Origin of the sequence: Desulfuromonas soudanensis (assembly GCF_001278055.1) — a bacterium.
Lineage (GTDB): Bacteria > Desulfobacterota > Desulfuromonadia > Desulfuromonadales > WTL > Deferrimonas > Deferrimonas soudanensis.
Genome location: NZ_CP010802.1, coordinates 3090343 through 3145075, shown reverse-complemented (window position 1 = coordinate 3145075; position 54733 = coordinate 3090343). Strand labels below are relative to the sequence as shown.

At 59.1% G+C, this 54733-nt stretch carries 64 protein-coding genes, 6 tRNA genes and 1 pseudogene (1 of these 71 cut by a window edge); 66 read left to right on the top strand and 5 right to left on the bottom strand.

Going from position 1 to position 54733, the window contains the following annotated elements; all coding sequences use genetic code 11:
- The 4 genes and pseudogenes from DSOUD_RS14115 to DSOUD_RS19235 all read left to right on the top strand — a co-directional run.
- A protein-coding gene (locus DSOUD_RS14115) for a protein kinase domain-containing protein (protein ID WP_053551610.1) crosses the window boundary here: on the top strand, positions 1 to 1001 show its 3' portion. It extends 685 nt beyond the left edge of the window; only the last 1001 of its 1686 coding nucleotides appear in the window; its start codon lies beyond the left edge, outside the window; its stop codon occupies positions 999 to 1001.
- Positions 1002 to 1026: 25 nt separating this feature from the next.
- Positions 1027 to 1824 (top strand): cysteine hydrolase family protein, encoded by a 798-nt coding sequence (locus tag DSOUD_RS14110; protein ID WP_053551609.1) that lies wholly within the window; start codon positions 1027 to 1029, stop codon positions 1822 to 1824.
- A 19-nt stretch (positions 1825 to 1843) separates the two neighbouring features.
- A complete protein-coding gene (locus DSOUD_RS14105) occupies positions 1844 to 2584 on the top strand; it encodes a VWA domain-containing protein (RefSeq protein WP_053551608.1) in 741 nt (246 codons plus the stop codon).
- A 224-nt stretch (positions 2585 to 2808) separates the two neighbouring features.
- Positions 2809 to 2886, top strand: a pseudogene (locus DSOUD_RS19235) (transposase); the annotation flags it as partial.
- Positions 2887 to 3013: 127 nt separating this feature from the next.
- On the opposite strand, the gene DSOUD_RS14100 reads toward DSOUD_RS19235, so the two are convergent.
- The 5 genes from DSOUD_RS14100 to rlmD all read right to left on the bottom strand — a co-directional run bounded on the left by DSOUD_RS14100 (position 3014) and on the right by rlmD (position 6941).
- Positions 3014 to 4324 (bottom strand): type II toxin-antitoxin system HipA family toxin, encoded by a 1311-nt coding sequence (locus DSOUD_RS14100; RefSeq protein ID WP_053551607.1) that lies wholly within the window; start codon positions 4322 to 4324, stop codon positions 3014 to 3016.
- Positions 4324 to 4575 carry a helix-turn-helix domain-containing protein gene (locus DSOUD_RS14095; protein ID WP_053551606.1) on the bottom strand — a complete coding sequence of 84 codons (252 nt, stop codon included), beginning with the start codon at positions 4573 to 4575 and terminating at the stop codon, positions 4324 to 4326. Before DSOUD_RS14095 ends, DSOUD_RS14100 begins: the two co-directional genes overlap by 1 nt.
- Before the next feature lie 183 nt (positions 4576 to 4758).
- Positions 4759 to 4854: transfer RNA gene (locus DSOUD_RS14090), tRNA-Sec, on the bottom strand.
- 19 nt (positions 4855 to 4873) lie between these two features.
- A complete protein-coding gene (yedF, locus tag DSOUD_RS14085) occupies positions 4874 to 5455 on the bottom strand; it encodes a sulfurtransferase-like selenium metabolism protein YedF (protein WP_053551605.1) in 582 nt (193 codons plus the stop codon).
- An 82-nt stretch (positions 5456 to 5537) separates the two neighbouring features.
- The gene (rlmD, locus tag DSOUD_RS14080) at positions 5538 to 6941 is read right to left on the bottom strand and encodes a 23S rRNA (uracil(1939)-C(5))-methyltransferase RlmD (protein WP_053552398.1); all 1404 of its coding nucleotides are present in this window, start codon (positions 6939 to 6941) and stop codon (positions 5538 to 5540) included.
- 171 nt (positions 6942 to 7112) lie between these two features.
- Here rlmD and ispG point away from each other — a divergent pair, with 171 nt between their 5' ends.
- The 62 genes from ispG to trpB all read left to right on the top strand — a co-directional run bounded on the left by ispG (position 7113) and on the right by trpB (position 54681).
- Positions 7113 to 8174: a flavodoxin-dependent (E)-4-hydroxy-3-methylbut-2-enyl-diphosphate synthase gene (ispG, locus tag DSOUD_RS14075; RefSeq protein WP_053551604.1), complete on the top strand. Its 1062-nt coding sequence runs from the start codon at positions 7113 to 7115 to the stop codon at positions 8172 to 8174.
- 124 nt (positions 8175 to 8298) lie between these two features.
- The gene (locus DSOUD_RS14070; protein WP_053551603.1) at positions 8299 to 10011 is read left to right on the top strand and encodes a proline--tRNA ligase; all 1713 of its coding nucleotides are present in this window, start codon (positions 8299 to 8301) and stop codon (positions 10009 to 10011) included.
- A 55-nt stretch (positions 10012 to 10066) separates the two neighbouring features.
- Positions 10067 to 11296: a DUF4388 domain-containing protein gene (locus tag DSOUD_RS14065; protein WP_053551602.1), complete on the top strand. Its 1230-nt coding sequence runs from the start codon at positions 10067 to 10069 to the stop codon at positions 11294 to 11296.
- Positions 11293 to 12027 (top strand): orotidine-5'-phosphate decarboxylase, encoded by a 735-nt coding sequence (gene pyrF, locus DSOUD_RS14060; RefSeq protein ID WP_053551601.1) that lies wholly within the window; start codon positions 11293 to 11295, stop codon positions 12025 to 12027. Before DSOUD_RS14065 ends, pyrF begins: the two co-directional genes overlap by 4 nt.
- 3 nt (positions 12028 to 12030) lie before the next feature.
- Positions 12031 to 12792 carry a 23S rRNA (guanosine(2251)-2'-O)-methyltransferase RlmB gene (gene rlmB, locus DSOUD_RS14055; protein WP_053551600.1) on the top strand — a complete coding sequence of 254 codons (762 nt, stop codon included), beginning with the start codon at positions 12031 to 12033 and terminating at the stop codon, positions 12790 to 12792.
- Positions 12793 to 13104: 312 nt separating this feature from the next.
- Positions 13105 to 13824, top strand: coding sequence for a response regulator (locus DSOUD_RS14050; protein ID WP_053551599.1), 720 nt, complete (start codon positions 13105 to 13107; stop codon positions 13822 to 13824).
- A gap of 180 nt (positions 13825 to 14004) precedes the next feature.
- Positions 14005 to 14080 (top strand) — tRNA-Thr (locus tag DSOUD_RS14045).
- A 48-nt stretch (positions 14081 to 14128) separates the two neighbouring features.
- Positions 14129 to 14213, top strand: a tRNA-Tyr gene (locus tag DSOUD_RS14040).
- A 121-nt stretch (positions 14214 to 14334) separates the two neighbouring features.
- Positions 14335 to 14411 (top strand) — tRNA-Gly (locus DSOUD_RS14035).
- 40 nt (positions 14412 to 14451) lie between these two features.
- A tRNA-Thr gene (locus tag DSOUD_RS14030) sits at positions 14452 to 14527 on the top strand.
- 120 nt (positions 14528 to 14647) lie between these two features.
- The gene (gene tuf / locus DSOUD_RS14025; protein ID WP_053551598.1) at positions 14648 to 15847 is read left to right on the top strand and encodes an elongation factor Tu; all 1200 of its coding nucleotides are present in this window, start codon (positions 14648 to 14650) and stop codon (positions 15845 to 15847) included.
- A 58-nt stretch (positions 15848 to 15905) separates the two neighbouring features.
- Positions 15906 to 16055 carry a 50S ribosomal protein L33 gene (gene rpmG, locus DSOUD_RS14020; protein ID WP_053551597.1) on the top strand — a complete coding sequence of 50 codons (150 nt, stop codon included), beginning with the start codon at positions 15906 to 15908 and terminating at the stop codon, positions 16053 to 16055.
- Positions 16056 to 16107: 52 nt separating this feature from the next.
- Positions 16108 to 16184, top strand: a tRNA-Trp gene (locus DSOUD_RS14015).
- A 34-nt stretch (positions 16185 to 16218) separates the two neighbouring features.
- Complete coding sequence (secE, locus tag DSOUD_RS14010) at positions 16219 to 16404, top strand: preprotein translocase subunit SecE (RefSeq protein ID WP_053551596.1); 186 nt, start codon at positions 16219 to 16221, stop codon at positions 16402 to 16404.
- Positions 16405 to 16424: 20 nt separating this feature from the next.
- Positions 16425 to 16958 (top strand): transcription termination/antitermination protein NusG, encoded by a 534-nt coding sequence (nusG, locus tag DSOUD_RS14005; RefSeq protein ID WP_053551595.1) that lies wholly within the window; start codon positions 16425 to 16427, stop codon positions 16956 to 16958.
- A 94-nt stretch (positions 16959 to 17052) separates the two neighbouring features.
- Positions 17053 to 17475 carry a 50S ribosomal protein L11 gene (gene rplK, locus DSOUD_RS14000; RefSeq protein ID WP_053551594.1) on the top strand — a complete coding sequence of 141 codons (423 nt, stop codon included), beginning with the start codon at positions 17053 to 17055 and terminating at the stop codon, positions 17473 to 17475.
- Positions 17476 to 17501: 26 nt separating this feature from the next.
- On the top strand, positions 17502 to 18203 hold the full coding sequence (rplA, locus tag DSOUD_RS13995) for a 50S ribosomal protein L1 (protein WP_053551593.1): 702 nt from the start codon (positions 17502 to 17504) through the stop codon (positions 18201 to 18203).
- Positions 18204 to 18406: 203 nt separating this feature from the next.
- Entirely contained in the window at positions 18407 to 18925 is a 519-nt protein-coding gene (rplJ, locus tag DSOUD_RS13990) for a 50S ribosomal protein L10 (RefSeq protein ID WP_053551592.1), read from the top strand.
- A gap of 54 nt (positions 18926 to 18979) precedes the next feature.
- Positions 18980 to 19357 (top strand): 50S ribosomal protein L7/L12, encoded by a 378-nt coding sequence (gene rplL / locus DSOUD_RS13985; protein ID WP_053551591.1) that lies wholly within the window; start codon positions 18980 to 18982, stop codon positions 19355 to 19357.
- Positions 19358 to 19441: 84 nt separating this feature from the next.
- Entirely contained in the window at positions 19442 to 23548 is a 4107-nt protein-coding gene (gene rpoB / locus DSOUD_RS13980) for a DNA-directed RNA polymerase subunit beta (RefSeq protein WP_053551590.1), read from the top strand.
- A gap of 36 nt (positions 23549 to 23584) precedes the next feature.
- Complete coding sequence (rpoC, locus tag DSOUD_RS13975) at positions 23585 to 27769, top strand: DNA-directed RNA polymerase subunit beta' (protein WP_053551589.1); 4185 nt, start codon at positions 23585 to 23587, stop codon at positions 27767 to 27769.
- Positions 27770 to 27919: 150 nt separating this feature from the next.
- Entirely contained in the window at positions 27920 to 28291 is a 372-nt protein-coding gene (gene rpsL, locus DSOUD_RS13970) for a 30S ribosomal protein S12 (RefSeq protein WP_053551588.1), read from the top strand.
- A gap of 22 nt (positions 28292 to 28313) precedes the next feature.
- Positions 28314 to 28784 (top strand): 30S ribosomal protein S7, encoded by a 471-nt coding sequence (gene rpsG, locus DSOUD_RS13965; RefSeq protein ID WP_053551587.1) that lies wholly within the window; start codon positions 28314 to 28316, stop codon positions 28782 to 28784.
- A 34-nt stretch (positions 28785 to 28818) separates the two neighbouring features.
- A complete protein-coding gene (fusA, locus tag DSOUD_RS13960; RefSeq protein WP_053551586.1) occupies positions 28819 to 30897 on the top strand; it encodes an elongation factor G in 2079 nt (692 codons plus the stop codon).
- A 24-nt stretch (positions 30898 to 30921) separates the two neighbouring features.
- Positions 30922 to 32121: an elongation factor Tu gene (tuf, locus tag DSOUD_RS13955; protein ID WP_053551585.1), complete on the top strand. Its 1200-nt coding sequence runs from the start codon at positions 30922 to 30924 to the stop codon at positions 32119 to 32121.
- 14 nt (positions 32122 to 32135) lie between these two features.
- Positions 32136 to 32444, top strand: coding sequence for a 30S ribosomal protein S10 (gene rpsJ / locus DSOUD_RS13950; protein ID WP_053551584.1), 309 nt, complete (start codon positions 32136 to 32138; stop codon positions 32442 to 32444).
- 32 nt (positions 32445 to 32476) lie between these two features.
- The gene (gene rplC, locus DSOUD_RS13945) at positions 32477 to 33115 is read left to right on the top strand and encodes a 50S ribosomal protein L3 (protein WP_053551583.1); all 639 of its coding nucleotides are present in this window, start codon (positions 32477 to 32479) and stop codon (positions 33113 to 33115) included.
- A gap of 31 nt (positions 33116 to 33146) precedes the next feature.
- Positions 33147 to 33767: a 50S ribosomal protein L4 gene (gene rplD / locus DSOUD_RS13940; protein WP_053551582.1), complete on the top strand. Its 621-nt coding sequence runs from the start codon at positions 33147 to 33149 to the stop codon at positions 33765 to 33767.
- Complete coding sequence (locus DSOUD_RS13935; RefSeq protein WP_053551581.1) at positions 33767 to 34054, top strand: 50S ribosomal protein L23; 288 nt, start codon at positions 33767 to 33769, stop codon at positions 34052 to 34054. The genes rplD and DSOUD_RS13935 overlap by 1 nt, the downstream gene beginning before the upstream one ends.
- Before the next feature lie 32 nt (positions 34055 to 34086).
- Positions 34087 to 34911 carry a 50S ribosomal protein L2 gene (rplB, locus tag DSOUD_RS13930; RefSeq protein ID WP_053551580.1) on the top strand — a complete coding sequence of 275 codons (825 nt, stop codon included), beginning with the start codon at positions 34087 to 34089 and terminating at the stop codon, positions 34909 to 34911.
- A gap of 27 nt (positions 34912 to 34938) precedes the next feature.
- Positions 34939 to 35217 (top strand): 30S ribosomal protein S19, encoded by a 279-nt coding sequence (gene rpsS / locus DSOUD_RS13925; protein WP_053551579.1) that lies wholly within the window; start codon positions 34939 to 34941, stop codon positions 35215 to 35217.
- A 27-nt stretch (positions 35218 to 35244) separates the two neighbouring features.
- Positions 35245 to 35577, top strand: coding sequence for a 50S ribosomal protein L22 (gene rplV / locus DSOUD_RS13920; RefSeq protein ID WP_053551578.1), 333 nt, complete (start codon positions 35245 to 35247; stop codon positions 35575 to 35577).
- A gap of 20 nt (positions 35578 to 35597) precedes the next feature.
- Positions 35598 to 36233, top strand: a complete 636-nt coding sequence (gene rpsC / locus DSOUD_RS13915; protein WP_053551577.1) for a 30S ribosomal protein S3 — start codon at positions 35598 to 35600, stop codon at positions 36231 to 36233.
- Between the two features lie 28 nt (positions 36234 to 36261).
- On the top strand, positions 36262 to 36687 hold the full coding sequence (gene rplP / locus DSOUD_RS13910; RefSeq protein WP_053551576.1) for a 50S ribosomal protein L16: 426 nt from the start codon (positions 36262 to 36264) through the stop codon (positions 36685 to 36687).
- Positions 36677 to 36865 (top strand): 50S ribosomal protein L29, encoded by a 189-nt coding sequence (gene rpmC / locus DSOUD_RS13905; protein WP_053551575.1) that lies wholly within the window; start codon positions 36677 to 36679, stop codon positions 36863 to 36865. Before rplP ends, rpmC begins: the two co-directional genes overlap by 11 nt.
- A 12-nt stretch (positions 36866 to 36877) precedes the next feature.
- On the top strand, positions 36878 to 37153 hold the full coding sequence (gene rpsQ, locus DSOUD_RS13900; protein WP_053551574.1) for a 30S ribosomal protein S17: 276 nt from the start codon (positions 36878 to 36880) through the stop codon (positions 37151 to 37153).
- A gap of 12 nt (positions 37154 to 37165) precedes the next feature.
- Positions 37166 to 37534 carry a 50S ribosomal protein L14 gene (gene rplN / locus DSOUD_RS13895; RefSeq protein WP_053551573.1) on the top strand — a complete coding sequence of 123 codons (369 nt, stop codon included), beginning with the start codon at positions 37166 to 37168 and terminating at the stop codon, positions 37532 to 37534.
- Between the two features lie 25 nt (positions 37535 to 37559).
- Positions 37560 to 37889: a 50S ribosomal protein L24 gene (gene rplX / locus DSOUD_RS13890; protein WP_053551572.1), complete on the top strand. Its 330-nt coding sequence runs from the start codon at positions 37560 to 37562 to the stop codon at positions 37887 to 37889.
- 12 nt (positions 37890 to 37901) lie between these two features.
- Positions 37902 to 38453 (top strand): 50S ribosomal protein L5, encoded by a 552-nt coding sequence (rplE, locus tag DSOUD_RS13885; RefSeq protein WP_053551571.1) that lies wholly within the window; start codon positions 37902 to 37904, stop codon positions 38451 to 38453.
- Between the two features lie 12 nt (positions 38454 to 38465).
- The gene (locus DSOUD_RS18020) at positions 38466 to 38651 is read left to right on the top strand and encodes a type Z 30S ribosomal protein S14 (RefSeq protein ID WP_082351289.1); all 186 of its coding nucleotides are present in this window, start codon (positions 38466 to 38468) and stop codon (positions 38649 to 38651) included.
- A gap of 24 nt (positions 38652 to 38675) precedes the next feature.
- Positions 38676 to 39074 carry a 30S ribosomal protein S8 gene (gene rpsH / locus DSOUD_RS13880; protein ID WP_053551570.1) on the top strand — a complete coding sequence of 133 codons (399 nt, stop codon included), beginning with the start codon at positions 38676 to 38678 and terminating at the stop codon, positions 39072 to 39074.
- Positions 39075 to 39102: 28 nt separating this feature from the next.
- Positions 39103 to 39639, top strand: coding sequence for a 50S ribosomal protein L6 (gene rplF, locus DSOUD_RS13875; RefSeq protein ID WP_053551569.1), 537 nt, complete (start codon positions 39103 to 39105; stop codon positions 39637 to 39639).
- A 23-nt stretch (positions 39640 to 39662) separates the two neighbouring features.
- Entirely contained in the window at positions 39663 to 40034 is a 372-nt protein-coding gene (rplR, locus tag DSOUD_RS13870; RefSeq protein WP_082351420.1) for a 50S ribosomal protein L18, read from the top strand.
- Between the two features lie 16 nt (positions 40035 to 40050).
- Complete coding sequence (gene rpsE, locus DSOUD_RS13865; protein WP_082351288.1) at positions 40051 to 40542, top strand: 30S ribosomal protein S5; 492 nt, start codon at positions 40051 to 40053, stop codon at positions 40540 to 40542.
- Between the two features lie 10 nt (positions 40543 to 40552).
- Positions 40553 to 40732, top strand: a complete 180-nt coding sequence (gene rpmD, locus DSOUD_RS13860) for a 50S ribosomal protein L30 (RefSeq protein WP_053551566.1) — start codon at positions 40553 to 40555, stop codon at positions 40730 to 40732.
- Positions 40733 to 40751: 19 nt separating this feature from the next.
- The gene (rplO, locus tag DSOUD_RS13855; protein WP_053551565.1) at positions 40752 to 41192 is read left to right on the top strand and encodes a 50S ribosomal protein L15; all 441 of its coding nucleotides are present in this window, start codon (positions 40752 to 40754) and stop codon (positions 41190 to 41192) included.
- A 1-nt stretch (position 41193) separates the two neighbouring features.
- Positions 41194 to 42504 carry a preprotein translocase subunit SecY gene (gene secY, locus DSOUD_RS13850; protein WP_053551564.1) on the top strand — a complete coding sequence of 437 codons (1311 nt, stop codon included), beginning with the start codon at positions 41194 to 41196 and terminating at the stop codon, positions 42502 to 42504.
- Between the two features lie 13 nt (positions 42505 to 42517).
- Entirely contained in the window at positions 42518 to 43165 is a 648-nt protein-coding gene (locus tag DSOUD_RS13845; protein ID WP_053551563.1) for an adenylate kinase, read from the top strand.
- Position 43166: 1 nt separating this feature from the next.
- Positions 43167 to 43916, top strand: coding sequence for a type I methionyl aminopeptidase (map, locus tag DSOUD_RS13840; protein WP_053551562.1), 750 nt, complete (start codon positions 43167 to 43169; stop codon positions 43914 to 43916).
- 95 nt (positions 43917 to 44011) lie between these two features.
- A complete protein-coding gene (gene rpmJ, locus DSOUD_RS13835; RefSeq protein WP_053551561.1) occupies positions 44012 to 44125 on the top strand; it encodes a 50S ribosomal protein L36 in 114 nt (37 codons plus the stop codon).
- 21 nt (positions 44126 to 44146) lie between these two features.
- Complete coding sequence (rpsM, locus tag DSOUD_RS13830) at positions 44147 to 44515, top strand: 30S ribosomal protein S13 (protein WP_053551560.1); 369 nt, start codon at positions 44147 to 44149, stop codon at positions 44513 to 44515.
- Positions 44516 to 44526: 11 nt separating this feature from the next.
- On the top strand, positions 44527 to 44922 hold the full coding sequence (rpsK, locus tag DSOUD_RS13825) for a 30S ribosomal protein S11 (RefSeq protein WP_053551559.1): 396 nt from the start codon (positions 44527 to 44529) through the stop codon (positions 44920 to 44922).
- 20 nt (positions 44923 to 44942) lie between these two features.
- Positions 44943 to 45572, top strand: a complete 630-nt coding sequence (rpsD, locus tag DSOUD_RS13820; RefSeq protein ID WP_053551558.1) for a 30S ribosomal protein S4 — start codon at positions 44943 to 44945, stop codon at positions 45570 to 45572.
- A 42-nt stretch (positions 45573 to 45614) separates the two neighbouring features.
- The gene (locus DSOUD_RS13815; protein WP_053551557.1) at positions 45615 to 46631 is read left to right on the top strand and encodes a DNA-directed RNA polymerase subunit alpha; all 1017 of its coding nucleotides are present in this window, start codon (positions 45615 to 45617) and stop codon (positions 46629 to 46631) included.
- Between the two features lie 42 nt (positions 46632 to 46673).
- Positions 46674 to 47183 (top strand): 50S ribosomal protein L17, encoded by a 510-nt coding sequence (rplQ, locus tag DSOUD_RS13810; protein ID WP_053551556.1) that lies wholly within the window; start codon positions 46674 to 46676, stop codon positions 47181 to 47183.
- A 145-nt stretch (positions 47184 to 47328) separates the two neighbouring features.
- Entirely contained in the window at positions 47329 to 48807 is a 1479-nt protein-coding gene (gene trpE, locus DSOUD_RS13805; protein ID WP_053551555.1) for an anthranilate synthase component I, read from the top strand.
- Between the two features lies 1 nt (position 48808).
- Positions 48809 to 49375: an anthranilate synthase component II gene (locus DSOUD_RS13800; RefSeq protein ID WP_053551554.1), complete on the top strand. Its 567-nt coding sequence runs from the start codon at positions 48809 to 48811 to the stop codon at positions 49373 to 49375.
- 68 nt (positions 49376 to 49443) lie between these two features.
- Positions 49444 to 50496 (top strand): anthranilate phosphoribosyltransferase, encoded by a 1053-nt coding sequence (gene trpD / locus DSOUD_RS13795; protein ID WP_053551553.1) that lies wholly within the window; start codon positions 49444 to 49446, stop codon positions 50494 to 50496.
- A gap of 40 nt (positions 50497 to 50536) precedes the next feature.
- Positions 50537 to 51343: an indole-3-glycerol phosphate synthase TrpC gene (gene trpC / locus DSOUD_RS13790; protein ID WP_053551552.1), complete on the top strand. Its 807-nt coding sequence runs from the start codon at positions 50537 to 50539 to the stop codon at positions 51341 to 51343.
- 41 nt (positions 51344 to 51384) lie between these two features.
- Positions 51385 to 52737 carry a TrpB-like pyridoxal phosphate-dependent enzyme gene (locus DSOUD_RS13785; protein ID WP_053551551.1) on the top strand — a complete coding sequence of 451 codons (1353 nt, stop codon included), beginning with the start codon at positions 51385 to 51387 and terminating at the stop codon, positions 52735 to 52737.
- A 48-nt stretch (positions 52738 to 52785) separates the two neighbouring features.
- Positions 52786 to 53424, top strand: a complete 639-nt coding sequence (locus DSOUD_RS13780) for a phosphoribosylanthranilate isomerase (RefSeq protein ID WP_053551550.1) — start codon at positions 52786 to 52788, stop codon at positions 53422 to 53424.
- A gap of 63 nt (positions 53425 to 53487) precedes the next feature.
- Positions 53488 to 54681: a tryptophan synthase subunit beta gene (trpB, locus tag DSOUD_RS13775; protein WP_053551549.1), complete on the top strand. Its 1194-nt coding sequence runs from the start codon at positions 53488 to 53490 to the stop codon at positions 54679 to 54681.
- Positions 54682 to 54733: the final 52 nt, after the last annotated feature.

Sequence of the window (54733 nt, the reverse complement as noted above, 5' to 3'; positions counted from 1 at the left end):
TGACCCTGCCACGTACTGCGCGAGAAATGAGCCTCATCCCTTCAGAGTACAGAAAATGGTTTGAAGCCCTCTACGTGAACGGCCTTCGAATCGAGCCACCGGGTGTTGCTGGTCCTATCAATCTAACCAAACCAGTCGTTTCCATCGCGTCCGGAACCGCCCTGGAACTCATTCTTGAGAGCGAACAGATCATAACGATCATTGGACTGCTAGGTGACAACCTGATAACGACGGCAGGAGTTTTTGACCTGAAGGGAAGGGTAGTGATCGCAGGAGATGTGCAAGACGCCTACATCGTGTCGCCGGTCACGGGAGAAATTGTCAACGTCACGATCAAAAACAGGCTGCTCCAACTTAAAACCAACCACGCTCAGCTACCCATTGTGCTGGCGGCACAGGATGTCCTGGTTGCAGGCAACAACTTGTTCGTTCGTAACCAGGGACAACTGACAGCGGTCTCCCTCAATCACGTCGCCGGAAAGATCCTCCCTGCTGCGGGAAGATCCTGGTCGGTCATGCCGTACGCTACGCGAATTTTCGACCAGGTTGGATTCCAAAACGCGCTCGGTTCGACGTGGATCATTCTTCCGGGAAGTAACCCGACGCCGACCTGTCAGATCCTTCACGTTCCTGAACTTGACGGTATGAGAATTCAGGAAGCCAGACACGACAAGGGGGTTGTGATGGCCTTGACTGGAGACTCAGGTAAATACGACCTGCACATTCTGCGCGTTGACGAGAAAAATGGGACCTATCAGATCGAGACAGAGCAGGACGTCGATTATCACAGCCCCAGTTTCACTGTCCTCGATAACGGTGTTGTCGCCCACCTGAGATACGACGGGAAACTGGGCCTCTTCCATCGGCTAAAAGGAGCTGCCGCTCAACAGGTTTTCGATGATCCAAGATTGACCGGTAACATGCGCATCGCAAACAATGGCAACCGGGCTTTCATTATCGACAACACCAAGCTGTATCGTCTCAAAACAACCGGACACTAGACCACAACTTGAAAGGAGAGACACCATGGAACTGCAATTTCTCATCATTGACCCGCAACGTGATTTTTGTGAACCAAACGGCGCCCTTTATGTCAACGGCGCCAAAGACGACTCCTTGCGCACCGCAGCAATGATTCGTCGGCTTGGCGAAAAGATCGACAACATTCGCATCACCCTGGATTCTCACCACAATGTCGATATTGCCCATCCTCTTTTCTGGCAGGACAGTGCAAACGGCCAGCATCCGGCACCTTTCACCATCATTACCGCCGAAGACGTGGCCAAGGGTCGATACATCACCACCAATCCCGCATTTCTGAAGCGGGCCACGGAGTATGTCAATCGCCTAAAGGATAACAGCCGCTATCCGCTCTGCATCTGGCCGCCTCACTGCCTGATTGGATCGTGGGGGCACGCCATTCAGGAAGACATTTTCAACGCCGTAAGCGCATGGGAACTCAAGTGCTTCGCCATGGCAGAGATGATCACCAAAGGCTCGAATTTCTGGACTGAGCACTATAGTGCAATTCAGGCTGACGTTCCTGACCCTGAGGACCCGGGAACCCTTTTGAATACCGATTTGATCAAAGCAATAGAATCGGCGGACTTAATCGCCGTCATGGGACAAGCCAAATCTCACTGCCTCGCGAACACGGTGCGCGACATCGCTGATAACTTTGGCGAGGGAAGCATCAAAAAGCTCTGGCTCATCGAGGACTGCGCCTCCAATGTTACCGGCTTCGAAAACCTCGGTGAGGCATTTGTCAAAGACCTCAAAGCAAGAGGAATGAACGTCACTACTTCAAAAGAATTTTTGGCTTGAATCAGAAAGGAGAGAAGCCATGGGCAAACTGATGAACAAAATGGATAATATGCCGATACCGGGAAGTTCCTTTCAATACTCGGCGGTGCGCATCGAAGACCTCGGGGCGACTGAGTACACTTTGGTCACTGTGGCCGTAGACCAGTCGAGCAGTGTTTCAAGTTTCAGGTCCGAGTTGATTGCCACCCTCAAGGAAATTGTGCGTGCCTGCCAGCGCAGCCCAAGAAAAGAAAATCTCATGATTCGCGTCATTGGTTTCAACGATAACTGCACGGAGGTCCATGGTTTCAAACTGCTCGGCATGCTCAGCGGTGACGAATACCAAAAGCTTTCTCCGCAAGGCATGACCGCCCTCTTTGACGCGACTTACGACGCTGTTGCTGCTACCGCCGGGTACGCAAAGAGCCTGGTGCAGCAAGATTTCAACACCAACGGGATCGTCTTTGTCATCACTGATGGTTGTGACAACAGATCAAAGGCAACTCCGTACAAAATAGCCGAGGCAAAGAAGAAATCGTTACTCAACGAAGAAATAGAATCGCTTCTGACGATCTTAATCGGTGTTAACATCAAGGATAGGGCTGTCCACGATGAACTTGTGCGATTTGAAGCCGAGGGCGAGTTCGACCAGTTCGTTGAACTCAAAGATGCTACCGCCGATACCCTTGCCAAAGTAGGTGGATTTGTCAGTCGCTCAATATCCAGCCAAAGCCAGGCGCTCGGAACAGGCGGTCCAAGTCAACCCCTCACCCTCCATTGAGTGATAACGCTACAGCAAAGTCTGAAACAAATAATAATTCGGCACAATAAAGAGGTGTCCGCGAGCTTGCGGGCACCTCTTTATTTGCCACGGCCCAGATGCATTACTTTCCCTTGGCAACACTCATCGCAACAACCGGGTCCCACTTGCCAAGGAACAGCCGGGTTGGACATGCCCAAGTTGCTGAGCCGCGCGGATGTCGTTACTTTTAGCCGGGGCACGTCTTGCCTATCACACATCGTTGTCACAAAAAGGAATTTCTACTCAAATTTTCTCGTGATCGCCGGGCGTGGGTGAGTTGGTACATCAACGAGTCGGATTTGCCAAAGGTCCTGATCACTCTGGAGGAGAGATTGCTTTTGGTATATCCTACCTCGGTGCCACAAGCACAGAAGAGGCCGGCTCCTTCGGGAGCCGGCCTCTTCTGTATTATTCCCGGATACGCTCTCTCGCTCGTTTCATCCCTTCAAAAATCGGGGTTGCAACATCGTCCGGGAACTGTTTGGGTAATTCCCCCTCGACTTGGGCGATGACCCGATCCAGGTCTGCCAGGACTCTTTCGATGATCTGAGCCATCTCGTCTTCCGGAAAGTTGCATCGTTTGGCGGTCGATATCCAGTGGCGATGAAACATCTGCTCCCAGAGGTGATGGTGCTGTCTCCCCTTTAAGGACATCGCCATGGACACTTTTCTCTGCTCATATTGCCCTTTGCCGACCAGAGGATAGACGGAGATCACATCATAGGCAGGCGTGAGTTGAAATGCTCCTCCCGGACGCAGGAATATGCTGAAATTCTTGGCATGTCCGTCAATTGCCCCCATGACCCAAAACAGAAAGACCTGGGTCATGAAGGTTTTGCGATCGGCAAGGCCGTTACTTGATCCAAGCAACAACTCCATGATCTGCTCAATGCCGGGGCCGCCGTCGGATTCATATTTCAGCGAGGGAGAAATGCCCAGAGCCTGGCACATATCCTCTTGCGGGAGGCGTATCAGCCAAGTTCCGTCCTCGGACCAGCGGCGATCGAATCGCTCAACGACCAAGGCCTTTACCCCTTCAAACGACATCATCTCCGTGTGTGCAACAGGAAGGCCATAGGCTTTGAGAACGGCATGGCAAAGCCATTCATTCTCGACGCTATCGCTCAGGTCCAGGTTGCTGTGTTCGATTCGTCCAATCGGAAGCTTGAAAATGTGGCTCGTCGGGGTGGTTCCCAAAGGGCGATGCCATTTATCATTGCGCCTCAGGAAAGCCGTTTTCTCCTGTGCCCCGGCCAGCGAAATGCGGAATTCCCTGTCCTCCCGCATGCCAAGGGGCATGGTTCTGTAGCCTTGGAGTGTTTCGGCAATGTCCGCATCACTCAACGGTTCGGATTCGATCTTTTGCACATCGACCAGGATGTCTTCAGGGGAAAGCTGTATTGCCCCGACGCAGTCTCTGCCGATGTGCCACAATAAATCAAATCCTCTGTTGGAGCGGGCGCCAAACCTTTTCTGAATGCGGTTCCTGATCGGCTGGCTGTCAGGAAGAAGATTGTCAAAATAGTTCTCGACGATATCGCCAGAATAGATTTGTTCCGCCATGGGCATCGAAAGTGACAGGGGCCGGCCTGATTTGCTCCTCAGCCAACCGGCTTCATAGCGGAATTCCAGCTTCCCGCTGGATACGCGGGAGAGGAGGCCAATTTTTTCGCCGTTCATGAAGACAAAAAGTTCTGCTCCTTGACGTTTGCGGCCCATTACCAGTTATCTCCTTCATGCTGGTCAGATGCTTTATTGCGGGGCCTCAGGATGATTTCCATGTCCAGAGCTGCGAGAAGGCGAAATAGCGTGTCTATGCGGGCGTTGGATTCCCCACGCTCAATCTTTGACAAGGTCGGTTGGTCAATACCCACCGACTTTCCGGCCGCAGTCTGGCTTAATCCCTTCTTTTTTCGCGCATCCCGAACAATGAGCCCAAGACTTGTCGGTGATGTGGCTTTTGTCCCCATGGCGATCTCCTTACCTATAAGGTCGACTTCTTCAAAGCGTATAGCTATTAAGCTATAAAACTAGGATATAGTCAATAGGGCATAAAATAAAAAAAGTGCTCAATAGCTATAGAAAAAAGGCTCATGTCGGTGCAACAAAGACAGAAGAGGCCGGCTCCTTCGGGAGCCGGCCTCTTCTGTTGTTGGCGGGAGTACATGGGAATCGAACCCACCGGGGACGGGATACGCCCCCCACCGGTTTTGAAGACCGGGAGCGTCACCAGACTACTGCCTACTCCCAAAAAGGGGTTGTGCAATGTTAAAGGCGGATGATCCGCCCGGCGTGCTGCAACGTTTCGGCGATCTCCAGCATGTTGGTGGAGCGGCCGGCTTTGAGATCACCCTTGAGGTGGAAGAATTCGAGGCACAGGCCGCAGGAAGCGATATCGGTCCCCATGCAGGCGATCTTGTCGAGGGCCTCGAGGACTTCGGAGCAGGTGCAGGTCAGCTTGACCCCGGCATTGACGAAAAGGAGGACGTCGGGGACGACCTCGAGTTCGGTGAGGGTGAAGAAGTAGTTCTTCAGCAGGATCCGCCCCAGCTCGTCGCTGCCGCTGCCGAGGGTGTCGGCGGCAATGAGCGCCACGGTCTTCCCCTGGATGGCCGCCGCGCCTTTCTTCTGAACGGTGCTCCCCGGGGTCAGCTCGAGGGAGACGCCCCCTTCGGTGTCGCCGGTTATGATGTTGAAACCGAGGGTCCTGACGAGGCGGCTGACGTTTTCCACCGCAATCGGATCGCCGAGGAGGACCCGCAGGGGGGCGTCGGGAGCGGCAAGGAGGGCCTTGCGGGTTTCCACGACGGGGTGGGGGCATTTGTGGGCGCGGCAGTCCAGGGTCTTCATCGGTTCTCCGGAAGATTATAGTCGATGGTGCGCCTAACTATAGGGGGAAGGGCCATCGGTTGCAAGGGCCATCCGAGCTTTTCTACCCCTGCGCCGGCACCAGCCGGGCCACGGCTTCGATGTGGGGCGTCTGGGGGAACATGTCCACCGGCTGGATCTCCTCGGTGCGGTAGCCGAGGGAGGAAAGGATGTCCAGGTCCCGGGCCAGGGTCAGGGGGTTGCAGGAGACGTAGATCAGGGTGCGCGGCTCGAGTCCGGCCAGGGCCTCGAGGACCTCGCGGTCGCAGCCGCTACGCGGGGGGTTGACCACCGCGACGCCACCGGGGGGGATCTCCAGGGCGAGGTCGTGGACGAGTTCGGCGGCGTCGCCGGCGACAAAGGTGCAGGTACGGATGTTGTTCATCCGGGCGTTCTCCCGGGCGTTGCGCACCGCCTCCTCGACGACCTCGATACCGATGACCCGGGCGCCGTCCCGGGCCAGGTTCATGGCGATGCCGCCGATGCCGCAGTAGAGATCGACGGCGCAGTCGCCGGGGGCAAGGGCGGCCCACTCGCGCACCAGTTGATAGATGCGGGCGGCCTGGTCGTTGTTGACCTGGAAGAAGGAGGACGGGGCGATGCGCAGCTGGATGTCGCCGACCTGGTCGATGAGGTCGGGTGTGCCGAGGATGCGCACCGTCTCCTTGCCGAGGATGACGTTGCCCGAGGAGGGGTTGATGTTCTGCTGCACCGAGACGACTTCGGGGACCTTGCTTTTGAGTCCTTTGGCCATATGGGTCAGTTCGCGGAAGTTGCGCTCGGCGGTAACGAAGGTCACCATCGCCTTGCCCAGTCCCGGACTGACCTTGATGGCCAGGTAACGCAGGAGGCCGCGACGGGTGACGGAGTTGTAGATGTAGATTTCCTGGCGCTCAACCTCGTCCTTGACGACCTTGGCGATGCGGTTGATCAGCGGGTGGTGCAGGGGGCAGTCCTCGATGTCGACGACGTCGTGGGAGCCACGGCGGTAGAGGCCGATCTTGACCTTCCCCCGCTCCTTCCCCATGACCAGCTTGGCGTTGGTGCGATAGCCGAAGGGATGGGCCGCTCCCCAGACCGGGTGGAGCCGGATCCCCTTGAGGGGGTCGTAGGCGTCGAGGGCGTAGCGTATTTTGTCCTGCTTGAAGTAGAGCTGGCTCTGGTAGTTCATGGCGATGAGCGAGCACCCCTGGCAGGCCCCGGCGTGCTTGCAGGGGTTCACGACGGTGCGGCTGGGGCTCTTGCGCAGAACCTTCCCGAGGCGGCCGATGAGCTGGTGCTGCCCCTTATGCTCGATGACGACCGAGACCGCTTCCCCCTTGAGGGCGCCGGGGACCAGGAGGTCCTTCCCTTCGTGGCGGGCGACACCGATCCCTTCGTCGTTGAGGCGTTCGATGACGATATCCAGGGAGCGGGGGGCGGTCCGCCTTTTGCCGGGTTTTCGGGGAGTCTGGGGTTCTTTTGCCATGATCTTGAATGCCTCGTCCTTGCTGGTCCGTTTGAATTCTGGCACATTAACCTCTCACCGGTTTCCTGTCAATCTCTTGTCTGCTTGACGCAGCCGCCGCGCCGCCGGTACACTCGACCCCTTCCGGGGCGTTTTCAGGACCCCGCCATCCCCCCTGTGGAGGTTGCCGCCATGCCCCGCCTCACCCGCCAGATCCACGTCGGCTCCGTCGCCATCGGCGGCGGCGCCCCCGTCTCCGTCCAGTCGATGTGCAGCACCGACACCCGCGACGTTCCCTCGACCCTCGGCCAGATCCGCCGTCTTGCCGAGGCCGGGTGCGAGATCGTGCGCTGCGCCGTTCCCGATGCCGAGGCCGCCTCCGCCCTGGCGTCGATCTGTGCCGGAAGTTCCCTGCCGGTGATCGCCGACATTCATTTCGACTACCAGCTGGCCCTCTCCTCCCTTTCCGCCGGGGTCGCCGGGCTGCGTCTCAACCCCGGGAACATCGGGGCGCGCTGGAAGGTCGAGGAGGTGGTCCGGGCCTGCGCCGAGCGGCGCGTCCCGATCCGCATCGGCGTCAACGGCGGCTCCCTGGAAAAGGAGCTGCTGGAGAAGTACGGCCACCCCACGTCCGAGGCGATGGCCGAGAGCGCCCTCGGTCACATCCGCATCCTCGAGGACCTCGGCTACGCCGAGATCAAGGTGAGCCTCAAGGCCTCGGACATCCGCCGCACCGTCGAGGCCTACCGCCTCCTGGCCGCCGAGGTCGACTACCCGCTGCATATCGGGATCACCGAGGCGGGAACCACCTGGGCCGGCACCGTCAAGAGCGCCGTCGGCATCGGCACCCTCCTCTACGGCGGCCTCGGCGACACGCTGCGGGTCTCTCTCACCGGCGACCCCGTGGAGGAGGTGCGGGTCGGCTGGGAGATCCTCAAGAGCCTCGGCCTGCGGGAACGCGGGCCGGTATTCATCAGCTGCCCGACCTGCGGACGCTGCCAGATCGATCTGATTCCCATCGCCGAGGAGGTGGAAAGACGCCTCCACGACCTGCCGAAGACGATCACCGTGGCGGTCATGGGGTGCGTGGTCAACGGCCCCGGGGAAGCGCGGGAAGCCGATGTCGGCATCGCCGGCGGTCGCGGTCAGGGGCTCCTCTTCCGCCGCGGCGAGGTGGTCCGCAAGGTCCCGCAGCACGAGCTGGCAGACGCCCTGGTGGCCGAGGCCTGGAAAGTGGCCGCCGAGAAGCCCTGAACCGGGGGGAAGAGGGCCGAAGTTTCCTTGCTTTTCCCGATAAAATACGCTAGGTTTCTATCTCTTTTTTCCGCCCCGGCGGCCCCTCCGCCCGCTCCCATCCCATTCAAGAGGTACAGAGTCCATGCGCTACAGCGAATATCTTCTGTCGACTCTCAAGGAAACCCCCGCCGACGCCGAGATTACCAGCCATCAGCTCATGCTGCGGGCCGGCATGATCCGCAAGGTCGCTGCCGGGATCTACAGCTACCTCCCCCTGGGGCTGCGCTCCATCCGCAAGGTGGAGCGGATCATCCGCGAGGAGATGGAGCGCGCCGGAGCCATCGAACTGCTGATGCCGATGGTCATCCCCGCCGAACTCTGGGAGGAGTCGGGGCGCTGGGAGCAGTACGGCAAGGAGCTGATGCGCCTCAAGGACCGCAAGGACACCTCTTTCTGCCTCGGCCCGACCCATGAGGAGGTCATTACCGATATCGTCCGCCGCGAGGTCCGCTCCTACCGGCAGCTCCCCCTCAACCTTTACCAGATTCAGGGGAAGTTCCGCGACGAGATCCGCCCCCGCTTCGGGCTCATGCGCGGCCGCGAATTCATCATGAAGGATGCCTACTCCTTCGACATCGACGAGCAGGGGCTGGACGTCGCCTACGAGAAGATGTATCAGGCCTATCGGCGGATCTTTGAACGCTGCGGCCTGAAATTCCGGGCGGTGGAGGCCGACACCGGCAACATCGGCGGCACCGCCTCCCACGAATTCATGGTTCTGGCCGATTCGGGGGAAGACGCCATCGTCTCCTGCGACAGCTGCCAGTATGCGGCCAACGTCGAGAAGGCCGAGGTCCGGAATTCCGTCGCCTCTCCTCCGGCACCGACTTTGGAGATGTCCCGGGTTTTGACTCCGGCGCGCAAGACCATCGAGGAGGTGGCCCTCTTCCTCGAGACGGCTCCCGAGCGCCTGGTCAAGACGTTGATCCTGCAGACCGACGGCGGCGAACATCTCGCCGTCCTCCTGCGCGGCGACCGCGAACTCAACGAGATCAAGCTCTGCCGGCTTCTCGGGTGCAACGAGGTCGAACTGGCCAGCGAGGAGACGGTGATCCGGGTCACCGGCGCGCCGAGCGGTTTTGCCGGCCCCGTCGGCCTTTCTTTGCGCATCCTCGCCGACCACGAGGTGGCGGGGATGGCCGACTTCATCTGCGGCGCCAACGAGAAGGACCTGCACCTCGCCGGCGTCAATCTCGGTCGGGATTTTTCCGTGGAGGCTCTGGCCGATCTGCGCCAGGCCGTGGCCGGCGACCCGTGCCCGCGCTGCGCCGGCAAACTGGAGAGCTGGCGGGGGATCGAGGTCGGTCACGTCTTCAAGCTCGGCACCAAGTACTCCAAGGCCCTGAACGCCACGGTCCTCGACGACCAGGGGCAGGAGCGGCTGCTGATCATGGGGTGCTACGGGATCGGCGTCGGCCGCACCGTCGCCGCGGCCATCGAGCAGAACCACGACGAGAACGGGATCATCTTTCCCATGCCGATCGCCCCCTTTCAGGTGCTGGTCACCATGGTCAACCCCAACGACGAGGCGGTCAACGCCGCCGCCGTCGACCTCTACCGGGCCCTTCAGGATTCGGGGATCGAGGTCCTTCTCGACGACCGCGACGAGCGCCCCGGCAGCAAGTTCAAGGATGCCGACCTCATCGGCATTCCGCTGCGGGTCACCGTCGGCGCCCGGGGTCTCAAGGAGGGGGCGCTGGAGCTCCAGGAACGCCGGGGCGGGGAGCGCACCATGCTTCCGCTGGCCGAGGCGGCCGGACTTCTGACCGAGCGGGTCCGCAAGGCCCTGCTCTGAGCCGCGCGTCCCCGGATCTCCAGGTTGACAACACAGGGAAGGGTAGGTCGAGGTCATGAGCAAGATCACCATTGACAGCAACGGTCGCATCGCCGTTCCCCAGCAGGCGGCCCGGGAGATCGGGTCCCGCGCCCTCGAACTCTCCTCCTACTCGGGTCAGCACCTGCTGCTGACCTCCCCCGATCCCGGTGAGCCGTTGGTCCTCACCGGGATCCTCGGCGAACTGGGGGTGGCCGATCTCCTCTCCTTTTTCAACATGTTCCGCAAGACCGGAGTGCTGCGCTTTTACCTTGCCGGCGGCACCAAGTCCCTCTACTTCCAGCAGGGAGAAATCGTCTTCGCCACCAGCACCTTCCCCGAGGAGGATCTGGGCGAGGTTCTCAGCTCCCTGGGAAAGGTCGACCAGGAGACGCTGCAGAAGGCCCGGCAGTTTGCCACCGGACGCACCACCATCGGCAAGATTCTCGTCGACAGGAAGGTCGTCACCCCCAAGGATCTGTGGCTGGCCAGCCGCAATCAGGTTGAAGCCATCGTCTACCATCTTTTCGCCTTTCATCAGGGGAGCTACTCCTTCGTCGCCAAGGTCCTCGAGAAGGAGGAAATCGTTCGCCTCTCCATGAGCACCCAGAACCTGATCATGGAGGGACTGCAGCGGGTCGATGAACGGGCCCTCTTTCTGCGCCGCATCCCCTCTTTCGATCTCTTGCCGGTGCCGACCGGCGAAAAGGAGGAGGGGCTCAGCCCCGCCGAGGAGCGCATGGTCCGGTTGCTCCGCCAGGGGCGCTACGACGTGAGGACGACCCTGCGCAAGAGCGCCCTCGGGGAGTTCGAAGCCCTCAAGATCCTCTACCACCTTCTCGAAAAGGGGGCGGTGCGCCTCGAGGAGGCCGCGGAGGTGGCCATCGACGGCGATCTCGGCGAGATCCTCTCGGTCTTCAACGGCGCCCTGGTCTCCCTTTTTCGCCGTGTCAGTGAAAAAAACAGCGGATTCGAGCAGGAATTGCGCACCTTTCTGCGGGATCTCCCCCAGCCCTTCTCCTACGTCTTCCGGGATGTCTCTTTCCAGGGAGACGGCGCCGTCGACGGCACCAGGATCCTGGCCAACCTTGCCGGCCTCGAGGAGGGGGAAAAGAAGCGCCTTCTCGCCGATGCCCTCAGCGAGGTGGTCTACATGGAATGTATCGCCGCGCGGCGGGATCTGGGCGTCAGCGAGTCGGCCGATCTGATCCGGCGGGTTCAGGAGATTTCCCGGCGCGTTAAAACCCTTATCGGGAGGAGTGAATGAACGAAGAAGCCAGAAAACGGCTGATTTTTGCCCTGGATGTCGACTGTTTCGAGGATGCGGAGAAATGGGTCAAGCTCCTGCATCGCCAGGTCGGACTCTTCAAGGTCGGCAAGCAGCTCTTTACCCGCTGCGGCCCGGAGGTGGTGCACATGATCCGCGGCGAGGGGGGGGAGGTCTTCCTCGATCTCAAGTATCACGACATACCCAACACCGTCGCCATGGCCGGCGTCGAGGCCTGTCGTCTCGGAGTCCGGATGTTCAACGTTCATGCCCTCGGCGGCCGGGAGATGATGGAAAAGACCGTGGCCGAAGTCGACGCCCTCTATCCCCGGGGAAACAAGGATCGTCCCCTGCTGCTGGCCGTGACGATCCTGACCTCCTCCACCGAGGAGACCCTGCGCGGCGTCGGCATCGATCGGCCGGTCTCCGAGATGGTGCCCCGTCTGGCGCGTCTCGCCCAGGAGGCGGGGATGGATGGCGTCGTCGCCTCTCCCCGGGAGGTCGGGCTGATCCGTCAGGCCTGCGGCGGGGATTTTGCCGTGGTCACCCCCGGCGTGCGCCCCGGTTTTGCCGCCCTCGACGACCAGAAGCGGGTGACGACTCCCGGCGAGGCGATCGCTGCCGGAGCCGACTATCTGGTCATCGGACGGCCGATCGCGGCGGCGAGCGACCCCGTCGCGGCGGCGGAGGCCATTCTCGCCGAAATGACCCTTGCCCTGGAGCGCGTCTGACCGATGTCGGAATTTGTTTACGGAATCAATCCGGTGCGGGAGGGGTTGCAGGGGGTGCGGCGGCGTCCCCTCGAAATGTTCGTCGCCCGCGATCAGCGTTCGGCGCGGATCGAGGAGTTGATCGCCGAGGCGCAGACGGCGGGGGTCCCGATGCGCATGCGGGACAAGGGGGATCTCGATCGGCTGGCGGGAAATCCCCATCATCAGGGGGCGGTGCTGCGCATCGAACCCTTCGCCTATGTGGCGTTCGAGGACCTGGTCGCACTGTGGCGCAATTCGGGGGAGAAGGCGTTCTTCGTCGTGCTCGACGGCATCACCGATCCCCATAACCTGGGGGCGATCCTGCGCAGCGCCGAGGCCGGCGGCTGCCACGGGGTCATCGTCCCCAAGGACCGGGCCTGCCCGGTGACGGGGGTGGTGGACAAGGCCAGCGCCGGAGCCCTGGAGCATATTCTCCTCTGTCAGGTGACCAACCTCTCCCGGACCCTCGAGGCCCTGAAAGGGGAGGGGGTGTGGATCTACGGTCTGGCCGGAGAGAGCGCCACCACCCTCTACCAGGCCGAACTTTCGGGGGACCTGGCTTTGGTGGTCGGCAGCGAAGGTGCGGGGATGCGCCCCAACGTCAGTCGCCACTGCGACCATCTTCTGTCGATCCCCATGCATGGCAGCGTTTCCTCCCTCAACGCCTCGGTCGCTGCGGGGGTGGCCCTCTTCGAGGTGGTGCGGCAACGGCTGGGAAAAGAGAAGGGTGTTCAGGAGGGATAAATCAGGGGGGGCCGAGGGGGGACCGGTTCGTCCTGACCCGGGGAAACGTGGGACAAAAAAATGGGGCACCCCCAGGAGGGAAGGGATGCCCCTAAATGTTGCGCTTGTCGGTTAGAAACATAACCGATCCGGTCATGAATGTCAAGGGGGAGAGTCGGCCGTCGTTTGGCATTGACAAGACCTCTTCGGAAGGATAATTAGGAATTAATTATTCTCCAGGAGCCTGTCGGGCGATAGGGACCGAAGGGGAGCGGGGATGGCCCTCTCCCCGGAGAGGCGGCGCCAGGGCGTGTCAAGGGTGAGGAGATCGCAGTGAGTCGCAAAAAGATTCTGCTCACCGATGACGTCGAATTGCTGCGCGGGCTGGAAAGGACTTTTTTCCGCCGGCGGAACTTTCACCTGCTGGTGGCGCAGAACGGCCTGCAGGCGCTGGAGATGGCCCGGGCCGACGTTCCCGATCTGGTCTTTGTCGATCTCGCCATGGAGGATCTCCCCGGCGACGCCTGTTGCCGCCTTCTCAAGAGCGACCCCCTTCTGGCTTCCATACCCGTCGTCATCGTCGCTCCGGACGGGAGCGGGGAGACGTACGCCCGCTGTTATCGCGCCGGGTGCGACGAGGTCATCCGGCGCCCCATCGACCGGCAGCATCTGGTGGCCGTGACGCTGCGCATTCTCGACGTGACCTCCCGGGCGACATCCCGCGCCAGGGCCTCCCTCCGGGTCTTCTGCGGCCGCAATCAGGACGAACTCTCGGCCGGCACGACGCTGACCCTGGGGACAGGCGGCGCCCTGATTGTCGCCGTCCCCCTCCTCCCCGTGAACAGCGACGTCTTTCTCCAGTTCGTTCTCCCCGGGACGGGGCGCCTGATTGCCTGTCGCGGCCGCGTCGTCTGGGTGAGTCGGCGGATGCCGGGGATCCAGGCCGTCGTTCCCCAGGACGAGATGGGCGTGGAATTTCTCGGCCTGACGCCGGACGATAAAGAAGAAATCCGCGCCTATCTCGAAAGGGAAGGATTCGATTCCTGCTCCTGAGGCGCCGGGCCGGCCGACGTCCCTGTCTCCTTTGGGGCTGGAGAGAAATTCAAAAAAAATCAAAGGATGTTGACAAGCCCCGGCAAATGAAATATAAGTTCTGCCTCGTCAGGCGATTGTGTGCCGGGGTGAAAAAAACCTTGCAATCGAAATGCTGCTGGTGTATATATCCCCTCCTGCGCTGGCGTAGCTCAATTGGTAGAGCAGCTGACTTGTAATCAGCAGGTTGCGGGTTCAATTCCTGTCGCCAGCTCCAAAGAGCAAAGAGGGCGTCCAGCCCGTTTGAAAATTGAAAGCATCCCCTGGAGGGGTTCCCGAGCGGCCAAAGGGAACAGACTGTAAATCTGTCGTCGTAGACTTCGGAGGTTCGAATCCTCCCCCCTCCACCACTAAGAACTTGCCGGATGAAGTTACGGGTGGCGATTTCCAGGAGGCATCAGCCGTATGAACTGGGACGTTGTCCGAAGCCGATTCCAAAACGCTTCGCATAAATAGGGTTTCCATCTGTTGGCGGGAATAGCTCAGTTGGCTAGAGCGTCAGCCTTCCAAGCTGAGGGTCGCGGGTTCGAGTCCCGTTTCCCGCTCCAGAGGGAACCAAGCATTCTTCGCAGACTGTCAGCGTGATCGGCCCACATAGCTCAGTAGGTAGAGCACTTCCTTGGTAAGGAAGAGGTCATCGGTTCGAATCCGATTGTGGGCTCCATGCGCTGGCATGCGGGGATTTTTCTGTTTTAGTAATGTTTGTCGGCCCTGGCCAGCGACTGTCAGCCGGCCGTCCTACTTTAGGCGAGAATATTCCTGAGAACAAAGGGAGGTTGAAACAATGGCCAAAGCAAAATTCGAAAGAACCAAGCCCCATGTCAATATCGGGACCATCGGTCACGTCGACCATGGGAAGACCACGCTGACCGCTGCCATCACCAACGTGCTGGCATCCCGCGGCGGCGCCGTGTACAAGGCCTTCGATCAGATCGACAACGCTCCCGAAGAGCGCGAGCGCGGCATCACCATCGCCACCGCCCACGTCGAGTATGAGACGGCCAACCGGCACTATGCCCATGTCGACTGCCCGGGTCACGCCGACTACGTCAAGAACATGATCACCGGTGCCGCTCAGATGGACGGTGCGATCCTGGTCTGTTCCGCCGCCGACGGTCCGATGCCCCAGACCCGCGAGCACATCCTTCTCGCCCGTCAGGTCGGCGTCCCCTCCATGGTCGTCTTTTTGAACAAGGCCGACATGGTGGACGACGAGGAGCTCATGGAGCTGGTCGAGCTCGAGATCCGCGAGCTTCTCTCCGCCTATGACTTTCCCGGCGACGACACGCCCATCATCCCCGGCAGCGCTCTCAAGGCCCTCGAGTGCGGCTGCGGCAAGGAAGATTGCGCCGCCTGCAAGCCGGTCCTCGACCTGATGGACGCCTGCGACAGCTTCATTCCGGTCCCCGAGCGGGCCGTCGACCGCCCCTTCCTGATGCCGGTCGAGGACGTCTTCTCGATCTCCGGTCGCGGCACCGTCGCCACCGGTCGTATCGAGCGCGGCATCGTCAAGATCCAGGAAGAGATCGAAATCGTCGGCATGAAGGCGACCACCAAGACCGTGGTCACCGGCGTCGAGATGTTCCGCAAGCTTCTCGATCAGGGTCAGGCCGGTGACAACGTCGGCGTACTGCTGCGCGGCGTCAAGCGCGAGGACATCGAGCGCGGCCAGGTTCTGGCCAAGCCCGGCAGCATCACCCCGCATACCAAGTTCAAGGCCGAGGCCTACATCCTGACCAAGGAAGAAGGGGGGCGCCACACGCCGTTCTTCAAGGGGTATCGTCCCCAGTTCTACTTCCGGACCACCGACGTGACCGGCATCGTCGAGCTCCCCGAGGGGACCGAGATGGTTATGCCTGGTGACAACATCGCCATGGTCGTCAATTTGATCACCCCGATCGCCATGGACAAGGAACTGCGCTTCGCCATCCGCGAAGGCGGCCGGACCGTCGGTGCCGGCGTCGTCAGCGAGATTATCGAGTAAAAACCATCAATCAGCCACCCTCTCCGGTTCCCCGGGGAGGGTGTTGAAGGAAAACGACATGCGCGACATCGTTACCCTGTCTTGCACTGAATGTAAACAGCGCAACTACACCACGACCAAGAACAAGAAAACGACGCCTGACAAGCTGGAATTCAATAAATATTGCCGGTTCTGTCAGAAACACACCCCTCACCGGGAAACCAAGTAGTCGCCCGAGGGAACAGGTGAAGAGCCGCAGAGCGCTGTGGCTTTTTGTATGCAGGCCAGTAGCTCTAATGGCTAGAGCACCGGTCTCCAAAACCGGGTGTTGGGGGTTCGAGTCCCTCCTGGCCTGCCACTTTAATGCCACATCTCCGCGAGGGTCTTGAATAGTGCTAGGAAAAACGACGCAGTTTCTCAGCAATGTCAAAGTTGAGTTAGAGAAGGTGACCTGGCCCACCAGGAAGGACACTTACGCTTCGACGCTGGTGGTCATTGCCCTGGTCCTGGCTGTTGCCGTCTTTCTGTGGGGGGTCGATTCGGTTCTTTCGGCTGTGATCCGGACTCTCTTGCGCTGATGGAATCAGGGAAGGCAGCTATGGCAATGAAGTGGTACGGAGTCCATACGTATTCTGGCTTCGAAAACAAGGTCAAGCTCAATCTCGAGGAGCGGATCCGCCAGCTGGGGGCCGAAGAGTCCTTCGGCGAAGTGCTGATCCCTTCCGAGACTGTGGTTGAACTCAAGAACGGGGAGCGGAAGACCTCCACCCGCAAGTTTTTCCCCGGCTACATCCTTGTGCGGATGGAACTGAACAACGAGACCTGGCATATCGTCAAGGACACCCCCAAGGTGACCGGATTTGTCGGTGGCGGCTCGTCTCCTCCGGCCATTCCCGACGAGGAGGTGGCCAAGATCACCACCCGCATGGAAGAAGGGGTCGAACGACCGAAGCCGAAGGTGGCCTTCGAGGTCGGCGAAACGGTCAGGGTTGTCGACGGTCCTTTCCTCAACTTCACGGGCGTCGTCGAAGACGTCAAGCCGGACAAGGCCAAACTCAAAGTCATGGTCAGTATTTTCGGCCGGGTGACCCCGGTGGAACTTGAATTTATACAGGTAGAGAAAACCAGCTGAGGCTGGACGTTCAATGTTCTGTGTTTGATGTTCAAGGATTTCTTGAACCTTGGACATTGGACTTGAATCTTGAACCAATATGAAGGAGTAGCTCATGGCCAAGAAGGTTGTTGGATTGATAAAGCTACAGATTCCTGCCGGCAAAGCGAACCCTTCGCCTCCGGTTGGTCCCGCGCTCGGTCAGCACGGGGTCAATATCATGGAATTCTGCAAGGCGTACAACGCCAAGACCCAGGGTGATGAAGGTCTCATCATCCCTGTCGTCATTACCGTTTATGCTGACCGCTCGTTTACGTTCATTACCAAAACGCCCCCCGCCGCGGTGTTGCTGCTCAAAGCCGCCAAGATTCCCAAGGGGTCCGGGGTTCCCAACAAGAACAAGGTCGGGAAGGTGACCAAGGATCAGGTCCTGGAAATCGCCAAACTCAAGATGCCTGATCTCAACGCTTTCGATGTCGAGGCGGCGGTGCGCACCATCGAGGGTACGGCGCGCAGCATGGGTCTTGAAATCGTCTAATTTTTGGCAGAATCTGGAGTGATCACATGCCTACAGCAAAAAACCTTAAAATAGCCAAGGGGAAGGTCGACCGGACCCGGGTGTACTCTCTCGAAGAGGCCATCGCTCTGGTCAAGGACGCCTCCTTCGTCAAGTTTGATGAAACCGTTGATCTCACGGTCCGCCTCGGAGTCGATCCGCGGAAAGCCGACCAGATGGTCCGTGGCGCCGTGGTCCTTCCCAACGGGCTCGGCAAGAAGGTGCGGGTTCTGGTCTTCGCCAAGGGCGAAAAGGCCCAGGAAGCGACCGACGCCGGCGCCGACTTCGTCGGTGCCGATGATCTGGTGGCCAAGATCCAGGGGGGCTGGTTCGAGTTCGATACCGCCATCGCCACCCCGGACATGATGGGTACTGTCGGCAAGATCGGCAAGATCCTCGGCCCCCGCGGTCTGATGCCCAACCCCAAGGTCGGCACGGTGACCTTCGATATCAGCCGCGCCGTCACCGAATCCAAGTCCGGCAAGATCGAATACCGCGTCGAAAAGGCCGGCATCGTTCATGCGCCGGTCGGCAAGGTCTCCTTCGATGGCGACAAACTTCACGGCAACGTTCTGGCCCTGATGGATGCCCTGATCAAGGCCAAGCCGTCGACCGCCAAGGGGATCTACCTGAAGAAAATCTGTATCTCAAGCACCATGGGACCGGGGGTCAATATTGACGTTCCCTCGGTACAGGCGCAGGTCAAGTAACCTGCCTGTACCCTTTTTGGGTGCAGGATTTTTGCTACGCTCCTGGTCAAAGACAGCAGGTACGCCCCCGACGGGGTGTCTAATGGCGATGCCGCCTGCCGAGGCTGAAATTGGGGCGACGGTTTGTCCGTCTCTCTCCATGACCTCTGACTGGGGCTCGGGACATTTAGGGTCCCCACATCACAACGAAAGGAGGAGAGACGTTGAACAGAGACAGTAAACAGCAAGTTGTTCAGGACCTGAGCGTCAAGTTGGCCAAGGCCAAGGCGGCGTTTCTGGCGGATTACCGTGGACTGACGGTCGACCAGGTCAATAAACTGCGCACAGAGCTGCGCAATGTCGGCGTGGAGTATCAGGTCGTCAAAAACACCCTGCTGCGCCTTGCTGCCAAGGACACCAGTCTGGAGTGCCTTGACAGTTACCTGCAAGGGCCGACGGCGATCGCCATTGCAACCGAAGATCCGGTCGCTCCGGCCAAGATCATGGCCGAGTTCGCCAAGACTCATGCAAAATTCGAGTTGAAGATCGGTGCCCTTGACGGCAAGGTTCTCAGCATCGAGGACATCAAGGCCCTGGCCGAACTGCCGAGCCGTGAAGTTCTGCTCGCCAAGCTGCTCGGATCGCTCAACGCTCCGGCCAGCAACATGGTCGGGGTTCTGGCTGCCGTCCCGAGATCGCTGGTCCAGGTTCTTGCCGCGATCCAAGACAAAAAAGCCGCCTGATCCATCTCGCCCCATTCGACCCCACATACGAACCGATACGGAGGAATATATCTCATGGCTGACATCACCAAAGCGCAGGTTGTTGAATTCATCGAAAAAATGACCGTTCTCGAACTGGCCGGTCTGGTCAAGGAACTCGAAGAGAAATTCGGCGTTTCCGCTTCCGCCCCCGTGGCCGTCGCTGCCGGCCCGGCTGCTGCCGCCGCCGTCGTCGAGGAAAAGGATGAGTTCGACGTCATTCTCGCCAACTGCGGCGAAAAGAAAATCAACGTCATCAAGGTCGTTCGTGCCGTGACCGGTCTCGGCCTCAAGGAAGCCAAAGATCTCGTCGACGGCGCTCCCCAGACCGTCAAAGAGGGCGTTTCCAAAGCCGATGCCGAAGAGCTCAAGAAGCAGCTCGAAGAAGCCGGCGCGAAAGTGGAGCTCAAGTAGTTCCTGTCCGAAACGTTTAGCCCTTAGCCAAGGTCGCCTTGTGCGGCCTTGGCTATTCTACTTTCGTTACCTAAAGGAGAAACCATGGCTTATTCGGTTGCGAATAACCAGCTTCTGAGGAAACATTTTGCCGAGATCAAGAGGATCATCGACATACCCAACCTCATTGATATCCAGAAAAACTCCTACAAGCGTTTCCTCCAGGCGGAGCTTCCTCCTTCGGCGCGGCAGAACATCGGCCTTGAAGCCGTTTTTCGTTCCGTGTTTCCGATCCGTGATTTCAGCGAAACCTGTTCACTAGAATATGTCTCCTACTCCCTCGGTACGCCCAAGTACGATGTGGACGAGTGCCACCAGCGGGGAATGACCTTTGCCGCTCCCGTCAAGGTCCGGGTCCGCCTGGTCTCCTGGGACGTCGACAAGGAGTCGGGGGTCCAATCAATCCGCGACATCAAGGAGCAGGAGGTCTACTTCGGTGAGATCCCGCTCATGACTGAAAACGGGACTTTCATCATTAATGGGACTGAAAGAGTCATCGTCAGCCAGCTGCACCGGTCTCCCGGTGTCTTCCTCGACCACGACAAGGGAAAGACCCACTCGAGCGGCAAGATTCTCTATAACGCCCGGGTGATCCCCTATCGCGGTTCCTGGCTCGACTTCGACTTTGATCATAAAGACATCCTCTACGTGCGTATCGACCGCCGCCGCAAGCTGCCGGCGACCGTGCTTCTCAAGGCCCTCGGATACTCCGCAGAGGAACTTCTCAACTATTATTACGACGCCGACCAGATTTTCATCGACGGCGCCGGCTACAAAAAACGTCTCAACGTCGACCTTCTCCCCGGGCAGAAGGCCAGCTTCGATGTCGTGGCCGAAGACGGCGAAGTCCTAGTCAAGGCCAACCGCAAGTTCACCAAGGCGGCGATCCGCAAGCTCTCCGAAAAGGGAATCGAGTTCATCCGCATTCTTGAAGAGGACGTGCTCGGCAAGATCGCTTCCACCGACATCATCGACACGGCGACCGGTGAGGTCCTCGTCGAATGCAACGACGAGATCACCGCCTCCAAGCTCGAGGAGCTGCGGTCCCGGGGGATCAACGAGTTCAAGGTTCTCTTCATCGACCACCTCTATGTCGGACCCTATCTGCGGGACACCCTGGTTCTCGACCGGATCGCCACTCCCGAAGACGCGATGATCGAGATCTACCGCCGTCTGCGCCCCGGCGATCCTCCGACCGTACGCAGCGCCACGGCCCTTTTCGAGAGCCTCTTCTTCAATCCGGAGCGCTACGACCTCTCGGCCGTCGGACGTCTCAAGCTCAACTACAAGCTGGGGCTGGAAACGCCCCTCGAGCACACCACCCTCACCAAGGAAGACATCCTTCAGGTGGTGCGCTACCTCATCGACCTGCGCAACGGCAAGGGGGCGATCGACGATATCGACCACCTCGGCAACCGGCGGATCCGTGCTGTCGGCGAGCTGCTGGAAAACCAGTACCGCGTCGGCCTGGTGCGGATGGAGCGGGCGATCAAGGAGCGGATGAGTCTGCAGGAGATCGACAGTCTCATGCCTCACGACCTGATCAACTCCAAGCCGGTTTCGGCGGTGGTCAAGGAGTTCTTCGGCTCCTCGCAGCTCTCCCAGTTCATGGACCAGACCAACCCGCTGTCGGAAATTACCCACAAGAGGCGCCTTTCGGCCCTCGGACCAGGGGGTCTGACCCGCGAGCGGGCCGGCTTTGAGGTCCGGGACGTGCATCCGACCCATTACGGCCGCGTCTGTCCCATCGAGACCCCCGAGGGTCCGAATATCGGTCTGATCGCTTCCCTTTCAACCTATGCCCGGATCAACGAGCACGGCTTCGTCGAGACTCCTTACCGGATGGTCAAGGATCTGACGGTCACCAGCGACATTCGCTACTTCTCCGCCCTGGAAGAAGAAGGGCACGCCATCGCCCAGGCCAACGCCCCTCTCAACGAAAACGGGACGTTCGTCAATGAACTGGTCAATGCGCGGAAGAACGGCGAGTTCATGCTGATGAACCGCGAAGAGATCGAGTTGATGGACGTTTCGCCCATGCAGCTCGTTTCCGTCGCCGCCTCGCTGATCCCGTTTCTCGAAAATGACGACGCCAACCGGGCCCTGATGGGGTCCAATATGCAGCGTCAGGCCGTCCCCCTGCTGCGGGCCGATGCGCCGCTGGTCGGTACGGGGATGGAGCGGATCGTGGCTCACGATTCCGGTGCCGCGGTGGTGGCCCGTCACAACGGTGTGGTCGAGGGTGTTGATGCGGCCCGCATCGTCGTCAAGATCGACGAGGGTGAAGTGGATGAGACCGGAACCGGGGTGGACATCTACACCCTGACCAAGTTCATCCGTTCCAACCAGAACACCTGTCTCAACCAGAAGCCGATCGTCAAAATCGGCGACAAGGTCAAGCGCGGCGAAATCATCGCCGACGGCCCTTCGACCCAGTGGGGCGAACTGGCCCTCGGGCAGAACGTCCTGGTCGCCTTCATGCCCTGGGAAGGGTACAACTTCGAAGACTCGATCCTGATTTCCGAGAAGCTGATCAAGGAGGACCGCTATACCTCGATCCACATCGAGGAGTTCGAGTGCGTCGCCCGGGACACCAAGCTCGGCAAGGAAGAGATCACCGACGATATCCCCAACCTCGGCGAGGATGCTCTGGCCGACCTCGACGAGAGCGGCATCATCCGCATCGGCGCCGAGGTGCAACCGGGCGATATCATGGTCGGCAAGATCACCCCCAAGGGGGAGACCCAGCTCTCTCCCGAAGAGAAGCTGCTGCGGGCCATTTTCGGCGAGAAGGCCGGGGATGTCCGCGATACCTCCCTGCGCGTCCCTCCGGGGGTCGAAGGGGTGGTCATCGGCGCCCGCGTCTTTTCCCGCAAGGGGTCCGACAAGGACAGCCGCACGGAGCTGATTGAGAAGGCTGAAATCGACAAGCTTCTCAAGGACCAGAACGACGAAATCCGCATCATTCGCGACTCGGCCAAGGGGAAACTCCAGGGGCTCCTCCTGAACCAGACCGCCGCGGTCTCCATCCTCGACGAGGCGGGGCAGACCCTGCTGGCCAAGGGGAAGAAGATCACGGCCGAACTGCTGGCCAAGGTCCCCTTCCAGCGCTGGAAGGAGATTTCGCTGGCCGCGGCCGACGAGATCGAAGAGAAGGTTGCCACCCTCTTTGCCCGCCTCGGCGATCGCGAGGAGCTGATTCGCGGCGTCTTCGCCGATAAGATCGAAAAGCTCAAGCGCGGCGACGACCTCCCTCCGGGGGTCATCAAGATGGTCAAGGTCTACGTCGCCATCAAGCGCAAACTCTCCGTCGGCGACAAGATGGCCGGTCGCCACGGAAACAAAGGGGTCCTCTCCCGGGTTCTTCCCGAAGAGGATATGCCCTACATGGCCGACGGCACCCCGGTGGAGATCGTTCTCAATCCCCTCGGCGTTCCTTCGCGTATGAACGTCGGCCAGATTCTCGAAACCCACCTCGGCCTTGGTGCCCGCGGCCTCGGGATGCAGATCCAGGAGTACCTTGACAAGAATTACGGCACGGATAAGCTCAAGGCCAAGGTCAAGGAGATCTACGGCAACAAGGAGCTCGACGTCTTCATCGACGGACTGTCCGAGGAGGACACTCTGGCCATGGCCAAGCGCCTCTCCAACGGCGTGCCGATGGCGTCCCCGGTCTTTGAGGGGGTCAGCGAAGCCCAGATGAAGGCGGAGATGGAGCGTGGAGGCTTCTCCAGCACCGGCCAGATGACTTTGTACAACGGCAAGACCGGTGACGCCTTCAAGGAGAAGGTCACCGTCGGAATCATGTACATGCTCAAGCTCCATCACCTGGTCGACGACAAGATCCACGCCCGCAGCATCGGTCCTTACAGCCTCGTCACCCAGCAGCCGCTGGGAGGGAAGGCGCAGTTCGGCGGTCAGCGTCTCGGCGAGATGGAGGTCTGGGCCCTCGAAGCCTATGGGGCCGCTCATGCCCTCCAGGAATTCCTCACGGTCAAGTCCGACGACGTCGCCGGGCGGACCAGGATGTACGAGGCGATCGTTAAAGGGAAGCAGACGCTGGAGGCCGGGCTCCCCGAGTCCTTCAACGTGTTGATCAAAGAACTGCAGTCCCTGTGTCTCGACGTCGAACTCCTCGAAGAAGAAGAATAAGAAGAATAAACCACCATCCCATAAGGAGGATGTGCTTTGGACGATATCTTCAGTCTTTTTGATCGACCGAAGGATCCCCTCAATTTCAACGCGATCCGGCTTTCGCTGGCCTCGCCTGAGAAGATCCGCGAACGTTCCTTCGGTGAAGTCAAAAAACCGGAAACGATCAATTACCGTACCTTTAAGCCCGAGCGGGACGGCCTGTTCTGCGCCAAAATCTTCGGTCCGACCAAGGACTACGAGTGCAACTGCGGCAAGTACAAGCGCATGAAGCACCGCGGCATCGTCTGCGAGAAGTGCGGCGTCGAGGTTATTCCCAGCAAGGTCCGCCGCGAGCGCCTCGGGCATATCGACCTGGCGACCCCCGTCGCCCATATCTGGTTCCTCAAGTCGTTGCCGTCGCGAATCTCGACGATGGTCGACATGACCCTCAAGGAACTGGAGAAGGTCCTCTATTTCGAGGCCTATGTGATTCTCGATGGTGGGGACACGACCCTGGTCAAGGGGCAGGTCATCAGTGAGGACAAGTACCGGGAGTTGATGGACGAATTCGCCGGGCAGTTCACTGCCGGCATGGGTGCCGAGGCGATCCGGGAGTTTCTCGCCGAACTCGATCTCGACACCCTCTCGGAGGAGTTGCGCGCCGAGATGAAGGAAGCCGCCAGCGAGGCCAAACGCAAGAAGGTCTCCAAACGCCTCAAGGTCGTCGAGGCGTTCCGCAAGAGCGGCAACCGCCCCGAGTGGATGATTCTCGAGACCATCCCGGTCCTGCCTCCGGAGTTGCGCCCCCTCGTCCCCCTGGACGGTGGCCGGTTTGCGACCTCCGACCTCAACGACCTTTACCGCCGGGTGATCAACCGCAATAACCGCCTCAAGCGCCTGATGGAGCTCCGGGCTCCCGAGGTGATCATCCGCAACGAGAAGCGGATGCTTCAGGAGGCGGTGGATGCCCTGTTCGACAACGGCCGGCGCGGCCGGGCCATCACCGGGCCCAACAAGCGCCCCCTGAAGTCCCTTTCCGACATGCTGAAAGGGAAGGGCGGACGCTTCCGCCAGAACCTTCTCGGCAAGCGCGTCGACTATTCCGGCCGCAGCGTCATCGTCGTCGGTCCCGAGCTCAAACTGCACCAGTGCGGTCTTCCCAAGAAGATGGCCCTCGAGCTCTTCAAACCTTTTATCTACAACAAGCTCGAAGAACGCGGTTTCTGCACCACCATCAAAAGCGCCAAAAAGATGGTGGAGAAGGAGAAGCCGGAGGTCTGGGACGTTCTCGACGAGGTCATCAAGGAGCACCCGGTGATGCTCAACCGTGCTCCGACCCTGCATCGCCTTGGCATTCAGGCCTTCGAGCCGGTTCTTATCGAAGGCAAGGCGATCCAGCTCCACCCTCTGGTCTGTACCGCCTTCAACGCCGACTTCGACGGCGACCAGATGGCCGTGCATCTCCCTCTCTCCATCGAGAGTCAGATCGAGGCCCGGGTTCTGATGATGTCGACAAACAACATCCTCTCCCCGGCCAGCGGCAAGCCGATCATCGTTCCGTCCCAGGACATGGTCCTCGGCATTTATTATATGACCCGCGACCGCGCTTTCGTCCTCGGCTCGGGGATGACTTTCTCCTCCCGCGATGAGCTGCGCATGGCTTATGACGCCGGGGAGGCCGATCTGCAGGCGAAGGTCAGGGTGCGGATGGTCACTTCCGAAGGGGGGAAGGCCGAACTGGTGGAAACGACCGTCGGCCGCGTCCTGCTGCGGGACGTGGTCCCCGAATCGATCCCCTTCAGCTACATCAACCGCGTCATGTCGAAGAAGCAGGTCGCCGATCTGATCGACGCCAGCTTCCGTCTGGCGGGGACCAAGGAAACGGTCATCCTCGCCGACAAGCTCAAGGAGACGGGCTTCCGTTTCTCGACCCTGGCCGGCATCTCCATCTGCCTCGACGACATGGTCATTCCGAAAAACAAGGAAACCTACATCAACAAAGCTGTCGGTGAGGTTACGGAAATCCAGGCGCAGTACACCGAAGGTCTGATCACTGACGGCGAGCGCTACAACAAGGTCATCGACATCTGGGCCAAGTGCACCGAGGATATCGCCCAGACCATGCTGAGCAACCTGTCGGTGGATGTCCTCACCGATCCCGTCACCGGCGAGCAGGTCAAGGTCTCCTCCTTCAACGCCATTCACATGATGGCCGATTCGGGAGCCCGCGGCAGCGCCCAGCAGATCCGTCAGCTGGCCGGTATGCGCGGACTGATGGCCAAGCCGTCGGGGGAGATCATCGAAACCCCCATCACCGCCAACTTCCGCGAGGGTCTCACCGTCCTCCAGTACTTCATCTCGACTCACGGTGCCCGCAAGGGTCTGGCCGATACGGCTCTGAAGACGGCAAACTCCGGTTATCTGACCCGCCGCCTGGTCGACGTCGCCCAGGACGCCATTATCACCGAGCACGACTGCGGCACTCTCGACGGCATCCTCGTTTCTTCCCTGACGGAAGGTGGGGAGGTCATCGAGCCCCTCGGCGACCGTATCCTCGGGCGTACCTCCCTGGAGGACGTGCTCGACCCGGTGACCGGCGAGGTTCTCGCCGAAACCAACCAGGAGATCGACGAGACGCTGATGATGCGTATCGAGGAAGCCGGCATCGAGAAGCTCAGGATCCGCTCGGTGCTGACCTGCCAGAGCCGTCGGGGTATCTGTGCCACCTGCTACGGCCGCGATCTGGCCCGCGGGCACATGGTCAACCTCGGCGAGGCGGTCGGCGTCATTGCCGCTCAGTCCATCGGCGAGCCGGGGACCCAGCTGACGATGCGGACCTTCCATATCGGCGGTACCGCCTCCCGCCGGGCCGAGCAGACCTCCCTCGAGGCGCGTTTTGACGGTCTTCTCAAGTACATCAACCTCAACACCGTCGTCGACAACCAGGGGAACCACGTCGTCATGAACCGCAACGGCGAGATCGCCGTTGTCGACGAGACCGGTCGGGAGCGCGAGCGCTATGGTGTCGTTTACGGCGCCCGGTTGCGCATCGCCCCTGACGGAGTTGTCCAGACAGGGAATCTCCTCGCCGAGTGGGACCCCTATACCATGCCGATCCTCACCGAGATTGCCGGGCGAGTCCGCTTCGGCGATATCATCGAAGGTCTCTCCATGGAGGAGCAGGTCGACGAAGTCACCGGCCTGTCGCGCAAGGTTATCATCGAGTCGAAGCTGGGCGACAAGCGTCCGCGTATCACCCTCAAGGACGAGGAGGGGAAGACCGCCAAGCTCCCCAACGGCGCTCCTGCCCGCTACATGCTCCCCGTGGGGGCCAATATCGTCGTCAATGAAGACACGGTGATCGGCGCCGGAGATATTCTGGCCAAGATCCCCCGCGAGACGACCAAGACCAAGGACATCACCGGAGGTCTCCCCCGGGTTGCCGAACTCTTCGAGGCGCGCAAACCGAAGGAATTTGCCATTATTTCCGAAATCGACGGTGTGGTTTCCTACGGCAAGGACTCCAAGGGGAAACGCAAGGTCATTGTCACCCCGGAAATCGGCGAAGCCAAGGAATACCTCATTCCCAAAGGGAAGCATATCAGCGTCCACGAGGGCGATTATGTCAAGGCCGGCGAGGCGCTGATGGACGGCTCTTCCAACCCCCACGACATTTTGCGGGTTCTCGGCGAGAAGGAATTGGCCAAATATCTTGTCGACGAAGTCCAGGAGGTCTACCGCCTGCAGGGGGTCAAGATCAACGACAAGCACATCGAGACCATCGTCCGGCAAATGCTGCGCCGGGTGCGGATCAAGGAGGTCGGGGATACCCGCTTTCTCCCCGATGACCAGGTGGAGCGCTGGGAGTTCGAAGTCGAAAACCAGCGGGTTCTTGGCGAAGGACTCCAACCGGCGGTGGGAGAGCCGCTCATGCTCGGCATCACCAAGGCCTCCCTTTCCACCGAGTCCTTTATTTCCGCTGCTTCCTTTCAGGAAACCACCAAGGTCCTCACCCAGGCGGCGATCGAAGGAAAGGTCGATTACCTGCGCGGCCTCAAGGAAAACGTCATCATGGGCCGTCTGATCCCCGCCGGAACAGGGATCTCCAAGTATCGCAGTGCCAAGCTGCTGATCGAGGAGCCCGAGGAGCTTCCCGAGCCGCCGATGATCGCTGATGATTTCGACGACGAGGAAATTCCGGCCGAGCTCCCCGTTGCCGAGGAAAACGTAGAAGATTGAAGGGCTTGAGCCGCCTCGTTTAAAAATGACGAGGCGGCTCAAAAAGCCCTTGACAATACCTGGTCGGATTGATAATGTTAGCGGGTTTTTCCAGCCAGAAAAGCCAGTTGCTCTTTCAACTATTCGAATAAGTGATATCGGGAGATTTAGATGCCGACAATTAATCAGTTGGTCCGTAAGGGACGCGAAAACAAGGAGAAGAAGTCCACAGCTCCTGCTCTGAAGGGGAACCCCCAGAAGCGCGGAGTGTGTACTCGTGTGTATACCACGACCCCGAAGAAGCCGAACTCGGCTCTTCGTAAAGTGGCCCGCGTGCGTCTTACCAATGGGATCGTCGTCACCTCGTATATTCCCGGGGTCGGGCATAATCTTCAGGAGCACTCCGTGGTTCTGATCCGTGGTGGTCGCGTCAAGGACCTTCCGGGCGTCCGCTACCACATCGTCCGTGGCACCCTCGACCTTGCTGGTGTCAAGGGACGGATGAAGAGTCGCTCCAAGTATGGGGCCAAGCGGCCTAAATAACAAAAGAAGTCGAGAGGACGTCATGCCGAGAAGAAGAGAAGTTGCTAAGCGGGTAATTTTCCCCGACCCCAAATACAACGATCGCCTGGTGGCCAAATTCATGAATGCCGTGATGGTGGACGGCAAGAAGAGTACCGCCGAGCAGATCGTCTATGGTGCCTTTGATCTGATTATTTCACGGACCAGCGAGCAGCCCCTGGATATCTTCAAGAAGGCCTTTGATAATATCCGTCCCCTGCTTGAGGTCAAATCCCGTCGTGTCGGCGGTTCCACCTATCAGGTCCCCGTGGAGGTTCGTTCGGACCGGCGCAATGCGCTGGCGATTCGCTGGATCATCACCTACGCTCGCGGTCGTGGCGAAAAGACCATGCAGGAGCGCCTGGCTGGTGAATTCCTTGATGCGGCCAACAATCGTGGTGCGGCCGTGAAGAAGAAGGAAGATGTCCACCGGATGGCCGAGGCCAACAAGGCCTTTGCTCACTACCGCTGGTAACCGACGAGTTTGATCCTCTGGAGGACGTAACACTGTGGCACGCCAAGTATCCCTTACAAAAACCCGCAATATCGGCATCATGGCACACATTGACGCCGGTAAGACGACGACCACCGAGCGTATTCTCTATTACACCGGTGTTTCGCATAAGATCGGTGAGGTCCATGACGGGGCCGCAACCATGGACTGGATGGAGCAGGAGCAGGAGCGTGGCATCACGATCACTTCCGCTGCAACCACCTGTTTCTGGGACGATCATCGGATCAACATTATCGACACTCCCGGGCACGTCGACTTCACTATCGAGGTCGAGCGTTCACTGAAGGTGCTCGACGGCGCTGTGGCGGTTTTCTGTTCGGTCGGCGGTGTCGAGCCCCAGTCTGAAACCGTGTGGCGTCAGGCCGACAAGTACGGCGTCCCCCGTATCGCTTTTGTAAACAAGATGGACCGCATCGGCGCCGACTTTGGTCGGGGCCTGTCGATGATGCGCGACCGTCTTGGTGCCAATCCCATCCCCATCCAGTTGCCGATCGGCAAGGAGGACACCTTCCGCGGTGTCATCGACCTTGTCGAGATGAAGGCTGTCGTCTGGGACGACGAGTCCCTCGGTGCCAATTTTGAAGTCGTTGAGATCCCCGCCGACCTCCTGTCTGCTGCCGAAGAGGCACGGGAGAAACTGGTCGAGGAAGTCTCTTCCCACGACGAAGAGTTGACGGAAAAGTATCTCGGCGGCGAGACTCTCACCAATGAAGAGCTCAAGGCCGGAATCCGCAAGGCCACCATCGCTCTGCATATCAATCCCGTTCTCTGTGGTTCCGCATTCAAAAACAAGGGTGTCCAGAACCTTCTGGATGCCGTTGTCGATTACATGCCCTCCCCGATCGATGTCCCCGCCATCAGAGGAATTCTTCCCGGCACGGAGACTGAAGTGCTGCGTCCGGCCGATGACAACGGTCCCTTTGCCGCCCTGGCCTTCAAGATCATGACCGACCCCTTCGTCGGGCAGTTGACCTTCTTCCGCGTCTACTCCGGCGTTATCGAGTCGGGCTCTTACGTCCTCAATTCCACCAAGGACAAGAGGGAGCGCGTCGGCCGCATCCTGGCGATGCACGCCAATAAGCGTGAGGAGATCAAGAAGGTCTTTTCCGGCGACATCGCTGCCGCTGTCGGTCTTAAATACACCACCACCGGCGACACCCTCTGTGATGAGAAGAAAATCTGTCTCCTCGAGGCGATGGAATTTCCCGAGCCGGTCATCCATGTCGCCGTCGAGCCGAAAACCAAGGCCGACCAGGAGAAGATGGGAACCGCTCTGCAGAAACTTCTGGCAGAGGACCCTTCGCTGCGTGTCCGCACCGACGAAGAGACCGGGCAGACCATCCTCTCCGGAATGGGCGAACTGCACCTCGAGATCATCATCGACCGCATGATGCGCGAATTCAAGGTCGCCTGCAACGTCGGCGCACCCCAGGTCGCCTACCGTGAGTCGATCACCAAAAAGGTCGAGGTTCAGGGCAAGTTCGTTCGCCAGTCCGGCGGTCGTGGTCAGTATGGCGATTGCTGGCTGCGTATCGAGCCTCAGGAGCCCGGGGCCGGCTTTGCCTTCGTCGATGAGACCAAGGGGGGCGTTATCCCCAAGGAATATATCCCGGCCATCGGCAAGGGCGCCGAGGAGGCCTCCCTGAACGGTATCCTCGCCGGTTTCCCCATCGTCGACGTCAGGGTCGCGGTTTTCGACGGTTCATATCACGACGTCGACTCCTCGGAAATGGCTTTCAAGATTGCCGGTTCCATGGGATTCAAGGAGGGTGCTGCCAAGGCAGGCCCTGTACTCCTCGAGCCCGTCATGGCCGTCGAAGTTGTAGTCCCCGAGGAATACATGGGGGATGTCATGGGCGATCTCAGCAGCCGTCGTGGCAAGATCATGGGCATGGAAAGCCGCAGCGGCGCTCAGACCGTCAGCGCTCACGTGCCGCTCGCCAACATGTTCGGTTATTCCACCGATCTGCGCAGTTCCACCCAGGGACGGGCGACCTACTCCATGGTCTTCGACCACTACGAGCAGGTTCCCAAGGCTATCGCTGAGGAAGTTATCGCCAAGGTTAAAGGCTAAGAGCAAATCAAGGAGGGCTTTCCCATGGCCAAAGCAAAATTCGAAAGAACCAAGCCCCATGTCAATATCGGGACCATCGGTCACGTCGACCATGGGAAGACCACGCTGACCGCTGCCATCACCAACGTGCTGGCATCCCGCGGCGGCGCCGTGTACAAGGCCTTCGATCAGATCGACAACGCTCCCGAAGAGCGCGAGCGCGGCATCACCATCGCCACCGCCCACGTCGAGTATGAGACGGCCAACCGGCACTATGCCCATGTCGACTGCCCGGGTCACGCCGACTACGTCAAGAACATGATCACCGGTGCCGCTCAGATGGACGGCGCGATCCTGGTCTGTTCCGCCGCCGACGGTCCGATGCCCCAGACCCGCGAGCACATCCTTCTCGCCCGTCAGGTCGGCGTCCCCTCCATGGTCGTCTTTTTGAACAAGGCCGACATGGTGGACGACGAGGAGCTCATGGAGCTGGTCGAGCTCGAGATCCGCGAGCTTCTCTCCGCCTATGACTTCCCCGGCGACGACACGCCCATCATCCCCGGCAGCGCTCTCAAGGCCCTCGAGTGCGGCTGCGGCAAGGAAGATTGCGCCGCCTGCAAGCCGGTCCTCGACCTGATGGACGCCTGCGACAGCTTCATTCCGGTCCCCGAGCGGGCCATCGACCGTCCCTTCCTGATGCCGGTCGAGGACGTCTTCTCGATCTCCGGTCGCGGCACCGTCGCCACCGGTCGTATCGAGCGCGGCATCGTCAAGATCCAGGAAGAGATCGAAATCGTCGGCATGAAGGCGACCACCAAGACCGTGGTCACCGGCGTCGAGATGTTCCGCAAGCTTCTCGATCAGGGTCAGGCCGGTGACAACGTCGGCGTACTGCTGCGCGGCGTCAAGCGCGAGGACATCGAGCGCGGCCAGGTTCTGGCCAAGCCCGGCAGCATCACCCCGCACACCAAGTTCAAGGCCGAGGCCTACATCCTGACCAAGGAAGAAGGGGGGCGCCACACGCCGTTCTTCAAGGGGTATCGTCCCCAGTTCTACTTCCGGACCACCGACGTGACCGGCATCGTCGAGCTCCCCGAGGGGACCGAGATGGTTATGCCTGGTGACAACATCGCCATGGTCGTCAATTTGATCACCCCGATCGCCATGGACAAGGAACTGCGCTTCGCCATCCGCGAAGGCGGCCGGACCGTCGGTGCCGGCGTCGTCAGCGAGATTATCGAGTAATAGAGGAACTTACTATGCCGAGCCAGAAGATTAGAATCCGTCTGAAAGCTTATGATCATAAGCTTCTTGATCTGTCAGTGAACGAGATCGTTGATACGGCCAAGCGTACCGGTGCCAGGATAGCCGGGCCCATTCCGCTGCCGACCATTATCAACAAATATTGCGTCCTCCGTGGACCGCATGTTGACAAAAAGAGCCGCGAACAATTCGAAATGCGCACGCACAAACGGCTCCTCGATATTCTGGAGCCCACCCAGCAGACGGTGGATGCGCTGATGAAACTCGACCTCTCCGCTGGGGTCGATGTTGAGATCAAACTTTAGAAACTATCTATATCAAGGTAAGGGTTTGTGTAATGATCAAGGGAATCTTGGGTAAGAAGCTCGGCATGTCCCAGGTCTTCGCCGCGGATGGCAGACGCATCCCGGTTACGGTAGTCGAGGCCGGCCCCTGTGTTGTTTTGCAGAAGAAAACTGTCGCTACGGACGGATACAACGCCCTTCAGGTCGGTTTCGCCGCCAAGAAGAGCCACCGTGTGAATCAGCCGGAGATGGGCCATTTCAAAAAAGCCGGCGCCGGTGCCTTCCGTCACCTCCGTGAATTCCGTGTTGACAATGTGGATGAGTACAACGTCGGCGATGAGATCACCTGCGGCACCATCTTCGGCGTCGGCGACATTATTGATGTCACCGGGACCAGCAAGGGGAAGGGCTTTCAGGGCGTCATCAAACGCTGGAACTTTTCCGGAGGACGGGCGAGCCACGGCTCGATGTTCCACCGTCACGGCGGTTCCATCGGCTGCAGCGCCTGGCCTTCGCGGGTCTTCAAGGGCAAGAAGATGGCAGGTCAGATGGGAAATGAGCAGGTGACGACCCAGAACCTGCAGATTGTCGAGCTTCGCCCGGAACAGAACCTGATTCTGGTCAGGGGAGCGATCCCCGGCGCCACGAACAGCCTGGTGATGCTCCGCAAGGGCATCAAGGCCAAGAAATAGCCCTTCGATAAGAGGACTTGGGAGATAGATCATGGCTAGGATTGCAGTTTACGACATCAATAAGAATCAGGTTTCCGAGCGGGAAATCTCTGATGCGGTGTTCAACGCCGATGTCAAGGGTTACCTGATCCACGATATGGTCCGCTATCAGCAGGCCGCACGCCGACAGGGAACGGCCTCCACCAAAACCCGGAGCGAAGTCTCGGGTGGCGGAAAGAAGCCTTACAAACAAAAGGGAACGGGCAATGCCCGTCAAGGCTGTATCCGGGCCCCCCACTATGTCGGCGGCGGTGCCGCTTTCGGGCCGAATCCGCGCGATTACAACTTCAAACTTAACCGCAAGGTCAAGAAGGCCGCTCTCAAGAGCGCCCTGTCGGCCCGATTCAAGGCGGAAAAGTTCACCGTGCTCAATGCTTTCGATCTCGAGAAGATCAGCACCAAGGGGTTCATTGAGGTTATCAGCCGTTTCGATATCTCGAATGTCCTGGTGGTTATCGATGGAGCCGACGCGAAGGTCGAGCTCTCCGCCCGCAACCTGCCCAACGTCAAGGTTTTGCGCGCCGAAGGTGTCAACGTCTATGATGTGATGAAGTACCGGCACCTGGTACTCACCGAGGGGGCCGTTGCCCATCTGGAAGGAGCGTTAGCCTGATGAAACCACTGCATCAGATTATTAAGAAGCCGTTGATAACCGAAAAGACCAGCCTGCAGAAAGAGGCCGGGCAGGTCGTGGCTTTTGAAGTTTCCGTTGACGCCAACAAGATCGAGATCAAGCAGGCTGTCGAACAGGCCTTCGAGGTTAAGGTACACAACGTCAATACCGTTTTGGTCGCCGGAAAGAAAAAGCGCGTCGGAAAAAATTTCGGCAAGCGGTCCAACTGGAAAAAGGCGTATGTGACCCTGGCTGAAGGAAACAGCATCGACCTCTTCGGTGTCTGAGGAATTGTAATCAAGCGATACGGAGTACGATAATGGCGATCAAAAAATTCAAGCCGACCTCTCCCGGTCGTCGTCACATGACTGCCTCGACATTTGAGGAGGTTACGACCTCGACGCCGGAAAAGTCTCTTGTTGCCCCCCTGAAGAAGACCGGTGGCCGTAACAATTATGGCCGGATTACAAAGCGTCACACCGGGGGCGGACACAAACGCAAATACAGGATCATCGATTTCAAGCGGGACAAGAAAGAAATTCCGGCTCGGATCGTATCTGTTGAGTATGACCCCAACCGTTCGGCGCGCATTGCCCTCCTTAACTACCTTGACGGGGAAAAGCGCTACATCCTGGCGCCTGTCGGTATTCAGGTCGGCGACACCGTCATTGCCAGCGAGCAGGCGGATATTCAGCCTGGCAACGCCATGGCGATTCGCTCCATGCCTCTCGGTACCTGGGTTCATAATGTGGAACTCAGGGTCGGCAAGGGCGGACAATTGGCCCGTAGCGCCGGAACCTATGCCATGATTGCCGCCAAGGAAGGGAAGTATGCCCAGCTTCGTCTCCCCTCCGGCGAGGTTCGCCTGGTCCTCCAGGACTGCTGTGCCACCATCGGCCAGGTCGGCAATGCCGATCATGAAAACATCAAGATCGGCAAGGCCGGCCGTAATCGGTGGCTCGGCAAGCGTCCCCAGACGCGTGGTGTGGCAATGAACCCGGTCGACCATCCCCACGGTGGTGGCGAAGGTAAAAGTTCCGGTGGCCGCCACCCCGTAACACCCTGGGGTGTTCCGACCAAGGGCTACAAGACCCGTACAAATAAGCGGACCGATCGTTTTATCGTTCGGCGTAAGACGAAATAACACCATTTTCTGATAGAGGAGACGGCAGTGGCTAGATCAATAAAAAAAGGGCCTTACGTCCAAGAATGTATTACACGCAAGTTGGCGGCTGAAGGGTTGGCCAAAAAGGTCATCAAGACCTGGTCCCGCCGGTCGACCATATTCCCTGAATTCGTTGGTCTTACCTTTGCTGTCCACAACGGCAAGAAGTTTGTTCCGGTCTTCGTTTCTGAGAACATGGTCGGTCACAAGCTTGGTGAGTTCGCTCCCACCCGGACCTATTATGGGCACGGCGCGGATAAGAAGAGCAAGCTGAAGAAGAAATAGTGATTCCGCGTAAGGAGCTATAGATTCATGGAAGCCAGAGCCAAACTCAGTTATATCCGTCTGTCACCGCAGAAAACTCGCCTGGTCGTCGACCTGGTGCGTGGCAAGAAGGTGCAGGACGCTCTTAATGTCCTCAAATTTTCTCCGCAGAAGGCTGCCGACATCGTCGCCAAGCTGGTCAGTTCGGCTGTCGCCAATGCAGAGCAGAAGGGCGTCTCTGACGTCGACCGGTTGTATGTGAAGACCATCACCGTCGATCAGGGGCCCGCACTTAAGCGGTTCATCCCGCGGGCGCAGGGACGTGCGACCAAAATCCGTAAGCCGACCAGTCACATTCTGGTTGTGCTTGACGAAAAATAATCTGTTGAGGAGGTGATAGTTTGGGCCAGAAAGTACATCCAATAGGATTTCGTTTGGGGGTCATCAAGACCTGGGACTCGAAGTGGTATGCCGAGGCTGATTACGCCAAGTTGTTGCATGAGGATATCAAGCTCCGCAACTACCTCAAGAAAAGGCTCTTTCACGCCGGTATTTCCAAGATCGAAATGGAGCGGGCTGCCAACAAGGCGAAGATCAATATCTTTGCTGCTCGTCCCGGGATCATCATCGGCAAGAAGGGTTCCGAGGTTGAGGCTCTCAAAAAGGAGCTGGCCAAACTCACCGACAAGGAAGTCTTCATCAACATTCAGGAAGTTCGCAAACCTGAAATCGATGCCCAGCTCGTTGCTGAAAACGTCGCACTTCAACTCGAACGCCGCGTCGCCTTCCGCCGGGCCATGAAGAAGAGCGTCAGTTCGGCACTGAAGTTCGGCGCCCAGGGGATCAAGATCCACTGCAGCGGCCGTCTCGGTGGCGCTGAAATGAGCCGTACCGAATGGTACCGTGAAGGGCGTGTGCCGCTGCACACCCTGCGCGCCGATATCGATTACGGGTTCGCAGAAGCGAAAACCACGTACGGCATTATCGGCGTCAAGGTTCTTATCTTCAAGGGCGAAGTTCTCGCAAAAGCACAGTAAAGAGTGATCGGGATAGGAGTAATCTGTTATGTTAATGCCCAAGAAGGTTAAGCATAGAAAAACATTTAAGGGGCGCATGAAGGGCGCCGCCAAGGGTGGTACCGAAATCACCTTCGGCGACTACGGTCTTCAGGCGTTGGCCTGCGGCTGGCTTTCTTCTCGACAGATCGAGGCCGCTCGTCGTGCCATGACCCGCTATGTCAAGCGCGGCGGCAAGATCTGGATCAGGATCTTTCCTGACAAGCCGCTGACACGGAAACCTGCCGAAACCCGTATGGGTAAGGGAAAGGGTTCTCCGGACAGTTGGGTCGCAGTCATCCGGCCCGGTGTTGTGCTCTATGAGATGCAGGGGGTTGATTTGGAAGAGGCCCGCGAGGCCTTCCGTCTCGCAGCTCATAAGCTCCCCTTGAAAACCAAGTTTGTGATCAGGGAGGAAATCGGCAATGAAGGCTAGTGAGATCAGAGACCTCAGTGTCGAGGATCTGGCGAAGAAAGATCAGGAATTGAATCAGGAGTTGTTCAATCTTCGGTTCCAGCTCCACACGGGACACTTGGAGAACAGCGGCCGGGTCAACCAGGTCAGAAAAGATATCGCCCGGGTAAAGACCGTTCTGCGGGAAAAGCTGGGATAGCGAGGAATGGCGATGACAGATATTAATAAAGAGCGTGGAAATCGTAAAACCCTGATGGGTATTGTGGTCAGCGACAAGATGGACAAGACCGTGGTTGTCAAGGTCGATCAGCTGATCAAGCATCCCGTCTACAAAAAATACCTCAAGCGTGGGGTGACTTACAAGGCGCATGACGAGCAGAACAGCTGTAGCGTCGGCGACAAGGTTCTCCTCGTGGAGACCAGACCGCTGTCCCGTGATAAGCGGTGGAGAGTCCGCGAAATCTTAGAAAAGAACGTAACCGTTTAGGAGATACAAGCCATGATTCAGATGCAGACGATGCTTGATGTCGCAGACAATTCCGGTGCACGGAAGCTCTGCTGCGTCAAGGTGCTTGGCGGCTCCAAGAGGAAGTACGCCGGTCTTGGCGATATCATCATCTGCTCCGTTAAGGAGGCCCTGCCCAATTCCAAGGTCAGAAAAGGTGACGTGGTTCGTGCCGTCATTGTCAGGACGGCCAAGGAAATAACCCGCCCGGATGGTTCATATATCCGCTTCGACAAGAACTCCGCCGTGGTGGTCAATGCTGCCGGAGAGCCTGTCGGGACCCGTATTTTCGGACCCGTCGCCCGTGAACTCCGGGCCCGCCGCTTCATGAAAATCGTGTCGTTGGCCCCCGAAGTACTCTAAATTAGTAACTGGGAGATAAGAAGCAATGGCGGCAAAGAAATTTCATGTCAAAAAAGATGACATGGTGATGGTCATAGCGGGGAAGGAGAAGGGCAAATCCGGCAAGGTTGTCAGGGTTTTCCCGGAAAAAGGACGGATTGTCGTCGAGAACCTGAATATGATCAAACGGCACACTCGTCCGAATCGGGCCAATGCCGAGGGTGGAATCGTCGAGAAAGAAGCGGCAATCGATGCGTCGAACGTCCTTCTTCTCTGCGGGGCGTGCAACAAGGCGGCTCGTACCGGCGTGCGTATCCTCGACGATGGCACCAAGACCCGCTTTTGCAAGAAGTGTAACGAGATCGTGGATAAGTAACGGAGGATTTCCATGGCCAGACTGAAAGAGAAATACCAGGCCGAGCTGGCACCTCAGCTCATGAAGGACCTGCAGCTTAAAAATGTTATGGAAGTCCCCCGGATCGAGAAGGTCGTTATCAATATGGGCCTCGGGGAGGCCATTCAGAATATCAAAATTCTCGAGTCGGCCGTTGTGGAACTGGGCCGGATCAGTGGCCAGAAGGCGGTTGTCACCAAGGCGAAGAACTCCATCGCCACCTTCAAGCTTCGTGAAGGGATGCCCATCGGTTGCATGGTGACTTTGCGCCGGAACAGAGCCTATGAGTTTCTTGATCGTCTGATCAATGTTGCCCTCCCTCGTGTCCGCGATTTCAAGGGCGTTTCGCCCAAAGCTTTCGACGGCCGGGGTAACTACACTCTGGGGATCAAAGAGCAGTTGATTTTCCCTGAGATTGATTTCGAGAAAATCGACAAGGTCAAGGGAATGAATGTGACCATCGTCACCTCAGCCAGGACTGACGAAGAGGGGCGTGCCCTTCTTGCTGGAATGGGAATGCCCTTTAGGAAAAAGTCGGAAGGATAGCGGAGGTTTACAGTGGCTAAGAAATCGATGATGATTAAGGCTGCGGCGACACCAAAGTTCAGCGTGCAGAAATACAATCGCTGTCCCCTTTGCGGTCGTCCCAGGGCCTATTACCGGAAATTTGATATGTGCAGGATTTGCCTGCGCAAGCTGGCGTCGGAAGGTAAACTTCCCGGTGTAACTAAGTCGAGCTGGTAAAGAAAGCATAGAGGAGCTGTATTCATGGCAATGACCGATCCTATTGCGGATCTGCTGACCCGTATTCGGAACGCGGGGATGGCGAAGCACCCCAAACTGGACATGCCGTCGTCCAACGTAAAAGTGGCCATTGCCACGGTGCTCAAAGATCTCGGGTATATCAAGAATTTCAAGACCGTCAGCGACGACAAGCAGGGCGTGCTGCGGATTTATCTGAAATTCGACAATGATAACAAACATGTGATTCACGAAATCAAGCGGATCTCTACTCCAGGTCGTCGTGTTTATGTCGGCAAGGAGGAAATCCCCATGATCAAGAGTGGCCTGGGGAACGCAATCCTCTCGACTTCCAAGGGGGTGCTGCACGATGCGGCGGCCCGTGAGGCTGAGGTTGGCGGAGAGGTTCTCTGCACCGTCTGGTAAGTGATTCGGCTCTAGGAGTATGAAGACGATGTCAAGAATTGGAAAAAAACCCATTGCGATTCCTTCCGGAGTCAAGGTGGTTCAGAGCGGAACGACCCTGAATGTCAAGGGACCCAACGGTGAACTCACCAGGACGCTCCGTGAGGAGGTCAACGTCCAGGTGGATGTCGACCAAATCCTGGTGACCGCTCCCGAGGGACGGAATGGCGGGGCCATGCAGGGGTTGACGCGGACGCTGATCGCCAATATGGTCGAGGGTGTTACCAAGGGGTACCAGAAGATCCTCGAGATCAACGGCGTTGGTTATCGCGCCGAGCTCAAGGGTCCGGTGCTGAATCTGGCCCTCGGCTACTCGCACCCCATCGAATACCCCTTGCCGGCCGGCATTTCGGCGGAAGTCGAAAAGCAGACGAAGATCACGGTCAAGGGGATCGATAAGGAACTTGTCGGGGCGACGGCGGCGAAGATCCGGTCATTCCGCGAACCTGAACCCTACAAGGGCAAGGGCATCAAGTATTCTGATGAACGGATTATCCGTAAGGCTGGCAAGACCGGCAAAAAATAAGTGACGTGCAGGCAAGGAGAACTATCGTGAGCGTTGCAAATAAAAGGGCTCAGGCACGGTTGAAGCGTCAGGTCCGGGTTCGTCGTAAGGTCCGGGGTACGACCGGGCGCCCTCGACTCTGCATTTACCGGAGCGCTAAACATATTTACGCACAGATTATCGAAGACATCACCGGAACGACTCTGGTGGCTGCTTCAACTGTGTGCAAGGACGTTGCCGATGGTCAGAAATACACCGGTAATATCGAAGCGGCCAAGGCGGTGGGCGAGGCAATTGCCAAAAAAGCCCTTGAAAAAAACATCAAACAGGTGGTCTTTGACCGCAACGGTTTTCTGTATCATGGGCGCATTCAGGCCCTTGCCGACGCGGCTCGTGAAGCCGGCCTGTCTTTCTAGGTAAAGGAGGATGTCTTTGCTTCGCATCGATTCCAAAGAGCTGAACTTGACTGACCGAGTCATTCATATCAATCGTTGTTCAAAGGTCGTCAAAGGTGGTCGTCGTTTCAGTTTCTCCGCCCTGGTGGTGGTGGGCGACGGCGAGGGTATTGTCGGTTTCGGTCTCGGGAAGGCCAAAGAGGTCCCCGAGGCTATTCGCAAGGGGGTGGAGCAGGCGAAGAAAAACCTGATCCGTGTTCCTCTCAAGGACCGTACCATCCCTTTTGATGTTCTTGGCAAGTTCGGTGCAGGCAAGGTCCTGCTTAAACCGGCTTCCCAGGGTACCGGCGTCATCGCCGGAGGTGCCACGCGCGCCGTTCTCGAAGTGGCGGGTGTCGGCGACATTCTGTCCAAGTGTCTCGGTTCCAACAATCCGCACAATGTGGTGAAGGCGACCCTAAATGCTCTTTCTCAGCTCAAAAGTGCTGAAGAAATCATGGCTCGCCGCGGGTTTGGTTCCGGCGAATAAGGAGCATATTATGGACGGGCAAGTTAAAATCACCCTGAAAAAAAGCGGCATCGGCCGCAAAGAATATTTTACCAAGGTACTGAAGGGACTCGGGTTGACCCGTCTTCATCAGACCGTGGTCAAACAGGACACTCCGGAAATCCGTGGGATGATTGCCAAAGTCTCCCATATGGTTTCAATTGAAGACTGACTTCGCAAGGAATAGAGCTATGGATCTGAGTAATCTGAAACCGGCACTCGGTTCGACCAAAAATAGAAAGCGCCTCGGACGTGGTCCTGGTTCCGGCAACGGCAAAACGGCCGGCAAGGGACATAAGGGGCAGAATGCCCGCTCCGGCGGCGGCGTCAAGGCAGGATTCGAAGGTGGGCAGATGCCTCTGCAGCGCCGCCTTCCGAAACGAGGGTTCACCTCCCTGAACAAGAAGGAGTACGTTCTTGTCAACCTGCGCGACCTGGAGCTTTTTGAGGCCGGGAGCGTCGTTGATCTGGAATCCCTCGGCCAGGCCGGCCTGATCAATAAGGTGGGGGACGGCGTCAAGATTCTTGCCGACGGCGATTTCTCCAAGGCCCTGACCGTGAAGGCTCATAAGTTCAGCAAGTCGGCCATTGCTAAGATCGAGGCGGCGGGCGGCAAAGCCGAGGTTATCTAAATTGATCGCGAGCATACAAAATATCTTTCGTATCCCCGAACTGCGCCGACGGATTCTCTTCACTCTCGGTATGCTTGCGGTTTACCGGGTGGGATGTCATGTTCCGACGCCGGGGATTGACGCCCAGGTTCTCGCTAAGTTCTTTGAGGGAACCCAGGGGACTCTTCTGGGTCTCGTCAGCGCTTTTACCGGCGGTGCGCTTGAGCGCATGACGGTGTTTGCCCTCGGGATCATGCCCTACATCAGTGCATCCATTATTTTGCAGTTGCTTACGGTGGTTTTTGAGCCCGTGGAGCGGTTGTCGAAGGAAGGGGAGCAGGGGCGCAAGACGATCACCAAATGGACCCGATACGGAACCATCGTGCTGTCCGTCATCCAGGGCGCTGGGATCGCCGTCGGTCTTCAGACCATGCGTGGCCCGGCCGGCGAACTGGTCGTCCCGGACCAGGGCATCGGCTTCATCCTGCTGACAATCATCACCCTGACTGCCGGAACAGCCTTTATCATGTGGCTCGGCGAGCAGATCACCGAACGCGGTATCGGCAACGGCATCTCGCTGATCATCTTTGCAGGTATTGTCGCCAACATGCCGTCGGCCATCGTCAACACCCTGCGTCTCTCGACCACCGGCGCCATCTCACCGGTGGTGTTGCTGATCATCGTGGCGCTGATGGTCGCCGTAATCTGGGCCATCGTCTTCATGGAGAGAGGCCAGCGGCGAGTCCCGATTCATTATGCCAAGCGCGTCGTCGGCATGCGCAATTACGGGGGCCAGACCAGCCACCTCCCCCTCAAGGTCAATATGAGCGGCGTCATCCCGCCCATCTTTGCCAGTTCGATCATCATGTTCCCGGCGACCGTGGCCAACCTCGTCGATGTCCCTTGGGTCCAGACCGTCGCTTCCATGATGACTCCGAGCCACTGGCTGTATAACGTTTTTTTCGTTGCATTTATCATCTTCTTCTGTTACTTCTACACGGCTGTGACTTTCAACCCTGTGGATGTGGCCGATAATGTCAAAAAGCAGGGTGGTTATGTTCCGGGGATTCGTCCCGGGAAGGCAACTGCCGAATATATCGATACGGTGTTGAGCCGGCTCACCTTTGCCGGCGCCCTGTATGTCTCGGCGGTTTGCGTGCTGCCGACCATATTGATCGGACAATTTAATATCCCCTTTTATTTCGGCGGAACCTCCTTGCTGATTGTCGTTGGTGTCGGAATGGATACGGCCTCGCAGATCGAGGCGCATCTCATCTCCCGCTCCTATGAAGGGTTCATGAAGGGTGTGACCCTCAAGGGACGTCACGGGTAGGGCAATAGAAACGATGAAGCTTATTCTGCTAGGACCTCCTGGTGCCGGAAAGGGCACCCAGGCCAAGATGCTGACGGTACGGTTCGGGATCCCACAGATTTCTACGGGCGACATCCTGCGGGCGGCAGTCCGCGAGGGGACTCCCATGGGGGTCAAGGCCAAGGACTGCATGGATTCCGGCGCGCTGGTCGGCGACGAGATCGTGGTGGGAATCGTCAGGGAACGTCTGTTGAAGGATGACTGCCGCCCCGGTTTTATTCTCGACGGTTTTCCGCGCAACGTAGCTCAGGCCGATGCTCTCAAGGAGACTCTTGCTGCTCTCGGCAAGGAGCTGGATGTCGTCGTCTCCCTCGACGTGGATACCGAGGCTCTGGTTGAAAGGTTGACCGGGCGCCGGACCTGTCGGGATTGCGGACGGGGATATCACGTAAAGTTCGATCCTCCTGCTGTCGCCGACAGGTGTGATGCCTGCGACGGAGAGCTTTTTCAGCGCGAGGATGATCAGGAGTCGACCATACGTCATCGGCTGGACGTCTATCAGCAGCAAACAGCTCCTCTTATCGATTACTACCGTCGCGCCGGTCTCCTTTCGGTCATCGATGGGATGCAGGAAATGAACGCTGTCCAGGAACAACTGCTGGCCGTCTGTCGGACCAGTTGACGTGATCGTTTTAAAATCCAGTGCTGAACTCGACCAGATGCGTGTTGCCGGAGAAATGGTAGCCGAAATTCTCGAGTTGCTGCGGGAGCGAATCTGTCCCGGTGTAACGACCCGGGAGCTTGACAGTCTGGCCGAAGATGAATGCCGGAAGAGGAAGGCCCGTCCGGCCTTCAAGGGGTATGGCGGTTTTCCCTTCACGGTCTGCGCTTCCCCCAACGATCAGGTTGTTCACGGGTTTCCCAACGAGATCCCGCTGACCGAGGGTGAAATCCTGAGTATCGATTTCGGTGTGGTCTATCGGGGGTTCTATGGTGACGCCGCCATGACGATCCCCGTCGGGTCGATCGATGACGACAGGGCGAAACTGTTGCGGATCACCAGGCGGTCCCTGGAGTTAGGCATTGAGGCGGCGGTCATTGGCGGCCGGTTGTCCGACATCTCCAGCGCTGTTCAGACCTGCGTCGAGAAAGAAGGGTATTCGGTGGTTCGGGAGTTTGTCGGCCACGGCATCGGCCGCGAACTGCATGAAGCCCCGCAGATCCCCAACTTCGGTCCTCCGGGACAGGGTCCGCGGCTTAAAGCCGGTATGGTTCTGGCCATCGAGCCGATGATCAATATGGGACGCCCCGAGGTGAAGATTCTCGAAGATGGGTGGACGGCCGTCACGGTCGACGGGAAACCCTCCGCTCACTTTGAACACACGGTAGCAGTCACCGAAGACGGCCCTGAAATACTGACCCGGATTCGTTAAGACGGTTGAGAATTCAGGTGGGGCGGTAATCCCGGGGCTGGCAGCGCGGTTTCGGTGTTTCAATAACAGAATGGCTTACCAAAAGGAATAGAGTGATGAAGGTCCGAGCTTCGGTTAAGGCAATCTGCGACAAGTGCAAGGTCGTCAAGCGCAAGGGTATTGTCCGGATTATCTGTGAGAACCCCAAGCACAAGCAGAAACAGGGATAAAGGGATTAGGAGGAACAGACATTGGCACGTATTGCTGGTATCGACTTACCGAGAAACAAGCGGTGCGAGATAGCACTCACCTACATTTACGGCATTGGTAACTCCGCGTCCAGGGAGATTCTGACCAAGGCCGGGGTAGATTTCAATACCCGTTCCGACGACTTGAATGAAGTGGAACTTGGCAAGATCCGCGAAGTCATCGACCGTGAACACAAGGTCGAAGGGGATCTGCGTCGCGAAATTTCCATGAATATCAAGCGCTTGATGGATCTCGGTTGTTATCGTGGATTGCGTCATCGCCGAGGACTTCCCGTCCGTGGCCAGAAAACCAAAACCAATGCCCGTACCCGGAAGGGTCCTCGCAAGACCGTGGCCGGTAAGAAGAAATAATTGGAGGAACGATGGCTAAGCCCGGTAAGAAAGTAGTCAGGAAGACTAAGGAAAAGAAGAACGTCCCGACTGGAGTGGCTCACATCCAGGCGACTTTCAATAATACGATCATCACCATCACCGATGTCGCCGGGAACGTGATCTCCTGGTCGACATGTGGCGCCAAGGCCTTCAAGGGGTCCCGCAAGAGTACCCCCTTTGCGGCCCAGGTGGCCGCCGAGGATGCCGCAAAAAAGGCCCAGGAGCATGGGATGCGCAGCGTTGAAGTCCACGTCAAGGGACCCGGCTCGGGTCGGGAGTCCGCTCTCCGTGCCCTGCAGGCCGCCGGACTCAACATCTCCCTGATCAAGGACGTTACGCCGATTCCTCACAACGGCTGCCGTCCCCCGAAACGCAGAAGAGTTTAACGATATAAGGAGGACGAACGTTGGCTAGATATACTGGTCCCGTCTGCCGGCTTTGCCGGAGAGAAAATATGAAACTGTTCCTGAAGGGGGACAGGTGCCATACCGATAAATGCGCAGTCGAACGCCGCAATTACGCACCCGGCCAGCACGGTCAGGGGCGCGTCAAGGTAACCAACTACGGAACGCAGCTGCGTGAAAAGCAGCGTGTCAAACGTTCCTACGGTCTCCTTGAGGCGCAGTTCCGGTCGTATTTTGCAGAAGCCGACCGTATGAAGGGGGTCACCGGCGAGAACCTTCTGGTACTTCTCGAACGGCGCCTCGATAGCATTATCTATCGCAGCGGATTTGCCACCTCCCGCAACGAGGCTCGCATGCTCGTCCGTCAGGGGCATTTTCTGGTGAACGGCCGCAAGGTGAACATCCCCTCTTTCTCTGTGAGGGTTGGAGATGTTGCCGAAGTCCGCGAAAAGAGTCGGAAAATTGCCCGGGTGAACGAAGCCCTGGACGGTGTTATGCGCCGCGGCGTTCCTTCGTGGATTGAACTCGATCGCACTGCGTTCAAGGGAACGGTCAAAACACTTCCGATCCGTGAAGAGATGACCACGCCTGTATTCCAGGAACACCTCATCGTCGAGCTGTATTCCAAGTAATCCTGGCAATCCAAGGCTGTAACCTCAATACGGAGGATACGAATGTATAAAAACTGGAGAGATCTCATCAAGCCCAAGCGCCTCCAGGTTGAAACGGAAACGATGACGGACAGTTACTGCCGTTTTTTTGCCGAACCCTTTGAACGGGGTTTTGCAACGACGCTGGGCAACTCACTCCGTCGGGCTCTCCTTTCTTCCCTGCAAGGTGCGGCGCTTACCTCGGTGCGGATAAAAGGGGTGCTTCACGAGTTCTCCACTGTTCCCGGCGTGACCGAGGACGTTACCGATATCATCCTCAATCTCAAAGGCGTGCTTCTCAAAGTCCACGGCAATGAGAGCCGCAACGTCCGTATCGTCAAAAAAGGGGCGGGCGTTATCACCGCCGGCGACATCATTACCGACTCGCACGTTGAGATCATCAACCGCAGTCACCATATCGCCACCTGCTCCAAAGAGGCCGATGTGGAAATGGACATGGTGGTCGCCATGGGAAAAGGGTACGAGCCCGCCGAGCGCAATCGGGACGAGAATGCACCGGTCGGCACCATCCCCATCGATGCTATTTTCAGCCCGGTCAAAAAGGTGAATTTCACGGTGACCAACGCTCGCGTCGGTCAGATCACCAACTACGACAAGCTGACCCTGGAAGTCACGACCGATGGCAGCGTCCGCCCGGACGACGCCGTCGCCTATGCCTCGAAGATCCTCAAGGATCAACTGCAGATCTTCATCAATTTCGACGAGGAGATCGAGCCGGTCGAGGAGGCCGTGGGTGAAGAGGGGCGCAAGATCAACGAAAACCTCTACCGTACGGTGGATGAGCTCGAGCTTTCGGTGCGCAGCGCCAACTGTCTGAAAAACGCCAACATCAGGCTGATCGGCGACCTGGTTCAGCGTTCAGAAGCTGAAATGCTCAAGACCCAGAACTTCGGGCGCAAGTCCCTCAATGAGATCAAGGACATTCTGTCCGACATGGGACTGACGCTCGGGATGAAGCTGGACGGTTTTCCCGATGCCGAGTATCTCAAAATGATTCAGAAGGGGAACGAGGAAGTCTGATTCCGAGGCCCGACGGATTAATAAAGAAAGGACCACAGAACGATGCGTCATAACAACTCCGGCAGACGGCTCGGTCGTAATTCGAGCCACCGCTCGGCCATGTTGCGGAATATGGTGACCTCCCTCCTCGATCACGAGAAGATCACCACCACCGACGCGCGGGCCAAAGAAGTTCGCAAACTCGCCGAGAGAATGATTTCCCTCGGAAAGCGCGGCGACCTCCATGCCCGGCGCCAGGCCCTTCAGGTAATCCGCGACCGTACGGTTGTCGGAAAACTCTTCGAAATGATCGGTCCCCGCTACACGGATCGTCCCGGCGGCTATACCCGCATCATCAAGATGGGGAACCGTGCAGGAGACAATGCTTCTCTCTCGATCATCGAATTGGTCGAGGAAGAGATTACTCCCCGACCTGTCAAACCGGTCAAGGCCGCTCCGAAGGCCGCTTCGAAGGCCACTTCGAAGGCCACAGTTGCACCTGTTGTCGCCACCGAGGTCGTGGAGGCCCCAGTGGCCGAGCCCGCTTCCGAAGAGGGTGAAGGCGAAAAATGATATTCCGGTACACCGGATTGGGAAGGGCAGGGAGGAGACTCCTTGCCCTTTTTTGTTGTGCCGGCAGAGGGGGACAGCGGGGCTTGAATGTTGACCGGTTCAGGCTTCCGTGCTAATGTAACCATCTTTTGTCGCTGGAGTTTGCATGTATTTTCCATCCCTGAGTGAATTCGCCTCCGCCACGACCCACGGCAATCTTATCCCGGTCTACCGGGAGATTCTCGCCGACATGGAAACGCCGGTCTCGGCCTTCAAAAAGATCGACGACGGTCACACCTCCTTTCTCCTCGAGAGTATCGAGGGGGGCGAAAAGTGGGCGCGCTACTCCTTCCTCGGCAGTGGTCCGGCCAAGGTCTTTCGCTGTCAGGGGGTGCGTTACGAGGTCCTCAACGGCGACCGGGTCATTCATTCCGGGGAAAGTTCCGATCCCCTGGCCAGGCTCAAGGAGTTCATGGCTCCCTACCGGCCCGTCTCCGTTCCAGGGCTCCCGCGGTTTTCCGGAGGCGCCGTCGGCTACCTCGGCTACGACATGGTCCGCTTCATTGAACGGTTGCCCGACGAGAATCCAAGGGAGATCGGGGCCTACGACGCCGCTTTCCTTCTCACGGAAGAACTGCTGATCTTCGACAACATGCGTCAGAAGATCAAGGTGGTCTGCAACGTCCACCTGCAGCCGGAGGAGGATCCCGTCGCTGCCTACGGGCGCGGGATCAAGGCGATCGACGGTCTCATCGCCCGCCTTCGCTCGCCCCTTCCGCCGCACACCGCCCCGGGTGCCGCGATTCCCATCGCCTTCGAGTCGAACTTTTCTCAGGCCGATTTCAAGGCGGCGGTGGTGCGGGGGAAGGAGTATATCCGCGCCGGCGACATCTTTCAGGTGGTCCTTTCCCAGCGCTTCTCCGGTCAACTCTGTGCCGACCCCTTCGATATCTACCGGGCGCTGCGGACCATCAATCCTTCGCCGTACATGTTCTTCCTCCGCTTCGGCGAAACCCTGGTGGTCGGGGCCTCCCCCGAGGTCCTGGTCCGCAAGGAGGGGACCAGAGTCGAGGTGCGCCCCATCGCCGGGACCCGCCCCCGCGGCGCCACTTCCGAGGAGGACGGTCGCCTCGAAGAGGAACTCCTCGCCGATCCCAAGGAGCGGGCCGAGCATATCATGCTGGTCGATCTCGGCCGCAACGACATCGGCCGGGTCGCTCTGCCGGGGAGTGTCGAGGTGAGCGAGCTGATGGTCGTTGAGCGCTACTCCCACGTCATGCATATCGTCTCCAACGTCCGCGGCGAGCTCCCTCCGGAGCGGGACGCCTTCGACGTTTTCCGTGCCACCTTTCCCGCCGGGACCCTCTCCGGATCCCCGAAGATCCGGGCGATGGAGATTATCGACGAACTCGAGCCGTGCCGTCGGGAGATCTACGGGGGGGCCGTCGGCTACTTCTCCTTTTCCGGGAACATGGACATGGCGATCGCCATCCGCACCCTGATCATCGACGGCGACCGGATCTTTCTCCAGGCCGGCGCCGGCATCGTTGCCGACTCGGATCCTGCCGCCGAGTATCAGGAAACGATCAGCAAGGCGATGGGCGTCCAGAGAGCGATCGAAATGGCGCAGAGGGGGCTCGATTGACATGTTGCTGATGCTCGACAACTACGACTCCTTCACCTACAATCTCGTCCAGTATCTGCAGGAACTCGGCGAGGAGGTGGTGGTGTATCGCAACGACCAGATCACGGTCGAAGAGGTCGCCGCCCTTTCGCCGCGTCGCATCGTCGTCTCCCCCGGTCCCTGTTCTCCGGCCGAAGCCGGCATTTCCGTGGAGCTGATCAAGCGCCTCTCGGCGACAATTCCCATGCTCGGTGTCTGCCTCGGGCACCAGGCCATCGGCCACGCCTTCGGCGGCAAGGTGATCCGCGCCGCCGAGTTGATGCACGGCAAGACCAGCTTCATCCACCATGACGACAGCGGGGTTTTCAGCGGCCTCTCCAACCCCTTTGTCGCCACTCGCTATCACTCGCTCATCGTCGAGAAGGCAAGTCTCCCGTCGTGTCTGCGCATCTGCGCCTGGATCGAGGACGGAACGATCATGGGACTCGAACATCGGGAGCGCCCCCTCTGGGGAGTGCAGTTTCACCCCGAGTCGATTCTGACCGTCGAAGGGAAGCGTTTGCTGCAGAACTTTCTCGAACTGACCTGATTAACCATAGGGCAGGGCGGATCACCTCCGCCCGGGGGCGCAGGCCTCGCGCAGGACAGGAGACCCTCATGATCAAAGCCGCTATCGCCAAAGTTGTGGAGCGAATCGACCTCTCCGAAGGAGAAATGATCGGGATCATGGATCAGATCATGTCCGGGGGGGCCACCCCGGCGCAGGTCGGCGCTTTTATTACCGCTCTGCGGATGAAGGGGGAGACTGTTCCCGAAATCACCGGCGCGGCCCGGGTGATGCGCGAGCGCGCGACGCCGATCCGCGTCGGTCGCAACGTTCTCGACATGGACCGCGACGACATCAACGTCGATCTGGAGACGATCCTCGACGTGGTCGGAACGGGGGGGGACGGAACCAACACCTTCAACATCTCGACCACCGTCGCCTTCGTCGTTTCGGCCTGCGGAGTCAAGGTCGCCAAGCACGGCAACCGCTCGGTTTCCTCGAGTTGCGGCAGCGCCGACGTCCTGGAGGCCCTCGGCGTCGAACTCGACGTCACTCCGGAAACGGTGGAGCGCTGCATTGAGGAAATCGGTATCGGCTTCCTCTTCGCACCCGCCCTGCACGGGGCGATGAAGCACGCCATCGGTCCGCGCAAAGAGATCGGCATCCGCACCATCTTCAATATCCTCGGGCCGCTGACCAATCCGGCCAAGGCCGACTGTCAGGTGATGGGGGTCTATCGCGAGGACCTGGTCGAACCTCTGGCGCAGGTGCTGCATAACCTCGGATGCCGGCGGGGTTTCGTCGTTCACGGCCTCGACGGCATGGACGAAATCACTCTCACAGCCGAGACCGCCGTCGCGACCGTCACCGAGGGGGGGATTGCCATGAGTCGCATCTCCCCCGAGCAGTTCGGTCTTTCCCGGTGTACCATGGCCGATCTTCGCGGCGGCGACGCCCGGGGGAACGCCGAAGTCGTCCGCAATATCCTCGGCGGCGAAAAAGGACCCCGGCGGGACGTCGTATTGCTCAACGCCGCCTACGCCCTGATCGCCGCCGGCAAGGTCGCAGACGTCAGAGCCGGGCTCAGCCTCGCCGGCGACGCGATCGACTCCGGACGCGCCCTGATGCAGGTCGAAAAACTGGCGAAGCTCACCAACGCATGATGCCGGTTTCCCCCAGGGGGACTCCGGGGAAAAGAGGGGCATGACCGGCACTCCCGATATCTTGAAGAAGATCGTCGCCCACAAGCGCGACGAGGTCGCCGCCGCCAAGGTCAGGTTCCCCCTGGCGCGTCTCCGCGAGCGACTCTCCCTGGTCGAGGACCAGACCCGCGGCTTTGTCCGGGCGTTGCGGACCATGGATGAATCGGGGGGGACGGCCGTCATTGCCGAGGTGAAGAAGGGCTCCCCTTCGAAGGGGATAATCCGCGCCGATTTCGACCCGCTGGAGATCGCCGCGATCTATCAGGCCAACGGCGCCACCTGCCTTTCGGTGCTCACCGACGAAGCGTTTTTTTACGGTCATCTCAACTCTCTCGGGCTGATTCGCGAGGGGGTCTCCCTCCCCCTGCTGCGCAAGGATTTTATCTGCGATCCCTACCAGATCGTCGAGGCGCGCGCCTTCGGCGCCGACGCGGTGCTCCTCATCGCCGCGATGCTCGATTTGAACGAGCTGCGGGACTTTGCCGCCCTTGCCGGCGAGCTCCACCTCGATGTCCTCCTGGAGGTCCACGACCGGGAAGAGCTGGAGATGGCGCTGAAAACCGACATCGAACTGATCGGCATCAACAACCGCAGCCTGCGCACCTTCGTCACCGATCTCGGCACCACAGAGCGGCTGCGGCCGTTGATTCCCCCCGATCGTTTCGTGGTCGCCGAAAGCGGCGTCAATGGCCGGGCCGACATCGAGCGCTTGCAAAAGGCCGGGGCCCATGCCTTCCTCATCGGTGAGTCGCTGATGCGCGAGGACGACATCGGCGCCAAACTGCGCCAGCTGACGGGCCAGGATTGACCCCTGGCGGCGGATTTAATTTACCCAAGAAGGAGATTCCGATGCAGACCAAGATATTGCTCCCCGAGGACCGGATCCCGAAGCAGTGGTACAATGTCATCCCCGATCTCCCTGGTCCTCTGGCGCCGGTGATCCACCCCGGGACGATGCAGCCGGTCACTCCCGACGATTTGCTCCCGCTTTTCCCCATGCCGTTGATCGAGCAGGAGGTTTCCCAGCAGCGGTGGATCGATATTCCCGAGGCCGTGCGGGAAATTTACCAGCTCTGGCGACCGGCGCCGATGTTTCGCGCTCACCGCCTGGAAAAGGCCCTCGGAACGCCGGCGAAGATTTACTACAAGTACGAGGGGACCTCGCCGGCCGGCAGCCACAAGCCGAACAGCGCCATCCCCCAGGCCTACTACAACAAGATTTCCGGCACCAAGCGCATCGCCACCGAGACCGGCGCCGGCCAGTGGGGATCGTCGATCGCCCTCGCCTGCCAGATGTTCGGCCTCGAGTGCACGGTCTACATGGTCAAGGTCTCCTTCAACCAAAAGCCGTACCGCAAGAGCATGATGCAGCTGTGGGGCGCCGAGGTCATTCCCTCGCCGTCCAACCGCACCAACTCCGGCCGCTCGATCCTCGCCGAGCACCCCGAGAGCAACGGCTCCCTCGGCATCGCCATCAGCGAGGCGGTGGAGGATGCCGTCAGCCGCGAAGACACGCGCTACGCTCTGGGGAGCGTCCTCAACCATGTCTGTTTGCACCAGACGATCATCGGTCTTGAGGCCAAGGAACAGATGGCCCTGGTCGGCGATTATCCCGATGTCGTCATCGGCTGTCACGGCGGCGGTTCCAACTTCGCCGGGATTGCCTTCCCCTTCATCGCCGACAAGGCGAGCGGGAAAAAGGTGCGGGTTCTGGCCATGGAACCGCTGAGCTGCCCGACCCTGACCCGCGGCGTCTACGCCTTCGATTATGGCGACACCGCCAAGATGGCGCCGGTGGCCAAGATGTACACCCTCGGCCACGACTTCATGCCGCCGGGAATCCATGCCGGCGGACTCCGCTACCATGGTGCCTCGCCGCTGGTGTCGCAGCTGGTGCATGCCGGCGTCGTCGAAGCCAAAGCGGTGGCGCAACTGGCCTGTTTCGAGGCCGCGGTCCTTTTTTCCCGGACCGAGGGGATCATCCCGGCGCCGGAATCGAGCCACGCCATCCGCGGCGCCATCGACGAGGCGTTGCAGGCCAAGGAGGAGGGGAAGGAGAAGACCATCCTCTTCAACCTCTCCGGGCACGGCCATGTCGATATGGCCGCCTACGACGACTTTCTGGCCGGCCATCTGACCGATTACGAGTATCCCGCCGAGGCGATCAAGGAATCGCTGGCCCATCTGCCGAAGGTTGGGTGATCGTCCCATGGCCGGCGCCGGCCGTAAGCGCCAAGGGGGTTTGTCCGGATGATTCGGGTCAAGATCTGCGGTATGACCAACGTCGAAGACGCCCTGCACGCCTGCGCGTGCGGGGCGGATGCGTTGGGATTTGTCTTTTATGACAAAAGTCCGCGCTGCCTGACGGCGGCCAGGGCCCGGGACATCATTGCCAGGCTCCCTCCCCTGGTCACCACCGTCGGTCTGTTCGTCAACGAGGAGCCGGGGCGCATCAGGGAGATCGCCGAGGAATGCGCCCTCGATGTCGTCCAGCTCCACGGCGATGAGGGACCGGCAGACTGCGACTTCGCGCCGCGGCGGGTCATCAAGGCGCTGCGCGTCCGCGACGAGGCGAGCCTTGCCGGTCATGAAGCCTTCCCGGTTTCGGCCCTGCTCCTCGACACCTGGGTGGCGGGGAATTACGGCGGCAGCGGAAAGACATTCAACTGGGAGCTTGCCCGTCTCGTCGCCCGGCAGCGCCCGGTCATCCTTGCCGGAGGGCTGACTCCGGAAAACGTCGCCGAGGCGGTGCGAACCGTCTCCCCCTACGGCGTCGACGTTTCCAGCGGCGTCGAGGCGGCTCCGGGCAAAAAAGATCCGCAGAAGGTTGCGGCCTTTATCCTCGCCGCTCAAAATGCAGAGAACTGGAACATTCCAGCAAACCCCTGACTCTCCTCCCGGACAAGGCGCCGGGCGTTGATTCCTGCGACTTAGCAGAAGGAAACCCAACCGATGTACGATTTTCCCGACGCCCGCGGCCATTTCGGTCTCTTTGGCGGCCGCTATGTGGCCGAGACGCTGATGCCGGCCCTTATCGAACTCGAGGAGGCCTACAGGGCGGCCCTGTCCGATCCGGGTTTTTTCGAGGAACTCGACGACTACCTGAAGAACTATGTCGGCCGCCCGAGTCCCCTCTATTTTGCCCGTCGCCTGACCGAGCATCTCGGCGGGGCGAAAATCTACCTCAAGCGGGAGGATCTCAACCATACCGGCGCCCACAAGATCAACAACACCGTCGGCCAGATTCTCCTTGCCCGGCGGATGGGGAAACGGCGGGTCATCGCTGAAACCGGGGCAGGCCAGCACGGTGTGGCCACGGCGACGGTGGCCGCACTCTTCGGGATGGAATGCGAGATTTTCATGGGGACCGAGGACATCCGCCGTCAGTCCATCAACGTCTTTCGCATGAAGCTTCTCGGCGCCAAGGTCCACGGCGTGACGAGCGGGACGGCAACGCTCAAGGACGCCATGAATGACGCCCTGCGGCACTGGGTCACCCATGTCCGGGACACTTTTTATGTGATCGGCACCGTCGCCGGTCCCCATCCCTATCCGATGCTGGTCAGGGATTTCCAGGCGATTATCGGCCGTGAAACGCGGGAGCAGATCCTGGCCGCCGAAGGCCGCCTTCCCGATCTGGCCGTGGCCTGCATCGGCGGCGGATCCAACGCCATGGGGCTCTTTCACCCCTTCGTTCAGGATCCCGAAGTGCGCCTCGTCGGGGTCGAGGCGGCGGGTCTCGGAATCGACACCGGCAAACACGCCGCCAGCATCGGCGCCGGGCAGATCGGGGTGTTGCATGGCAACAAGACGTTCCTGCTCCAGGACGAGCAGGGGCAGATCGAACATGCCCATTCCATCTCCGCCGGTCTCGACTACCCCGGCGTCGGCCCAGAACACGCTCATCTGCACGATATCGGCCGGGCCGAGTACGTCAGCGTCACCGACGACGAGGCCCTCCGGGCGTTTATGGCCCTTACCGAAATGGAGGGGATTATCCCGGCGCTGGAGAGTTCCCACGCCATAGCCCATGTGATGAAGATTGCCCCCGCACTCCCCAGGGAAACCCTGATTGCCGTCTGTCTTTCAGGGCGCGGCGACAAGGACATCCATACCGTCGCCGAGGCCATGGGGGTGGAGCTTTAAAGAACGGGGCGCGGAATCCGCAGGCCGGATACCGCGCCCTGAAACCCATTTT

What these genes read in the sequence shown, in the direction of transcription:
- DSOUD_RS14110 (WP_053551609.1), top strand. Translation starts at nt 1,027, where the DNA reads ATGGAACTGCAATTTCTCATCATTGACCCGCAACGTGATTTTTGTGAA.
- DSOUD_RS14105 (WP_053551608.1), top strand. Translation starts at nt 1,844, where the DNA reads ATGGGCAAACTGATGAACAAAATGGATAATATGCCGATACCGGGAAGT.
- DSOUD_RS14100 (WP_053551607.1), bottom strand. Translation starts at nt 4,324, where the DNA reads ATGGGCCGCAAACGTCAAGGAGCAGAACTTTTTGTCTTCATGAACGGC.
- DSOUD_RS14095 (WP_053551606.1), bottom strand. Translation starts at nt 4,575, where the DNA reads ATGGGGACAAAAGCCACATCACCGACAAGTCTTGGGCTCATTGTTCGG.
- yedF (WP_053551605.1), bottom strand. Translation starts at nt 5,455, where the DNA reads ATGAAGACCCTGGACTGCCGCGCCCACAAATGCCCCCACCCCGTCGTG.
- rlmD (WP_053552398.1), bottom strand. Translation starts at nt 6,941, where the DNA reads ATGGCAAAAGAACCCCAGACTCCCCGAAAACCCGGCAAAAGGCGGACC.
- ispG (WP_053551604.1), top strand. Translation starts at nt 7,113, where the DNA reads ATGCCCCGCCTCACCCGCCAGATCCACGTCGGCTCCGTCGCCATCGGC.
- DSOUD_RS14070 (WP_053551603.1), top strand. Translation starts at nt 8,299, where the DNA reads ATGCGCTACAGCGAATATCTTCTGTCGACTCTCAAGGAAACCCCCGCC.
- DSOUD_RS14065 (WP_053551602.1), top strand. Translation starts at nt 10,067, where the DNA reads ATGAGCAAGATCACCATTGACAGCAACGGTCGCATCGCCGTTCCCCAG.
- pyrF (WP_053551601.1), top strand. Translation starts at nt 11,293, where the DNA reads ATGAACGAAGAAGCCAGAAAACGGCTGATTTTTGCCCTGGATGTCGAC.
- rlmB (WP_053551600.1), top strand. Translation starts at nt 12,031, where the DNA reads ATGTCGGAATTTGTTTACGGAATCAATCCGGTGCGGGAGGGGTTGCAG.
- tuf (WP_053551598.1), top strand. Translation starts at nt 14,648, where the DNA reads ATGGCCAAAGCAAAATTCGAAAGAACCAAGCCCCATGTCAATATCGGG.
- rpmG (WP_053551597.1), top strand. Translation starts at nt 15,906, where the DNA reads ATGCGCGACATCGTTACCCTGTCTTGCACTGAATGTAAACAGCGCAAC.
- nusG (WP_053551595.1), top strand. Translation starts at nt 16,425, where the DNA reads ATGGCAATGAAGTGGTACGGAGTCCATACGTATTCTGGCTTCGAAAAC.
- rplK (WP_053551594.1), top strand. Translation starts at nt 17,053, where the DNA reads ATGGCCAAGAAGGTTGTTGGATTGATAAAGCTACAGATTCCTGCCGGC.
- rplA (WP_053551593.1), top strand. Translation starts at nt 17,502, where the DNA reads ATGCCTACAGCAAAAAACCTTAAAATAGCCAAGGGGAAGGTCGACCGG.
- rplL (WP_053551591.1), top strand. Translation starts at nt 18,980, where the DNA reads ATGGCTGACATCACCAAAGCGCAGGTTGTTGAATTCATCGAAAAAATG.
- rpoB (WP_053551590.1), top strand. Translation starts at nt 19,442, where the DNA reads ATGGCTTATTCGGTTGCGAATAACCAGCTTCTGAGGAAACATTTTGCC.
- rpsL (WP_053551588.1), top strand. Translation starts at nt 27,920, where the DNA reads ATGCCGACAATTAATCAGTTGGTCCGTAAGGGACGCGAAAACAAGGAG.
- rpsG (WP_053551587.1), top strand. Translation starts at nt 28,314, where the DNA reads ATGCCGAGAAGAAGAGAAGTTGCTAAGCGGGTAATTTTCCCCGACCCC.
- tuf (WP_053551585.1), top strand. Translation starts at nt 30,922, where the DNA reads ATGGCCAAAGCAAAATTCGAAAGAACCAAGCCCCATGTCAATATCGGG.
- rpsJ (WP_053551584.1), top strand. Translation starts at nt 32,136, where the DNA reads ATGCCGAGCCAGAAGATTAGAATCCGTCTGAAAGCTTATGATCATAAG.
- rplC (WP_053551583.1), top strand. Translation starts at nt 32,477, where the DNA reads ATGATCAAGGGAATCTTGGGTAAGAAGCTCGGCATGTCCCAGGTCTTC.
- rplD (WP_053551582.1), top strand. Translation starts at nt 33,147, where the DNA reads ATGGCTAGGATTGCAGTTTACGACATCAATAAGAATCAGGTTTCCGAG.
- DSOUD_RS13935 (WP_053551581.1), top strand. Translation starts at nt 33,767, where the DNA reads ATGAAACCACTGCATCAGATTATTAAGAAGCCGTTGATAACCGAAAAG.
- rplB (WP_053551580.1), top strand. Translation starts at nt 34,087, where the DNA reads ATGGCGATCAAAAAATTCAAGCCGACCTCTCCCGGTCGTCGTCACATG.
- rplV (WP_053551578.1), top strand. Translation starts at nt 35,245, where the DNA reads ATGGAAGCCAGAGCCAAACTCAGTTATATCCGTCTGTCACCGCAGAAA.
- rplP (WP_053551576.1), top strand. Translation starts at nt 36,262, where the DNA reads ATGTTAATGCCCAAGAAGGTTAAGCATAGAAAAACATTTAAGGGGCGC.
- rpmC (WP_053551575.1), top strand. Translation starts at nt 36,677, where the DNA reads ATGAAGGCTAGTGAGATCAGAGACCTCAGTGTCGAGGATCTGGCGAAG.
- rpsQ (WP_053551574.1), top strand. Translation starts at nt 36,878, where the DNA reads ATGACAGATATTAATAAAGAGCGTGGAAATCGTAAAACCCTGATGGGT.
- rplN (WP_053551573.1), top strand. Translation starts at nt 37,166, where the DNA reads ATGATTCAGATGCAGACGATGCTTGATGTCGCAGACAATTCCGGTGCA.
- rplX (WP_053551572.1), top strand. Translation starts at nt 37,560, where the DNA reads ATGGCGGCAAAGAAATTTCATGTCAAAAAAGATGACATGGTGATGGTC.
- rplE (WP_053551571.1), top strand. Translation starts at nt 37,902, where the DNA reads ATGGCCAGACTGAAAGAGAAATACCAGGCCGAGCTGGCACCTCAGCTC.
- rpsH (WP_053551570.1), top strand. Translation starts at nt 38,676, where the DNA reads ATGGCAATGACCGATCCTATTGCGGATCTGCTGACCCGTATTCGGAAC.
- rplF (WP_053551569.1), top strand. Translation starts at nt 39,103, where the DNA reads ATGTCAAGAATTGGAAAAAAACCCATTGCGATTCCTTCCGGAGTCAAG.
- rpmD (WP_053551566.1), top strand. Translation starts at nt 40,553, where the DNA reads ATGGACGGGCAAGTTAAAATCACCCTGAAAAAAAGCGGCATCGGCCGC.
- rplO (WP_053551565.1), top strand. Translation starts at nt 40,752, where the DNA reads ATGGATCTGAGTAATCTGAAACCGGCACTCGGTTCGACCAAAAATAGA.
- DSOUD_RS13845 (WP_053551563.1), top strand. Translation starts at nt 42,518, where the DNA reads ATGAAGCTTATTCTGCTAGGACCTCCTGGTGCCGGAAAGGGCACCCAG.
- rpmJ (WP_053551561.1), top strand. Translation starts at nt 44,012, where the DNA reads ATGAAGGTCCGAGCTTCGGTTAAGGCAATCTGCGACAAGTGCAAGGTC.
- rpsK (WP_053551559.1), top strand. Translation starts at nt 44,527, where the DNA reads ATGGCTAAGCCCGGTAAGAAAGTAGTCAGGAAGACTAAGGAAAAGAAG.
- DSOUD_RS13815 (WP_053551557.1), top strand. Translation starts at nt 45,615, where the DNA reads ATGTATAAAAACTGGAGAGATCTCATCAAGCCCAAGCGCCTCCAGGTT.
- rplQ (WP_053551556.1), top strand. Translation starts at nt 46,674, where the DNA reads ATGCGTCATAACAACTCCGGCAGACGGCTCGGTCGTAATTCGAGCCAC.
- trpE (WP_053551555.1), top strand. Translation starts at nt 47,329, where the DNA reads ATGTATTTTCCATCCCTGAGTGAATTCGCCTCCGCCACGACCCACGGC.
- DSOUD_RS13800 (WP_053551554.1), top strand. Translation starts at nt 48,809, where the DNA reads ATGTTGCTGATGCTCGACAACTACGACTCCTTCACCTACAATCTCGTC.
- trpD (WP_053551553.1), top strand. Translation starts at nt 49,444, where the DNA reads ATGATCAAAGCCGCTATCGCCAAAGTTGTGGAGCGAATCGACCTCTCC.
- trpC (WP_053551552.1), top strand. Translation starts at nt 50,537, where the DNA reads ATGACCGGCACTCCCGATATCTTGAAGAAGATCGTCGCCCACAAGCGC.
- DSOUD_RS13785 (WP_053551551.1), top strand. Translation starts at nt 51,385, where the DNA reads ATGCAGACCAAGATATTGCTCCCCGAGGACCGGATCCCGAAGCAGTGG.
- DSOUD_RS13780 (WP_053551550.1), top strand. Translation starts at nt 52,786, where the DNA reads ATGATTCGGGTCAAGATCTGCGGTATGACCAACGTCGAAGACGCCCTG.
- trpB (WP_053551549.1), top strand. Translation starts at nt 53,488, where the DNA reads ATGTACGATTTTCCCGACGCCCGCGGCCATTTCGGTCTCTTTGGCGGC.